The following is a 57671-nucleotide window of genomic DNA, read 5'->3' on the forward strand; positions in this document are numbered from 1 at the left end:
ACCGGGATCGAGCGTGCGCAGCGTGGTCTCGGCGCGGCTCAGGAAGGTTTCGATCTGATCCAGAGGCACACAAAGATCGTTGATCACCACGGGCTTGATCGCCACCGAAATCTCCGCTGCCGCCTCGCGAATTTCCCACATCACACGGCGTTGCGCCTCGCTCTGTGCCAGTGCCGCATCAAGCACCAGCCCCTCTTCGAACATCTCGCCCAGCGTCTCTTCGAGATGCGCGGCGAGCGGCAGCTGGCCGGTCTCATCGGCCGTGCAGTCGCGCGCCATGGTCGAGGCGATTTCGAGGAAAATCGTGTGATCCTGATCATGGCCCAAAGGCGGGGTCAGGTCGGCGCGGAAGCGTTTCAAATTCTCCATATAGTCGCGCGGCATATACTCAAACGCCTCGACCATGCCGCCGGTGCGGGTTTGTAGCGCATTGAGCAGATCGAGCGCAGCAGACAAGTCCGGCACGGTGACCATGGCGGAGGCATAGGCCAAGGGCAGGGGCGCGAGTTTCACCACGGCGGCAGTGATCACGCCCAGCGTGCCTTCGGAGCCAATGATCAGATCGCGCAGGTCGTAGCCCGAATTGTCCTTGTGCAGCTCGCTCATGAGATCGAGCACACGGCCATCGGCCAAAACGACCTCAATACCAAGGCAGAGGTCGCGGGTGTTGCCGTAGCGCAGCACATTGGAGCCGCCCGCGTTGGTGGCCAGAGTGCCGCCGATCCGCGCGGAACCCTTGGCGCCGAAGGTCATTGGATAGGTCAGGCCATGCTCGGCGGTGGCCTCGTGCAGGTTTTGCAGGATCACCCCGGCCTCAACCACAGCGAGGCGCGCCTCGGGACGGATTTCGCGAATGGTTTGCATCCGGTCGAGAGAGAGGACCAAGGCACCCTCCGCTGCGGTGGCCCCCGTCAGTCCGGTGTTGCCGCCCATCGGCACAACGGGTGTGCCGGTCTCATGGCAAAGGGCCAGAATGGCGGAGACCTCTTCGGTCCGGGCGGGGCGCACCACGGCCAGCGGGGTGGTTTCATATTTTCCGACCCAATCGCGACCATAGGGCAGGGCATCCTCGCCCGTGAGCACATGCGGCGTGATGGATTGAAGGCGGGAAAGAATGTCCATGGTCGGTCTCCGGTTGCTCTGCCGGGTGTCTTTTATATCTGCGGGGAAGGCAAGGGGCGGACAGCAAAAGACCCGCCATAAGCGGGTCTTTGGTAGGGGCGTGAAGGGGGGGCTTAGACCGCCGAGGAATGCTGTGCCTGTGTCATGTCATAGGCATCGAAATGCCGGGCGATCATGCGGGTCAGAGGCCGCGCCTCTTCGCGAATGACGATGCGCTCCGGCGAAATGTCGAGCATCTCGGGGAAGGCCTCTTGCACGCTGGTCGCAAAGGCGTTGAACTGTTCGGCGGAGAGGCCGAAATTCTGTGCGAGCTCTGCGGCTTCGACGCGGAAGTCGCACATCAAGGCCTCGATGATGCGCCCGCGCAGGTGATCCTCTTCGGTGAACACATGACCTTTCGCGATGGGCAGTTTTCCGGCGCGCACCTCGGCCTGATATTTCGAGGTCGAGGGCTGGTTCTGCGCATAGCCATGCGGGTATTTTGCAATCGACGAGGCGCCGACGCCCACCATGGTCGGGCATTTGTCGTCGGTGTAGCCTTGGAAATTGCGGCGCAGCTTGCCGGTGCGCAGTGCCACCTCAAGCCCGTCGCCTTTCTTCGCGAAATGGTCGATGCCGATCTCGGCGTAATCGTCCCAGACAAAAAGATCGCGGGCGATGTTGAACAGATCAAGCCGCTCTTCGGGGGTCGGCAGCGCGTCGGTCGGGATCATGTTCTGCCGCCGGGCCATCCACGGTACATGGGCATAACCGAAAAGCGCCACGCGGTCGGGCGAGAGCGACAGAAGTTTCTGCACGCTTTCGGAGATTTTCTCGGGGGTCTGACCGGGCAGACCGTAGAGAATATCGGCGTTCAAAGACCGGATGCCGCGTGCGCGGAGCCCATCCACGGCGGCTTTCGTCGTCTCATAGGACTGGATGCGGCCGATGGTTTCCTGAATTTGCGGATCGAAATCCTGCACGCCGATGGAGGCGCGGTTCATCCCCGCCTCGGCCAGCGCATCGAGACGCGCGTCGTCGATCTCGTTCGGGTCGACCTCGACGGAGAACTCATAATCCTGCGCGAAAGGGGCCACATCGCGGATCGCGGCGGAAAGGTCCGCGATCATCTCGGCTTCGAGCAAAGTCGGCGTGCCGCCGCCCCAATGCAGGTGACCGATCTCGATGCCCTCGGGAAGCTGGGCCTTGATCAGCGCCAATTCCGCCTTGAGCGTTTCGACATAGGTGGCCACGGGCCCCGCCGTGCTCGTGCCCTGCGTGCGGCAGGCGCAGAACCAGCAGAGGCGCCGACAGAAGGGGACATGCACGTAGAGCGAGATTGGCTGTGCAGAATCTAGGGTATTAAGCCAGCCTTGCACATCCTCCGCAGAGGTTGTGTTGCCAAAATGCGGCGCTGTCGGATAGCTCGTGTACCGTGGCACACGGGCATCGAAGAGGCCGAGCTTGCGGAGTTGCGTGTGTTTGTTCATAGGGATACGCTCTAGTGAATCATAGGTCTGGCGCATTGACCCAGATCAAGAATTGCGAGCGCACCGATGAGCGACATGACATTTGACCACAAGGAATGCGGTTCCTGCCCGATCCGCCACCGCGCCGTATGTGCGCGATGCGAAGCGGATGAGCTCGAAGAACTCGATGCGATCAAATATTATCGCTCCTATGAGGCAGGCCAGCCGATTGTCTGGTCCGGGGACCGTATGGATTTCGTGGCCTCCGTCGTGACCGGCGTGGCGTCCTTGAGCCAGGCGATGGAAGACGGGCGGACCCAGATGGTGGGGCTTTTGCTGCCGTCGGATTTCCTTGGACGTCCGGGGCGCGATGCGGCGCCTTATGATGTGGTCGCGGTGTCCAATCTGACGCTGTGCTGTTTTCGGCGCAAACCCTTTGAGCAGATGATGCTGCGCACGCCGCATGTCAGCCAGCGCCTGTTGGAAATGACGCTCGATGAATTGGACGCGGCGCGGGAATGGATGTTGATTCTCGGGCGCAAGACGGCACGGGAAAAGATTGCTTCTCTGCTGGCCATCATCGCCCGGCGCGAAGCGTCTCTTGAGCTGACCACCGCCGGAGACGGCATGGATTTCGAACTGCCGCTGACGCGGGAGGCGATGGCGGATTATCTCGGGCTGACGCTGGAAACCGTGTCGCGGCAAATCTCTGCGTTGAAACGCGATGGGGTGATCACGCTTGAGGGTAAACGCAAGGTGGTGATTCCCGATTTCGATCGGCTTCAGATCGAAACCGGCGATGACACCGATGGCGGTTTGATGATCTGAAACGGGTCGACAAGACAGCATAAAAAAACGCGCCCTGAGGCGCGTTTTTCTTTTTAGGTCAATGAGATGTCAGTGCGACATCAGCACCGGAAGCTCGGCAAGCTCGAGCATATGTCGGGTTGCGCCACCCAAGATGGATTCGCGGAACCGCGAGTGGCCGTAGGCGCCCATCACCAGCATGTCGGCGTCCTTGTCGGTCAATTGCCGCATCAACACGTCGGAGACGCGGGGCATGGTTTTGGCCAGAACGGAAACTTCGGCACGCACGCCATGACGCACGAGCATCTGGCACAGGGTGCCACCCGGATCGGAGCGGTCGGGCCCGTGTTGCGGCGGGTCGATGATGGTGATGTCCACCAGATCGGCCTTTTGCAGGATCGGCAGAGCGGAGCGCACGGCGCCCAGAGCCTCGGCGCTTTCGTTCCAGGCCACGACCACGCGGTCGATGTTCTCCGGGACGTTCACGCCATCGGGGACGACGAGCACAGGCACATGGCCGGAGAAGAGCGCGGCTTCGAGAATCTCTTCGTGTTCATGGCCGCGACCGGCGCCATAGGGGCGGGGCAGGACGACCACATCGGAGAAGCGCAGGAAATGCGCGAGCTGCGGCGTGAGGCCAGCCATTTGGGCCGTCACCGGATTGGAGACCCAAGGGATTTCCTCGGCCTTGAGGTAAGCGTTGACCTCTTCCTCGATTTTTTTGCTGTCGGCCTGCGCCTGTTGCAGGTTGTCCTGCAGCGCCATGGCGTTGGTGCCAGCGTAATAAAAGCCCGGCTGTGTCCGGTCGAGGCCGAGGCAGATCACGTCGAGGTGCCCCTCTTCGCGTCGGGCCAGAGCCACCGCTGCGTCAAGCGCATGACGGTCGGCGTCCATATTGCAGATGATGGTTGTGATGGTCTTGAAGGGCATGTCCGCCTCCATTCGCGTATCTATCGTTTCTGAACAGATCATGAGTCCATTCAGAGAGTATCGCATTGATTGAGATCAACAAAAATACCCCTCTTTACGGTTTGTGCACGCGAAGGTTGCATTTTGTCTTTGTGAAATCGCCGAGAAGGGGCAGAATTGTCCTGCGAACAGGACTGCGGACAGACCTGCGACGGATCATCGCGGTTCAAAAGAGAGAGACTGGGAATTTAACGCAGAAAAATCCTAAATGTGAGTGTTTTGACTCAGATCAAGGCTGGTCACAGAGATGTGAGACAAACCGCTCACTGTCGGCACCCGTGGGTCGAATGCGGGACGACTATGCCCAGAGAACAGGGCGAATGAACGAAGGGACGCAACATGTGGAACTATATCAAGCTGGCAGTGCTGGGGATCGCCGTGATTCTCTTCGGCCTTGCCGCCAACTACGGGCGTGATTTTGCATATCAAGTGCATGCGCTCATCTTTATGGCCGCTGCAGCCATCACCTTTATCTACACCCTGCGCACGACGGGTGACGTCAAACCGGCTCCGACCGGCTATCTTGACGGCGTTGTGCGCGCCGGTGTCATCGCCACCGCCGGCTGGGGCGTTGTGGGCTTCCTCGCGGGGACGTTCATTGCCTTCCAGCTTGCTTTCCCGCAGTTGAACTTCGAGTTCCTGCAAGGATACGGCAACTTTGGGCGTCTGCGCCCGCTGCACACTTCTGCGGTGATTTTCGCCTTTGGCGGCAACGCCTTGATCGCGTCTTCTTTCTACGTGGTGCAGCGCACCTCGGCGGCGCGTCTTTGGGGCGGCGGCCTCGGCTGGTTCGTGTTCTGGGGCTATAACCTTTTCATCGTCCTGGCCGCGACCGGCTATCTGATGGGGGTGACCCAGTCGAAAGAATACGCTGAGCCGGAATGGTACATCGACCTCTGGCTGACCATCGTCTGGGTGGCTTATCTGCTGGCCTTCATGGGCACGATCTTCAAGCGCAAAGAAAAGCACATCTACGTCGCCAACTGGTTCTACCTGTCCTTCATCATCACCATCGCGATGCTGCATATCGTCAACAACCTAGCGATCCCGATCTCCTTCCTGGGCTCGCGCTCGGTCATGGTGATGTCCGGCGTTCAGGACGCGATGACACAGTGGTGGTATGGCCACAACGCTGTGGGCTTCTTCCTGACCGCAGGCTTCCTGGGCATGATGTACTACTTCGTGCCGAAGCAAGCCGAACGTCCGGTGTTCTCCTATAAACTGTCGATCATCCACTTCTGGGCGCTGATCTTCCTCTACATCTGGGCCGGTCCGCACCACCTGCACTACACCGCGCTGCCCGACTGGGCGTCGACGCTGGGCATGGTGTTCTCCGTGATCCTCTGGATGCCGTCCTGGGGTGGGATGATCAACGGTCTGATGACGCTGTCCGGCGCATGGGACAAACTGCGCACCGATCCGGTCATCCGTATGATGGTGATTTCCATCGGCTTCTACGGCATGTCGACCTTTGAAGGTCCGATGATGTCGATCCGGGCTGTGAACTCGCTGTCTCACTACACCGACTGGACCATCGGTCACGTGCACTCCGGTGCTCTGGGCTGGAACGGGATGATCACCTTTGGTGCTCTGTACTTCCTCGTGCCGCGTTTGTGGAACCGTGAGCGTCTCTATTCGCTCGGTCTGGTGTCCTGGCACTTCTGGCTCGCCACCATCGGCATCGTGCTCTACGCCGCGTCGATGTGGGTGACCGGTATCATGGAAGGCCTGATGTGGCGCGAAGTCGACAGCCAAGGCTTCCTCGTGAACGCTTTCGCCGACACCGTGTCCGCCAAACATCCGATGTATGTGGTGCGTGCTTTGGGCGGGGTGCTCTACCTCACCGGCTCGATCATCATGTGCTACAACCTCGTCATGACCGTGCGTCGCAGCCCCGTGAAAGCGGTGGAAGCTGCTGCCGTGCCGGCCGAATAAGGGAGGGTTTCGAATATGGCTCTCATTGATAAGCATAAGATCATCGAAACCAACGGAACGCTTCTCATGGTTGGCGCCCTTTTGGTCGTCACCGTGGGCGGGATCGTCGAGATCGCTCCGCTGTTCTACCTGGAAAACACCATCGAGGATGTAGAGGGTGTACGCCCCTACTCGCCCTTGGAGCTCACCGGTCGGGAAATCTATGTGCGTGAAGGCTGCTATGTCTGTCACTCGCAGATGATCCGCCCGATGCGCGACGAGGTGGAACGTTACGGTCACTACTCGCTGGCGGCGGAATCGAAATACGATCACCCGTTCCAGTGGGGGTCCAAGCGGACCGGACCCGATCTGGCCCGTGTGGGCGGTCGTTATTCGGACGCCTGGCATGTGGATCACCTCACCGACCCGCAATCCGTGGTCCCGGAATCGGTGATGCCCAAATATGGCTTCCTCGCGGATCGCTACATCGATGGCGAATACATCGAGGATCTGTTGTCTGCGCATCGCATCGTGGGTGTGCCTTACACCGATGAGATGATCGAGGTCGCGAAAGAAGACTTTGCAGCTCAGGCTGACCCGTGGGCCGACACCGATGGCCTTCTGGAACGCTACCCCGGCGCTGTCGTGTCCAACTTCGACGGTCAAGACGGTATCACGGAAATGGACGCCCTCATCGCCTATATGCAGATGCTCGGTACTCTGGTCGATTTCTCGACCTTTACGCCCGACGCCTCCCGCTAAGGAGTTGATGAGATGGATTATCACATCCTTCGCGAATTTGCCGACAGCTGGGTGCTTTTGGCCATGTTCCTGTTCTTTGTGGGCGTTGTGATCTGGGCGTTTCGCCCGGGCTCCCGCAAGGAACATCGTGACACGGCCGACATCATCTTCCGGCATGAAGACAAACCCGCCGAAAAGGAGGCGAGGACATGAGCAATAAGAAAGACGTGGAAACCACGGGCCATTCGTGGGACGGGATCGAAGAACTGAACAACCCGCTTCCCCGTTGGTGGCTTTACACCTTCTATCTCTGCATCATCTGGGGCATCGCCTACACCATCGCCATGCCCGCATGGCCGCTGGTCAAAGGCGCCACCACCGGGATGCTCGGCTGGTCGACCCGCGCCGAAGTGGCCGACAAGATCGCCTCTTTCGAGGAGATGAACGCAGCCGTGAACGCCGAACTGGCCGCCGCCGACATCACCGCGATCGAGGTGGGATCGGACGTGCACAACTATGGTGTGAACATGGGCGCTGCCGTGTTCCGGGCCAACTGTTCGCAGTGTCACGGCTCGGGGGCGGCTGGCAACAAAGGTTACCCGAACCTGTTGGACAACGACTGGCTTTGGGGCGGCACCATCGACGAGGTGGCATATACCGTGCAGCACGGTGTGCGCAACGAAACCGATGAGGCCCGCTACTCCGAGATGCCGAAATTCGGCGCCGACGAGTTGCTGACCGATGAGGAAATCGATCAGGCCGTGGCCTTCGCCATGTCCCTGTCCGATCCCGAAGGCGACGGCACCAACCTCGTGGGGGGCACCTATGATCTCGAACTCGCGGCCGCGGGTGCGGAAGTGTTCGAAATCAACTGTGCTTCTTGTCACGGCGAAGACGGCACGGGTGACATCTACCAAGGTGCTCCGAACCTGACCGACGCCATCTGGCTCTACGGTGGCGATCACGACACGGTTTACGAGACGGTCTACTACGCCCGTTTCGGCGTGATGCCGGCCTGGGGCCAGCGTCTGTCGCAAGCCGAAGTGAATGCAGCCGCGCTCTACGTCCACCAGTTGGGCGGCGGCCAATAACACTCGAATCCGGGCGGCAACGCTCGGGTTGCGGCACCGGCCCTTGATCCTGTTCGCGCGTTTCTTCGGGGTCGGTGTCCACAAATTTTGAAAGCCGCGGCACCTCAGCGCCGCGGCTTTTTCTATTGATTTTTTCTTCGCGTCGGGAGGTGTGAGGCAGCATGTCGCAGGAAAAAGGCGTGTTTTTGATGCATCTTTGCTCGAGGGTCACAAAAGTTTGATTCACATCAAAGCTCTGTAAACCCTCGCCCGCAATAAGGTGAAAACGCGAACAGTGTGAAAAGGCAATGCTCCATGAGCTCTACCGACACCCCCCCCGAAGAAAAACTTTACGCCTCCCGCGAGCCGGTTTTCCCGCGTCGTGTGAAGGGCAAGTTTCGGAACCTCAAATGGATCATCATGGCAATCACGCTGGGGATTTATTACCTCTCGCCGTGGATTCGGTGGAATCGGGGGCCTGAGCTGCCGGATCAGGCGATCCTGATCGATCTGGCGCATCGTCGTTTCTTCTTTTTCTGGATCGAGATCTGGCCGCATGAATTCTATTTCATCGCGGGTCTGTTGATCATGGCGGGGCTTGGCCTTTTCCTGTTCACCTCCGCCGCCGGTCGGGTGTGGTGTGGCTATGCTTGCCCGCAAACCGTCTGGACGGACCTTTTCATTCTGGTCGAACGCTGGATCGAAGGCGACCGCAATGCGCGTCTGCGTCTGCATCGTCAAAAGAAATGGGATTTCCGCAAAGTCCGCCTGCGGGTCGTCAAATATATAACCTGGATTCTCATCGGTCTGGCGACCGGCGGGGCCTGGGTGTTCTATTTCACCGATGCGCCGACGCTTTTGGTCGATCTGGTGACCGGGCACGCCCATCCCGTGGCCTATCTGACCATGGCGATCCTGACCGCGACCACCGTGTTCTTTGGCGCCATTGCCCGTGAACAAATCTGTATCTACGCCTGTCCTTGGCCGCGTATTCAGGCCGCGATGATGGATGAAGACACGCTGGTCGTTGGCTACCGTCACTGGCGGGGTGAACCGCGCGGCAAACACCGCAAGGGCGCAGGCGCGGAGAACCTCGGCGATTGTATCGACTGTATGGCCTGTGTGAACGTCTGCCCGATGGGCATCGATATTCGCGACGGGCAACAGCTTGAGTGCATCACTTGCGCGCTTTGCATCGACGCCTGCGACGAGATGATGGAGAAGATCGGCAAGCCGCGTGGCCTGATCGACTATATGGCGCTGACCGACGAGCCGCGTGAGATTTCTGGCCAAGAGCCGAAGCCTGTGTGGAAACACATCTTCCGCCCACGCACCATTCTTTACACGGTGCTTTGGTCCGGCGTTGGCTTTGCTTTGCTGTTCGCGCTGTTCATCCGCGCCGACATCGACATGACCGTGGCGCCGGTGCGCAACCCGACCTATGTGATGCAATCCGATGGTGCGATCCGCAACATTTACGATCTGCGTCTGCGCAACAAGCATGGCGAAACCCGCGAGTTCCGTGTTAGTGTCACAGGCAACGATACTCTGACGGTGACGTTGCAGGATTCCGACACGGATGCGGGCGACACGATCCCGGTGAATGCCGATGAAATGCGGATTGTGCGCGCCTATGTCGAAGCCCCCGCAGGGTCTGAACCGGCGATGTCCGACCGCACAGAGTTCACCTTCTGGGTTGAAGACGACGTGTCCAACGAACGCGTTTCCGTCGACTCGGTGTTCAATGGGCGAGGGCAATAAACATGGCACGCGAAATCACTGGAAAAGAGATTACCGGCAAACACGTCCTCATCATCACGGTGTCGGCCTTTGCCATCATCATCGGTGTCAACATCTTCATGGCCGTTCAGGCCGTGAAGACCTTCCCGGGCTTGGAAACCGCCAACTCCTACGGCGTCTCCCAGACCTTCAACCGCGACAAAGAGGCTCAGGAAGCCTTGGGTTGGACGGTCGAGGCGGTGGACGATCAGGAAAACCTTTTTGTCTATATTCGCGATGCGGAAGGCAACCCCGTCGAGGTCGCCGAGATCAGCGGCACTCTGGGCCGCGCGACCACCGTGGTGGACGACCAAGACCCCGAGTTCGTGTTCAATGGCGAGGCTTACGTGGCCGAAACCGGCAAGCTGGCTGAGGGCAACTGGAACTATCGCATGGTCGCCAAGGCCGTAGATGGCACGCATTTCACCCAGCGCATCGTCATTCATGTGAAGCGCTGAACGCGGGAGACCAAGCATGTCTGAGGTCCAAATCTCGGCCTGTCCGGCCTGTGTCGCCGCCCCCGCGGCCGAAGAGGCGGCGCATGCGCGTGATGTGCGCGACACTCGGTTTGTCCTGTCCCTGCCTGCGATCTATTGCGCGGCCTGTATTTCGGGCGTCGAACGGGAGCTGACGAAACAGCCCGGCGTGCGCGCAGCAAGGGTCAACCTGACCCTGAAACGCGCGCAGATCGAGGCCGACGAGGACGTCTCTGTCGACACGCTGATCGGCGCGCTGACACGTGCGGGATACGAGGCCTACGAGTTGGACGCGGGCGCAATCTCCGCGACCGAGACCGACAAGAAAGGCCGCGCCATCCTGACCCGCATCGCGGTGTCGGGGTTCGCGATGATGAACGTGATGCTCCTGTCCATCGCGGTCTGGTCCGGCGCCTCAGATGTCACCCGCGATATGTTCCACTGGATCTCCGCCGCCATCGCCTTGCCCGCGATCGCCTATGCCGCGCAGCCGTTTTTCGGCTCCGCCTGGACCGCGCTCAAGGCCAAGCGCCTCAATATGGATGTGCCGATCTCGCTCGCCATTCTCCTGGCGGGCGGCATGTCTCTGTTCGAGACCATGGAATCCGGGCGGCACGCCTATTTCGATGCGGCTTTGTCGCTGACCTTCTTCCTGCTGGCCGGGCGCTATCTTGATTACCGCACCCGCTCTGTGGCGCGCTCCGCCGCCGAAGAACTTGCCGCCCTCGAAGTGCCCCGCGCCACCCTGGCCGACGGCACGGTTGTGTCGATCACCGATCTGGCAAAGGGCGCGTTGGTCCGCGTCGTGCCCGGCGCGCGGGTGCCGGTGGATGGCATCGTCGTCGAAGGCGCCTCCGAGTTGGATCGCTCTTTGCTCACGGGCGAAAGCCTTCCGGTTGAGGCGGGTGTGGATACCATCGTCTCGGCAGGCGAGGTCAACCTGACCGGCCCGCTGGTGGTGAAGGTCACCGCCGCGGGCGAAGACAGCTCGCTGCACCGCATGGCCGATCTCGTCGCCATGGCGGAAACCTCGCGCAACAAATACACCTCTCTGGCCGACCGCGCGGCGCAGATTTACGCGCCTGCCGTGCATCTTTTGGCGCTTTTTGCCTTTGTCGGCTGGATGATCGGCACGGGCGATGTGCGGCATTCGTTGAACATCGCCGTTGCGGTTTTGATCATCACCTGTCCCTGTGCCTTGGGGCTTGCTGTGCCCGCCGTGACCACCGCCGCCTCGGGACGGCTGTTCCGCTCCGGTATGTTGATCAAATCCGCCACCGCGCTCGAGCGTCTGGCCGAGGTTGACACGGTGGTCTTTGACAAGACCGGCACCTTGACCGAGGGCAAGCCGGAGCTGTCGAACCTCCGCGAGATCCCGCCGCATGCGCGTGGCGTAGCGATGGCCTTGGCCGCGGGTTCCGCGCATCCTTTGTCCGCAGCACTTTATGACGCCACACGTGCCGCCGATGTGATCCCGGCCAATGTGACGAACATCCGCGAGGTGCCGGGGCAGGGTGTCGAGGGCGAATTGAACGGCGAACCTGTGCGTTTGGGCCGCGCCACTTGGCTCGGCGCAGAGGCCCTGTCGCAAACCGCGACTTATCTCAAGATTGGCGAGGAAACCCCCGTCGCTTTCGCCTTTGTCGATCACCTGCGCGACGGCGCCGCCGAGGCGGTTGCCGCGCTGAAACGTCAGGGCAAGGATGTGGTCCTGCTCTCCGGCGATGCGCCCGCCGCCGTGGCCGACATCGCTCAGCGGATCGGCATCGAAGCCTGGGATGCGGAATGCCTGCCGGAAACCAAAGCCCTGCGCGTCGGCGAATTGACCCGCTCGGGGCGCAAGGTTTTGATGGTCGGCGATGGCCTCAACGACACCGCAGCACTTGCCGCCGCCCATGTGTCGATCTCGCCGGCCTCTGCTTTGGAGGCGACGCGCGTCGTCTCCGACATGGTGCTCTTGGGCAAAACGCTGGCCCCTCTGGGCGAGGCCACGCAGGTCGCCGTTTCCGCCACCAAGCGGATCAAGGAAAACTTCAACATCGCGACGCTTTACAACCTGATCGCTGTGCCGATTGCCCTGGCGGGGTTCGCCACGCCTTTGGCCGCCGCCTTGGCCATGTCGTTCAGCTCGATCACCGTGTCGCTCAACGCTTTGCGCCTCAGAGGAAAACCATGAACGTACTCGTCTATCTCATCCCGATCTCGATCTTTCTCGGCGGGCTTGGGCTTGCGGGGTTCTTCTGGTCGATCCGCTCGCGGCAATATGACGACCCGGACGGGGATGCGAACCGCATCCTCACCGGCGATTATGACGATCACCCAAAGCCCTGAACGACCTCACTCGCGCGCCAGATCGGCGAGTTCGGCAACCTTCGGCCCCATCGCCTCGACAATGACCGAGACGCCGGTTGCATTCGGGTGAATGCCATCGGGCTGCATATGGGTGTCGAGCATCTGTTCCCAAGGTGCCAAATCGGTGAGCGGTTTCAGGAAACCTTCGAAATAGAGTGTGCCGAACTCTTCGGCCAGTTCCGGATAGATCGCATCGAATTGTGCTTTGTATTCGGCACCATAGTTGCCCGGGGCCTGCATGCCGACCAGCAGAACGGGAATGTCCTTCGCCTCTGCCGCCTCCAGAATGCCGGTCAAATTGGCGCGCGACAGCTCCGGTGACAGACCGCGCAACAGATCATTGCCGCCAAGCGCCACGATCATCCCGTCGATATCCGGCGTCAGCGTCCAATCGACTCGGCTCAGCCCGCCCGCCGTTGTGTCGCCGGACACACCCGCATTGACGATGGTCGTCTCGGCCTCATGCGCGTCGAGCCAGCGTTGCAGCTGTGCAGTGAACCCGTCCTGTTGGATAAGCCCGTAGCCTTGCGTCAGGCTATCGCCCAACGCGACAAGACGCACAGGCTCAGCGGTGGCCATCGCGGGCAGGCTCATCAAGACAATCTTGACCAAGATGAGAGAGAGACGGTTGCCGAGGCGGCGGGCCGCCCCATATGTGACAAAGATCAATAAGATACCTCCTCAAGGACCCATCATGACAGAGCCGATCATCGCCACCCAAGACATCCAGCTGTCTCTGGATGGCAATGCGGGGCCAGTCGACATTTTGCGCGGCATTTCGCTGGAGGTCAAACGCGGCGAGACGCTTGGGCTTGTTGGGCCGTCTGGGTCGGGCAAGTCGTCGCTCCTCATGGTTTTGGGTGGGCTGGAACAGGCCAGCGGCGGTCGGGTGTCGGTGCTCGGGCGCGACCTGAGTGCTATGAACGAAGATCAACTGGCGCAGTTTCGCAGGGATCATATGGGGGTGGTGTTCCAGTCTTTCCACCTCATTCCGACCATGACGGCCTTGGAAAATGTGGCGATCCCGTTGGAACTTGCAGGTGTCACGGATGCGTTCGAGCGCGCGCGGGCGGAATTAGAGGCCGTGGGGCTTGGTGCGCGCGCAGATCATTACCCGGCGCAAATGTCGGGCGGCGAACAGCAACGTGTCGCCTTGGCGCGGGCCTCTGCGCCGCGTCCGGAATTGCTTTTGGCGGATGAGCCGACTGGCAATCTCGACGGCACGACAGGCGAGGCGATCATGGAGCTGTTGATGGGCTTGCGGGATCGTCATGGCGCGACCTTGGTGATGGTGACGCATTCCCCGGAACTCGCGGCGCGCTGTGACCGTGTTGTGCGGTTGCGCGACGGTCGGATTGATGCGGAGCCACAGGCGTGAGCACGCGGCTGGCATGGACCATCGCCCGGCGCGAATTGCGCGCGGGCGTCAAGGGCTTTCGGGTTCTGATCCTCAGCCTTCTGTTGGGTGTCGCGGCGATTGCGGCGGTGACCTCTGTGCGCGACGGGATTTCCAAAGGCCTCGCCCGCGAGGGTGCCGCACTTTTGGGCGGCGATGCGGAGATGGAATTCACCTATCGTTTTGCCAGCGAGGACGAACGTGCCTGGATGGATGACCATTCTCTGGCGCTTTCCGAAATTGCCGATTTCCGCTCGATGCTGGGCGCGGGGGAGGAACGCGCGCTGACGCAGGTGAAAGCCGTCGATGGCGCCTATCCCCTGATTGGCACGGTCGGGCTTTCGCCGGATATCCCGCTGTCTGACGCACTGGCCGGTCAGGACGGTGTGCCCGGCATTGTGCTGGATCGCATGTTGTTCGAACGGCTGGGCCTTGAAATCGGTGACCGTGTGACCTTGGCCGATGTGCCCTTTGTCGTCATGGCCGAGTTGACCCGCGAACCGGATGGCGCGGGTGCGGGGTTCTCGCTTGGGCCGCGCAGCATCACCTCTCTGAGCGCCTTGCAAGGCTCCGGCCTTTTGGCGCCCGGCACTCTGTTCGAAAGCGCTTATCGGCTGAACCTGCCGGCCAATACCGATCTCGATGCGCTCAAAACCCGTGCCGAGGCCGAGGTCGCTTCCGGCGGTTTTCGCTGGCGCGATTCCCGCAACGGTGCCCCCGGCGTGAACCGGTTCGTGGATCGGCTCGGCTCCTTTCTGGTGCTCGTCGGTCTGGCGGGGTTGGCGGTCGGCGGCGTCGGTGTCTCTGCCGCTGTGCGCGCCTATCTGGATCGCAAAATCTCGGTCATCGCCACGTTGAAAACCCTTGGCGCCGAGCGGCGCACCATCTTTCTCGCCTATGCGTTTCAGATCGGCACATTGTCGGGGTTTGCCATTCTGGGCGGGCTCATTATTGGGGCCCTGCTGCCGCTGCTCGCCTTCCCGATCATCCGCACGCTTCTGCCGGTGCCGGTCGAGGCGACGCCGCATCTCATGCCCCTCGTTGAGGCTGCGCTTTACGGTCTTTTCGCCAGCGCGATTTTCGTGCTTTGGCCCCTCGCGCGGGCCGAGCGCATTCGTCCGGCGGCCCTCTATCGCGATGCGTTTTTCGGTCTGAAGGGCTGGCCGCGTTGGCCTTATCTTGTGGCGATTGTCCTGCTGATTGCCTCACTCGTGGGTGTGGCCGTCAGTTTTTCCGACAGCAAAAGCCTTGTGCTCTGGGCCTTCGCCGGGCTGGCCGTCGCCTTCGTGTTTCTCGTGTTGGCCGGCCGTGCCCTAAACGCGATTGCGCGTCGCCTGTCGCGTTGGCGGCGCGCGCCTCTGCCCTTGCGTTTGGCGCTTGGGTCCATCGGCGGGCCGGGGGGCGAAGCGGTCTCTGTCGTGCTGTCCCTCGGGCTCGGTCTCACGGTGCTCTCCGCCATCGGCCAGATCGACGCCAATATGCGCGGGGCCATTGCGCAGGAGCTTCCGGAACGCGCACCCTCCTATTATGTCGTTGATATTCAACCGGATCAGATCGACGGTCTCACCGCGCGGGTCACGGGTGATCCCGGCGTCAGCCGGTTCGAAAGTGCGCCGATGCTCAGAGGTCTGATCACCCAGATCAACGGTCGCGATGCTCAAGAGGTCGCGGGGCCTCATTGGGTGCTGCGCGGAGATCGGGGCATCACTTACGCAGAGTCGCCGCCAGACAACACCGAGGTGACCGAAGGCACATGGTGGAACCCAGAAGACAGCACGCCGCAGATCAGTTTCGCCGCCGAAGAAGCCGCAGAAATGGGTTTGAAACTCGGCGATGAGATGACAGTCAACATCCTCGGGCGCGACATCACCGGGACGATCACCTCGTTTCGCAATGTGGATTTTTCCGGCGCAGGCATGGGCTTTGTCTTGACCATGAACCCCGCCGCCCTCGCAGGCGCCCCGCACACCTGGATCGCGACGATCTATGCCGAAGAAGAGGCCGAGGCGCCGCTGATCCGCGATCTCGCGCGCGCCTATCCGAACATCACCACGATCCGCGTCCGTGATGCCATTGACCGTGTGGTCTCCGTGCTGCAAAGCATCGCAAGTGCCACAACTTTGGGTGCGATTGCGACGCTGGTGACCGGTGCCGTGGTTTTGATCGGCACGGCGGCGGCGGGCGAGGAACGTCGGCGCTATGAGGCGGCGGTGTTGAAAACCTTGGGCGCGCGGCGGGCGCGGATTCTGACAAGTTTTGCGTTGCGCGCGTTGATCCTTGGGTTGGGCGCGGGGCTGGTGGCTTTGATCTCTGGCGCGACGGCGGCTTGGGCAGTGCTTCATTTCGTGATGGAGGCCGATTTCACCCTGTCGCTCGGGGCCGCGCTTTGGATCATTATGGGCGGTATTTTTGTGACGTCTTTGACATCGCTCTTGTTCTCATGGCGCGCCATGCGGGTGCGCCCCGCACGTGTGTTGCGGAGCGCAGAGAGTTAAATCACTGGTTTAGTGTGCGGGCAAAAGCGCCTTGGCCACGGCATTGGCGATCACTTGTTCCTCGTCCGTTGGCAGGACGAAGACAGGCGTGGCGCCTTTTGAAATTCGTGTTGCGTTTTGAGCGTTGGCTTTGGTGTCGGGTTCGATGCCCAAAAAGCCCAGGCGTTCGATGATCTGGAGGCGGATGTTCGGCGAGTTCTCCCCGATGCCGCCACAGAAGACGAGCGCATCAATGCCCGAAAGCGTCGCCGCCATGGCACCGATCTCGCGTCGAACACGGTAGACGAAATACTCGACAGCATCTTTGGCGCCCTGTGCGTCCGAGGCTTCGAGCACCTGCATGTCATGGCTGATGCCCGACAGGCCCAGAAGTCCGGATTCGTAATAGAGCATGTGGGTCAGCTCCTTGGCTGTCATGCCCTCTGTCTCCATGAGATACAAAAGGATGCCGGGGTCGAGGTGGCCTGAGCGGGTGGACATTGGAATGCCATCCAGCGGCGAAAATCCCATAGAGGATGAGATCGACACTCCATTGTTGACCGCGCAAATCGACGCGCCACTGCCAAGGTGACACATGATGATCCTTTTGCCATGCAGCTCGGGATGGTCGCGCACGAGCTGATGCGAGACATAATCGTAGCTCAGCCCGTGAAAACCGTAGCGCTTCACGCCCTGTTGGTAATATTTGCGCGGGATGGCGTAGATGTCGTTTTCCCAAGGGTGGTTGCGGTGAAATGCGGTATCGAAACAGCCGATTTGCAAGGCGTAAGGGAAGGCCTCCTTGGCTGCGTTGACCGCCGACAGGTTGTGCGGTTGGTGCAGTGGCGCCAGCGGGTTGAACGTCGCCAGATCGGCCAGCACGTCTTCGGTCAGTTCCGTGGGCGTGGCACGCAGGGGGCCGCCATGGACGATCCGGTGCCCGACGCCCGCGACGTCTTGGCCATCGAGCAGGGGCGTGATTTCGGCCAAAATAACCTCAAGTGCTTGGGTTTGATCCCGCGCGTCGATGAGTTTTGTGTCCGTCGGCCCGCCGGATTTGAATTTGAAACTGGGGGTCGATCCGATGCCCTGCACCAGACCTTGCGCCAGACAATCCGGCGTTTCGCCAGAGGTGTAGAGCGCGAATTTAACCGAAGAAGAGCCCGCGTTGATCGTGAGAATACGTTGGCCCATCAGGTGATCTCCCGCGCGCGCTTGGCGTGAAGGGCCGCCACGGCGCATGAGGCCAAACGCGATTTGTCGCTGTCGGAGCGTGAGTTCAAAACGATCGGGCAGCGCGCGCCGATCACCACACCGGCAGCTTCTGCATGGGCAATGAAGGTCAATTCCTTGGCCAGCATATTGCCGCTTTCAAGGTTCGGCACGATGAGGATTTCGGCATGTCCAGCGACACCGCCTTTGAGCCCTTTGGTCTTGGCGGCGGTCAGGCTGACCGCATTGTCCATGGCGAGCGGGCCGTCCACGATCCCGCCTTTGATCTGGTCACGATCCGCCATTTTCGAGAGCGCCGCCGCGTCTAATGTGGATGGGATTTTAGGATTGACGGTTTCGACGGCGGAAAGGACGCCCACTTTCGGGGTGTCGATGCCGAGGCTGATCGCCAGATCGATCGCGTTTTGCACAATGTCGACTTTGGTGGGCAGGTCCGGCGCGATGTTGATGGCGGCGTCCGAGACCATCAACAGATGATCGAGGCCGGGCACATCCATCACGAAAATATGGCTGAGCCGACGCCCGGTTTTGAGGCCGCCATTCGAACTGAGGATGGGGCGCAAGAGATCGTCGGTGTGCAGGTGGCCTTTCATGATCGCGCTGGCGCGGGCTTCGCGGACCATGGTGACGGCCAGTTGCGCGGCTTCGCGATGAGTGGTGCAATGGATCAACTCGATACCATCGAGTGACAACCCAAGTTCTTTCGCGGTGCTGCGGATTTTATCTTGATCACCCAAGAGAATGGGCGTGATCAGATTGTGTTCAGCCGCCATCATGGCGCCGCGCAGCGAATTTGGCTCTTCCGGGGCGACCACGGCCATACGAGTGGCGGGGAGATCGGCAGTCATTTCGAGCAATTTGTCGAAGTGTCGATGGCTTTCGACCGTCAGCCCGGGGACATCATGAATGTCGAAACTCTCATGTGTTTCGGGGGCGATCACTTCGGCTTCGCCTTCGACCAAGAGAGTGCCATCGGCGAGAGAGACCGACGTTTCGAAAATCGCACTCCGGGCATCGCCTTTATGGATCAGTTTGACTCTGGCGATCAGTTCATCGCCTGCATGAGCGCGACCGAGAAATTTCAGGTTCTGAGATTTATAGAGCGTTCCCGGGCCAGGAAGGTTGTTGCCCAGCACAGCGGATATGAGAGAGCCGACCCAAAAGGACGGCGCGACAGCCTCCGGTTTGCCATCCTTGTCGCCATCTTCGCGCGGCAAGTGCATTGGATTGAGATTGCCTGAGGCATGGGCGAAGACATAGAGGTCATCTGCGGCGCATAGGCGTCGGACTTCTGCTTCCATTCCGACCTTGAGCTGATCGAATGGGACGTTCTGAAATATGGTCACGTGCAATCCTTGCTGTGCTGGAATTCTCGACTCTGGATCATTGCATCCAAGCGCCGTGTATCTTCCTTGAGACACATCAAGGTTTTATCCAGATTTAATGACGTGAGAACATACCCAGATTGTCTTTTCTGCATGTGATGTCATTTAGGGACAAAAGACAGGCATCTGCGTATTTTGGCATCACCACCTTTCGTCTCTGACTGGGCTATGAGGCCAAGGACACAGTACCTGTCTCATCATCCAGAGGCATTTGGTCTCTGCCTGTGTCGTTCAAAACAAACTGTGCGACAATATCGTTGAGCGTCGAGGCCTCATTCGCCAGCGAGAAGCTTGCGGCGGTCGTTTGTTCGAACATGGCCGCGTTTTGTTGCGTGGTCTGATCGAGATTGGCAACGGCGCTGTTGATCTCCGAAATGCCGGCCGATTGCTGTTCGGCTGAGGTGGCGATTTCGGCCATATGGGTGGAAATGACGGATACATCCTGAACAATGGAGCGCAGAGCTTCGCCCGTCTGATCCACAAGGGTCACGCCCCGACCGACTTCTTGCCCGGAGACAGAAATCAAAGAATTGATCTCACGCGCGGCTTCCGAAGATCTTTGTGCCAGAGCGCGAACTTCAGAGGCAACGACGGCGAAGCCTCGACCGGCGTCTCCCGCGCGTGCGGCTTCGACGCCGGCATTGAGAGCCAGAAGGTTGGTCTGGAACGCGATATCGTCGATGACGGAGATGATTTTCGAAATCTTCTCAGAGGAATCCGAGATCGCGTCCATAGCGGAGATCGCTTGCTGTACGACGGTGCTTGCATTTTGCGCATTGGCCTTTGCGCCATTCACTGTGTTATTGGCGGAGGCTGCGCCATCGGCTGCGGATTTGACGGCGGCGGTCAATTCGGTCAGAGCAGAGGCGGTTTCACCCAACATCGAGGCGGCGCGTTCCGTGCGCTGCGACAGATCATTCGCCGCATTCGAAATTTCGCTCGAGTTGGTGTGGATCGTTTGCGAGGTTCCTGAGAGTTTTTCAACCACGGACCGCAGGGACAGAACGGCCGCATTGTAGTCTTGACGCAGCTGTTCATAGCCATCTGGGAAGACCTGGTCGATGGTCAGCCGCACGTCGCCTTTGGACAGGCGGCGCAGGCCATCGGCCAAAGCGTCGACGACCATGGTCTGCTCGGCATGCCGTGCTTTGCGCTCTGCTTCGGCAGCGTCTTCGAGTTTGCGGCGTTCGGCTTCTGCACGGGCTTCCTGTTCTCTTTCCCGACGTTCTTGTTCAATTTTACGGTCTTGTTCTGCGGCTTCGCGTGCTCGTTCGTCTTCTGCGGCTTGGGCCTTCGCTTCGGCTTCTTTTTGTTTGCGCTCGGCGGTTTCGGCCTCCATGCGTTCCTTTTCTACAAGGTTGTTGCGGAACACGCTGAGGGCGGAGAAGAGCCGTGCAATCTCACCGTAACGTCCGCCGACGCGTTTGATTTCGGACATTTCCCCAACGGCCAGACGTTCTGTGCTTGCCGTGACGGCGCTGAGCGGTCGCATGATGAAGAGATAGGTCAGAATGGGGGCCGCCAGGACAATCGCAATGGCGAAGGCTGTGATGCCCCCCATGGTTTTCGACGCACCCTGTGCGGTCGACATCAAAACCTGGCTTGCGGACGAGATGTCGGCAATGGAATCGCTGGAGATTTGGACGACGATCTCGGAAATGTCCAACAAATCCTCAGAGACGGCGGATGTGGCGAGAAAACCTTCGCTCCGTGCGGTCAGCGTTTTGAGGCGCGTGGCGAGCAAGCCGGTGTTCGGGTCCACCTGAGCCAAAACGGAGGACAAGATCGCGTGGAGCTCTTTGGGCAGCTCGGCGATATCTGCCTCGAGTTTGGGCGTGATCTCATCAATTTCGAATTGCAGGGCCTGAATGTAACCGCTGTTGTTGGAGGCGGCACCTTGCATGGCTTTGATCAGAACGGTTTTGATGGTGGTGTCAAAGCGGGCCAGATCCGTGATGCGACGCACATCCGTGTCCAAAAGACCTTTGAGCACCTCCTCATTGGTGTCTAGGGCCTCGGCACTTTCCTTATCCAATGTGAACAGTGTCTGCTCAACAATGCTGGACACTTGGGCGTCGAGATCGTTTTGAGCCGCATGCAAAAGACGTGCGCGGATTTTCATTTCGGATGGCGACAGGGTCAGGAATTCTCCCGGGAAAGCCAACGCGTCGCGCAGCGTGTCGACATATCCTTTGGCGGCTTTGTTCTTTTCCATATCGTTCAAGATTGCGTCGACACGGGTTTGTCCCGCGAGGGCCTTTTCATGAAGCTCAGCGCGCAAACCGAAATCATTGGTTTCAAGCAAGGCCTGGGTCAGCCCGACGGAGAGATTAAGTTCAGCTTTCAGCATCAGGGCGAGTTTGAGCGCATCGACATCGCGTTTGAGCAATTGGCTCAGGTTGCGGCTTGATTTCGAGCTGGCGGTGTTTCCCGCCATGAGCAGAGAAAAAGAGGCGCCCTCAATGCGGCTTTGCAAGTCATCGCTCAGGGTGCGGGCATCCTGACTCAACGCGGCGAGCGCCTGCATATTCAGTTTTTGTGCCTCAAGCTCTTGCGCGCGCGCCTCTTCCAAGGTTGCGAGATTGGTGGTGAGTGTCGCCATTTCTGCATCCAGCCCGGGATATTTCGTGCGATCGACGTTTTGCATGTGGCTCTGGAGATGTGCGCTGGCCTCTTCAACATCGTTCAATGCCGTTTGGATCGCCAAATGCGAGTTGGTGATCAACAAAGTGTTCACGGTGTCTTTGAGGGAGGAGACAGCATTTGAAATTTCAGAGGCGGTTTCGAGAGGCGGAAGGGACGAGGTGACCAGATTTTCTGCTTCATCGTTGATCGTGGAGATCAAGGAGCCGGAGACGAGAATCGCCGCCAAAGTGGTGCCCACCAGTGCAAACAAGATCCCGAGAATTTTGGCTGCGACAGAGCCGAAAATGTTGCCAATACGATGTTTTATGTCACGCGTCGTCGTCATCAGATCCAACACTTTCCAGTCGTTAGTTTCACGTCGGTTTGCGGTCCGGGCGTCGAACCGATCGGATGGATCATGGCAGCAAGCCCCTAATTTTGTGTTTAGAGCCTTATTTTCTGGCACAACCGGAGAGATGGGCGATGGATTCGTACTCACGCATCTGCGGTCTGGGAGGATTTTGGCGACGCGCAGCAAAGCGTCATTGGTCGCTTTGGTTGATTAAAATTTAGGCGGAGCTCGCGGCCCGGCTCATTTGCGCGCCGCTCAGATGTATACAGTCTTGTGTGCGTGTTTGGGGCAACTCCAGACTTCTTGTGCGGTGCGAGGGGAACCTCCGGCCTCAGGGTTTCAGATGGATCACCACCCGCCGCGGGGACATGTGCGAAAGCCTCTATGGTCGAAGCACAAGAGATGTAAATCTTCAACGCTGCATAAGGGGGTTGTTGGCGTTTTATCCATAAAAAACAAAAGACTGGATATCTCATTCGTGAGAGGCGCGATAGCTCTGCGGCTTCCAACAAGGGAACATGGAAGTGAAAACTCAATTCAAAGCCACTCTGGCCTCTGCTCTGTTTGCAAGCACCGCGATTGCCTCTGGCGCCATGGCTGCCGACTGCCCGGTGAAAGTGGGCGTGCTGCATTCGCTGTCGGGGACGATGGCCATTTCGGAAACCACGCTGAAAGACACCATGCTGATGCTCATCGAGGAGCAGAACGCCAAAGGCGGCGTGCTCGGCTGTGAGATCGAAGCCGTCGTGGTCGACCCGGCCTCCGACTGGCCGCTGTTTGCCGAGAAAGCCCGCGAACTTCTGACCGTGCACGATGTTGACGTGATGTTCGGCAACTGGACCTCCGTGTCGCGCAAATCCGTGCTGCCGGTGATCGAAGAGCTCAACGGCCTGCTGTTCTACCCGGTGCAATATGAGGGCGAGGAATCTTCCAAGAACGTGTTCTACACCGGCGCTGCTCCGAACCAACAGGCGATCCCTGCGACGGATTACTTCCTCGATGAGCTTGGTGTTGAGAAATTCGCTCTGCTCGGCACCGACTACGTCTATCCGCGCACCACGAACAACATCCTCGAAGCCTATCTGAAAGACAAAGGCATCGCGGAAGAAGACATCTTTGTGAACTACACCCCCTTCGGCCATTCCGATTGGTCCAAGATCGTGGCGGACGTTGTCGCACTTGGCGCAGACGGCAAGAAGGTTGGCGTGATCTCCACCATCAACGGCGACGCGAACATCGGTTTCTATAAAGAACTCGCCGCGGCTGGCGTGTCTGCCGATGACATCCCCGTCGTGGCCTTCTCCGTGGGCGAAGAGGAGCTTTCGGGTCTCGACACCTCCAACCTCGTCGGTCACCTCGCGGCCTGGAACTACTTCATGTCCGCCGACACGCCGGAAAACGCCGCCTTCATCGAGGCTTGGCATGCTTTTATCGGGGATGAGGCCCGTGTGACCAACGACCCGATGGAAGCGCATTACATTGGCTTTAACATGTGGGTGAATGCCGTCGAAGCCGCCGGCTCCACCGATGTCGATGCCGTGCGCGCCGAGATGTACGGCCAGGAATTCCCGAACCTCACCGGCGGCACCGCCATTATGAATGTGAACCATCACCTCTCGAAACCGGTGCTGATCGGCGAAATCCTTGCCGATGGTCAGTTCGACATCATCTCCCAGACCGAAGAGGTGCCGGGGGACGCATGGACCGACTACCTGCCGGAGAGCGCGGTTCTGGTCTCCGATTGGAAAGACCTCGGCTGTGGCATGTACAACACCGAAACGGAAACCTGCGTTCAGCTCAAATCCAACTACTAAGCTGACCTGATGCTGCTGGAGAGGGCGGTTTTCGCCCTCTCTTCCTCCCGCTCGGAAAGACATTTCATGCTTCGCAGCCTTATTGCAGCTTGCCTGCTGATGCTGTCCTGTAGCTTCGCGGCACAGGCGCAGGACCGAACCATTCAGGATGTGCTGCAAGAGCACGCCGAGATCATTTCTCAATCTTCACGTCGCACCATCGGTCCGGCGATTGACGCCATCGCGGGCTCCGGCCTGCCGGCCGCGCAGGATGTGTTACAGGCCTGGCAAGCCAGGGACATGTGGCAACGCACAAGCGACGGGTTGTTTTTCAAGGCGGAGCGTATCGACAGTTCGACCTATGATTTGATCGATTTTGCCACGGGAGAAAGTGTTGGTGCCGCCACGAAAGACGATCTCGAACAGCTGAAGCCGAACTCCGGCATCCGTGCGATGATCGGCGCGGCTTTGGTGCAGTTTCAACTGAATGCGCCCGATCCTGACCTGCGACGTGAGGCGCTTTTGGCCATTCAGCGCAATGGCGAAGCCGCGCATCTTGCTCCTTTGCGGGCCTCGATTGAGGGCGAGACCGATCCTGCGATCAAAACGCTCAAAGAGACCGCCGAACGGCTTTTGACCATTTCTTATGACCCCGATGACGCCGCGCGGGTCGAAGCCATCGAAGGTTTCAAAGGGTCGCTTTCATTGGACGCGCGGGCGGCCCTCAATCCGGTGATTTCGACCAAGATCTTGCCCGCAGAGGGCCTGTCCGAGGCGGCCAATGTCAAACGCGAGTTGCGCGCCGGGTCGCGTGATCTTTCGGTTGAGGCGGCGTATGATCTCTTGGTCTCCGCAGGCGTGATCGAGACCCAGCCGAGTGTATCCGAGCGCAAAGCCGCCCTCGAAACCCATGTCGAAAATGGCGCCGTCGCAGGTGTGCCCTTGGCCGATCTGAACACGCAAGAGGCCCGCGACCGGGCCTATGCCGCGCTGGCGCAAGAGGGTTTTGTGCCCGCCTTCGATCCGAATTTCACGATGGAGGCGGCGGTCACGGGCGTGAGCTTTGTCGAGGTTTACGATGAGCCGTCACAGGCGGTCACCGGGGCGGCGGAGGGGACGCTTGCGTCGATCAACCGTGCCGTGGGGCTGAACCAGTTTTTCGATCTTTCTCTCGATGGCCTGTCTCTCGCCTCGATCTATTTCCTCGCTGCCATCGGGTTGGCGATCACCTTTGGCGTCATGGGCGTGATCAACATGGCGCATGGCGAATTCATCATGATGGGGGCCTACACCGGCTATGTCGTGCAACAGATCGTGCCGGATTACACCGTCTCGATCCTCCTCGCGATCCCTCTGGCCTTTGCCGTCACCTTTGCTGCCGGGGTGGCGATGGAGCGGCTGATCATTCGCTGGCTTTATAACCGGCCTCTGGAAACGCTTTTGGCGACCTTCGGTGTGTCCATCGCGCTGCAACAGTTGGCGAAAAACATTTTCGGCACCCAGGCCCGCCCGCTGACCTCTCCGGGGTGGCTCGATGGCGCGCTGTCTTTCAACGATGTGGTGTCGATTTCTTACATTCGCATCGCGATCTTCATCCTCGCGCTGATCTTCCTGGGCGTCTTCCTCTTTATCATGAAGAAAACCCGTCTGGGCCTTGAGACTCGCGCCGTGACGCAGAACCCGCGTATGGCCGCCTCCATGGGCATCAACCCGGACAAGGTGAACATGCTTACCTTCGGCCTCGGGTCGGGTATCGCGGGTATCGCCGGGGTGGCCATCGGGTTGTACGCGAAAGTCACCTCCGAGCTGGGCTCTGACTATATCGTTCAAAGCTTTATGACTGTGGTCGTCGGCGGTGTTGGCAACATCTGGGGCACGCTTTTGGGCGCGACCATGATTGGCTTCCTGCAAAAGGGCATCGAATGGTTCAACCCGTCCAATACGTTGGCGGCCCAGACCTATATGATCGTCTTCATCATCATTTTCATTCAGTTCCGACCCAAGGGCATCATCGCTCTCAAGGGCCGGGCCGCTGGCGATTAAGAGGGATTAAAGACATGACTATGTTCAAGAAAAACCCCTCCCTTATGGTGTTCATTGCGCTCCTCGCGATCTTCACCCTCGCGGTCACCTTCATGTCGGAGGCCTATGGCACCGGCGCGCTTTCGACCTCTTTCGTCAAGACATTGGGCAAGACGCTCTGCCTCGCTCTGGTGGCCATCGCGATGGATCTGGTCTGGGGCTACACGGGCATCCTGTCGCTCGGACATTTCGCCTTCTTCGGGCTGGGCGGTTATATGATCGGCATGTGGCTGATGTATGCACGCACCGAGATCATCGTGATCGAGAGCATGGCGAATGCGCCCATTCCGCCCACGCCCTCGGAGATCTCGGACGCCATCGGGACGCAGATTTTCGGTGTCGTCGGCTCGTCTGATTTCCCATTGATCTGGAGTTTTGCGCATAGTTTCTGGGCGCAGATCGCCTTGGTCGTATTGGTCCCCGGCCTTCTCGCGCTGGTCTTCGGCTGGCTGGCCTTCCGCTCGCGGGTCACGGGCGTTTACCTCTCGATCCTGACCCAAGCGATGACGCTGGCGCTCTCGCTCTACCTGTTCCAGAACGACAGCGGCCTGCGTGGCAATAATGGTCTTTCGGGCCTGCAAAACCTGCCCGGCGCGGATGCGATTTCGCAGGACAATATCTCGATCTGGTTCTTCTGGGCCTCGGCCTTCGCGCTTCTGCTCACTTACCTGATCGCTGCCTTCATCGTCTCCGGCAAATTCGGCTCCGTCATTCGCGGCATCCGCGACGACGAGGCGCGGGTGCGGTTCCTTGGCTACTCCGTCGAAGGCTTCAAGCTTTTCGTCTTCACCCTCACTGCCGTGATCGCGGCCATCGGCGGTGCGCTCTATTATCCGCAAGCGGGCATCATCAACCCCGCCGAGATCGCCCCTATCGCCTCCATCTATCTCGCGGTCTGGGTCGCCATCGGCGGACGGGGCCGCATCTACGGTGCGGTGATCGGCGCGGCTTTTGTCTCGCTGGTCTCGACCTATTTCACCGGCGGGCAGGCACCCGACATCAGCCTCGGATTTTACACGATCAAATGGGTCGATTGGTGGTTGGTGTTTCTGGGCCTGTCCTTCGTTTTGGTCACCCTGTTCGCACCGAAAGGCATCGGCGGTCTCTTCGATCTGATCACGGACCGCATGTCGCCGAACCGGCACGGCGTGCCGCTTGGCCCTGACAAAGGCAGCCTGCGTGAAGAGGAGGCGGAGAAATGAGCAATACAGGCACACTTCTGGAAGTCTCCGGCATTTCCGTCTCTTTCGATGGGTTCAAGGCGATCAACAACCTGTCCTTTGCTATTGGTCCGGCTGAAATGCGCGCCATCATTGGACCCAACGGGGCGGGCAAGACGACCTTTATGGATATTGTCACGGGCAAGACGAAACCCGATGAGGGCAAGGTTCTCTGGGGCGAGCTGTCGCGCAATCTGATCGGCATGAACGAGGCCAAGATTGCCCGCGCCGGAATCGGGCGCAAGTTTCAGCGCCCGACGGTGTTCGAGGATCAGACCGTGTTCGAAAACCTGCTGATGGCGGTCAAAAACGACCGCAATCCGCTCAAGGTTCTGTTCTTTCGTCCGAAGTTCAAGGATTTGGCAAAGGTCGAGGAACTTGCCGCCGAGATCGGTCTGTCCGATCAATTGGAGCGCAAATCCGGTGAGCTGTCGCACGGACAAAAGCAATGGCTGGAGATCGGCATGCTTTTGGCGCAGGACCCGAAGCTATTGCTGGTCGATGAACCCGCCGCAGGCATGACCTTGGGCGAGCGCGAACATACGACGGATATCCTGAAAGAGGCCGCGAAAACCCGCGCCGTGGTGGTGGTCGAACACGATATGGAGTTCGTCCGGCGGCTCGACTGCAAGGTGACCGTGCTGCATGAAGGATCGGTTCTGGCAGAGGGTTCGCTTGATCACGTGACGCAAAACCAAGACGTGATTGACGTCTATTTGGGCCGATAAGGAGAGACTACCATGCTCGATGTGAAAAACCTCTCTCTCCACTACGGCGGCTCGCAAATCCTTTATGACGTGGACATTTCGGCCGAAGCCGGAAAGGTCACATGCGTCATGGGCACCAATGGCGTGGGCAAGACCTCCTTGCTCAAGGCGATCTCCGGCACCCAACCGCGGTCTGGCGGCTCGATGATGCTCGACGGCGAAGATGTCGGGCGTGTGCCTGCGCATGATTTGGCGAAGAAAGGCCTCGCCGTGGTGCCTCAGGGTCGGATGATTTTTCCGCTTTTGACAGTGAAGGAAAACCTTGAAAGCGGGTTCACATGTTTGCCGAAATCCGAACATTTTATCCCCGATGAAATCTTCGAGCTGTTCCCGATCCTCAAGGAGTTCATGCACCGGCGCGGCGGCGATTTGTCCGGCGGGCAGCAACAGCAATTGGCCATCGCCCGCGCGTTGATCATCAAGCCAAAGCTTTTGCTTCTGGATGAGCCGACCGAGGGGATTCAGCCCAATATCATCCAGCAAATCGGTCGCGTGATCTCGCTTTTGCGGGACCGTGGCGACATGGCGATTGTACTGGTCGAACAGTATTTCGAGTTCGCTTACGACCTCGCCGACAGCCTTGTTTTCATGGAGCGGGGGCGCGTGACCTCGACCCATGACAAGGCCAATATTTCCAAGGAAGAGGCGGCTAAGGTCTTCCGCATCGCCTGAAAAACTCCCCTCCAATCAATAGCTTCCATTTTGGCGGCGCAGCAAGTTTGCCGCAGTGCCGAAATGGACTATTTGATAAAAACGCATTGCCGAAACCGGTTTCGGAGTTTCTTGTGATGAGGAGGAGGCGAATCAGGTGAGGTCAGACGTAAAACCGGATCGACGCTCCCGCGACAATGCGCGGGTGACGATCACCGATCTTTCTCAGGCGCTCAGTCTGACGAAGGGAACAGTCTCCCGTGCGTTGAACGGGTATCCGGATATTTCCGAAACCACCCGCATTCGTGTCATTCGTGCTGCACAGGCGATGGGCTATCGTCCTTTGAGCCAGGCGCAGGCGATCAAGACAGGGCGCAGCTGTTCTTTGGGGCTCGTGATCGAGCTGTCCGAACATGACGCCCACGCGCCGTTTCTGGCCGAATTCCTTGCCGGATTGACCCAAGCCGCCTCTGCTGAGGGGTGGACGCTCACCATCGCGACCTCTGAGAGTGAGGGCGATACCTTGCGGATCATGCGCGACCTGATTTTGCACCGCAAAGCCGATGGCTTCATCTTGCCGCGCGTATTATGGGATGATCCGCGCATCGCCTTTCTGGATCGCGAAAATGCACCGTATATTTGCTATGGTCGCAGCAAAAATCACGCTGAGACATCCTATTTTGATGCGTTGAGTGAGGCTTCCATGGCCGAGGCTGTGACGTGGCTGGCGCAGCTGGGGCATGAGCGGATCGCTTATATCGGCTCTGCCAGCCATTACGCCTATTCGCATCTGCGCCGCGACGGTTATCGCGCGGGACTTGAGCAGGAAGGCTTGGTGTTTGACCCGGCCTTGATGATCGAAGAGGTGCTGGACCCGGAAGAAGCCGCCAAGGCCACGCGTCAGGTGTTGGCGATGGCGCGTCCTCCCACTGCTATTCTCTGCGCCACCGATACTCTGGCGCGCGGGGTCTATGACGTCGCCCATGAGATGGGGCTCAAGATTGGCTCGGACCTTTCGGTCATCGGCTATGACGGTTCCCCCGAGGCGCAGGCGATGTGGCCACGTTTGGCCACCTTTGCTGTCGACAACCGCAAAGCCGGCGCGGCTTTGGGCGCGATGCTCATGGCGCGGGTGCGCGATCTCAATGCACCGCTTCAACAAGATCTCATTGCCGCAGAATTTCGTCCGGGAGGCTCGACGGGCCGTCCGGACAAGACGCCAGAAGAACTGGCGCATCATGTGATCCGCCTGTCGGTGGATCGCAGTCGTAACGATTGAATGCATCAACTCAGGGAGAGAGCGATGACACTGAAAAAACACATCCTTTTGACAACGGCGGCGACCGCGCTTGCGTTGACCAGCTTTGCGGCAAGTGCCGACACGTTGCGGTTCTGGACCACCGAGGAACAGCCGGATCGTTTGGCGAAACAAGAAGAGATGGCCAAGGCGTTCGAAGAGAAAACCGGCACGGCCGTCGAAGTGATCCCGGTGACCGAGGCCGAGCTTGGTACGCGGGCCACTGCCGCCTTTGCTGCGGGTGATTTGCCGGATGTGATCTATCACACGCTGCAATATGCGCTGCCTTGGGCCGAGGCGGGGATCCTCGATATGGATGCCGCCACCGACGTGATCGAAGAGTTGGGCGTCGACACCTTCGCCCCCGGCGCTCTGGGCATGGCGGCGATGGACGACGGCTATGCCTCCGTGCCGGTCGATGGCTGGACCCAGATGATCGTCTATCGCAAGGACCTCTTCGACGAAGCGGGACTTGAGGCGCCGACCTCTTATGCCGCTGTCGAAGCGGCTCTTGAAAAACTCCACAACCCGCCGGAAATGTATGGCTTCGTTGCCGCGACCAAAGTGGACGAAAACTTCATGTCGCAGGTGTTGGAACATGTCTTCCTTGCCAATGGTGTGAGCCCGGTGGACGAGGGTGGTTTCGCGCCTTTGGATGAGGCGAAAACCACCGAAGTGCTTGATTTCTATAAAGCCATCGCCGAAGCCTCGCCTCCGGGTGATCTCTATTGGGACCAGTCCCGCACGCTCTACTTCTCCGGAAATGCGGCGATGATCATCTGGTCGCCCTTCATCCTCGATGAGCTGGCCGGTCTGCGCGACAGCTCGCCGCCCACGATCAACGACGATCCGACCTCTGGCGAATTGGCCTCGAAAACCGGCATCGTGACGACCTTCTCCGGTCCGTCCAACCCGGACGGCGCGGCTTGGGGTGACATCCGCTATTTCGGCATCACGTCGGATGCGGATACGGATGCTGCCGAGGAATTCGTGATGTATTCCATGGATGAGGGCTATACTCAAACTCTGTCCATCGCGCCCGAGGGCAAATTCCCGGTGCGTCGTGGCACGGCTGATGACCCGGAGCTCTTCGCCAAGGCATGGGCAGAGCTTCCCGCCGGTGTGGACCGCAAAGCGCCGCTGGGCGATCTTTATGCGCAGGACATGATCGACGAAATCGTAGGCGGTCTCGACGTTGCTCAGCGTTGGGGTGTGACCGAAGGTCAACTGACGCTCGCCTCCAAGATGATCAACTCTCAGGTCATCAACCGCGTGGTGCGCGAATATATCGACGGTGAAATCGACGCGGCGGCGGCCGTGGCCGAGATGAACGCCGAACTGGGCGCGATCGAATAAGCGCCTTTCGGGGGTGCGGCTCACGCGCCCCCTAACTTTCAGGACAGACAGGGAGTTTTCCATGTCGGACATCGGACCTCCGCGCGGGGCCGGGCCTTTGGCCCGTTCCGAGGCGCGCCTTGCCTGGGGCCTTTTGACCCCTACGATTCTAGCCGTTTCACTGGTCGTGCTTTTGCCGCTTTTGGCGATCTTCTGGATTTCCGTGAAACCCGTCTCACTGTCGGATTTGCGGGCGCCGGATACGGTCGTGCGCGAAGACCTGCGGGGCCGCCCTGCGGCGCCGGGTGATGAGGCGACGCTTCGATACCGGCTGCGCAACTCCTCTCCGAGTTCCGAAATCACGGGCGTGACATTGGAAGACACATGGCCAGAGGGGCTGACATTAGCGGGGGAGTTGGACCCGCGTTGTGAGATCGCAGAAGGGATTTTGTCCTGTGATCTGGGCGATTGGGAGGGCGGCTATCGTGAGACGCTGAACATCCCTGTCGTGACCGAACAGGCGTGGTTCGACACGGTGGGCGATGTCGAGGACACGCCGGTAGAGGTCAATGGCAAGGCCTCTTTCGTGCTCACCAACAATGAGTTCACTTTGAAGAACTTTGTGTCCGTTTTTGACGGAGGCGAGTTCTTTTCCGTTCTTGGAGTGACCCTGTTTTACACGGTCTTTGGCACGGTGGGCGCGCTGGTCATGGGGCTTTTCGCCTCCTTGCTGCTCAATCACTCTTTCAGGGGCCAAGGCATTTTGCGCGGACTTTACCTCTTCCCCTACGTGGCGCCGGTGATCGCCGTGGCCTTCGCGTGGATTTTGCTCTTCGACCCTTTCTCCGGCTCCGCCAATGCGCTTTTGGTGCAGATGGGGGTGATGGATCAGGCGATCAACTTCTTTGGTGAACGGCCCCTGGCGCTGATCATGGTGACGCTCTTCGAGATTTGGCGCTATTTCCCGCTGTCGTTCCTGTTCATCCTCGCCCGGATGCAGTCGATCTCGACCGATATGTATGAGGCCGCCGATATGGATGGTGCCTCGCCGTTCCAGCAGTTCTGGTATCTCAGCCTGCCGCAGCTTTTGGGCATTCTCTCGGTGCTCTTCCTGTTGCGCTTTATTTGGACCTTCAACAAGTTCGACGACATTTTCCTTTTGACCGGCGGCAACGCGGGAACACGAGTTTTGACCGTGAATGTCTATGAACAGGCCTTTGCAGTGTCGAACATCGGCGCGGGTGCTGCGGTGGCCGTGGTGATCTTTGCCTGTCTGCTGCTCTTCTCCGTGTTCTTCTTCAAATTCATGTCGAAGGAGGAAGGGCTATGAAACACCTCCGTTTTGGATATCTCACCGGCCCCGCCTTGGGCGTTTTGTGGACGTTCGTCATCGCGGTGACCGTTGCCGTGGCGATGAGTTTTGCCACCGGTGAAGCGTTCCGACCCTCTCTGACGTGGTCCGTGATCTTCGGCATTCCCACTGGATTGGCGCTTGTCTGGGGCGGGACGACATTCGTCGCCTCCGCTCTACTCACTGTGGCCTATTTCGTCACCTTGTCGCTTGGGATCGGGCCGGTTCTGACTGGCAATGTCTCCTTGGTCGCGCGCGTGGCGGCGGCTCTGTTCATGGGGGTCGGCATCGGCTGGCCACTCAAGGTCTTCGTCGAAGAGCTGACCATGGGCGCTTTGACCCGGCATGAGTTTGAGGATGCGGTGATCCGCACGCTTAGGGGCTTTGGCTATATTTTCTTCACGGCCATCGTGGTCATACCCTTCTATGTGATGGTGATGACCAGCCTGAAAAATCAGGCGCAGCTGATGCAGAACCCCTTGGATTTCTCCATCGATCTGTCGCAGGGCTGGGGCCTCTTCCGCTCCTATGTCGAGCTGATCACGGAGTTCAATTTCGGCTCCTATTTGTGGACGTCTTTCTACATCTCCGTGCTGACCGTGTTCATCACGCTGCTGTTCGCGATCCCCGGTGCCTATGCCGTGGCGCGGCTTCGGTTCCGGGGGCAGGCGGCGTTTTCGCGGTCTATCCTCTTGATCTACATGGTGCCGATGATCGTTCTGGCGCTGCCGATTTACATCGCGTTTTCGATGATGGGGCTGCGCAATTCGATCACCGGCATCGTCATGATCTACCCGGTGACGACGATCCCGGTGGCTTTGTATATGCTCCAAGGCTACTTCCGCGGGTTGCCCGCAGAGATCGAAGAGGCGGGCCTGATGGACGGGCTTTCAAGGCTACAGGTGATCTGGAAAATCACCCTTCCGCTCAGCCTTCCCGCGCTCGCCTCCGTGTCGCTTTACGTCTTCATGATCGCGTGGAACGAGTTCCTCTTGGCCTTCATGCTCTTGGATGATCCGTCGAAATTCACCCTGACGCGCGGCATCGCCTCGCTCAACTCGTCAGAAATTCCACGGCAACACCTCATGGCTGGTTCGGTGATCGCCACCGTGCCGATCATGGCGCTGTTCTTGGGGCTGGAGAAATTCATGACCAAGGGTCTGACGGCGGGGAGTGTGAAAGGATGACGTTTCAAAACCCCATCGACCAAGCCGCCCGCGATGTCCTCTTGGGCAATGATCGCGGCGGCTATACCATCCCGACGGCGCGGCTTTATCCCTATCAGTGGAACTGGGACAGTATGTTTTCCGCTTGGGGCTATGCGACCTTCGACATGGCGCGAGCCTGGCAGGAGGTACATCTGCTGTTCGCCTCGCAATGGGACACCGGCATGGTGCCGCATATCATTTTCCATAAGGTCGACCCGGATTATTTTCCGGGGCCAAAGGTCTGGGGCGCGACCCATGAGCCGCCGACCTCGGGCATTTCGCAGCCCCCCGTGGCCGCGACGCTCATTCGGAAAATCTATGAGAAGAACCCTGAGGCGGGGCTGTCGCATGTCAAAACGCTCTATCCGAAACTGGTCGCCTGGCATGATTGGTGGATCAGGGAACGCTGCAAAGACGGGCCTGTCGCGATCATCCATCCGTGGGAGAGCGGGCGGGACAATTGCCCCGATTGGGACCTCGGCATGGAGGGCATCGCGATCAATGAGGATGACCCCTATCTGCGCCGTGACACCACGCACGTGAAGGTGGAGGAGCGCCCGCAGAAATGGGATTATGACCGCTATCTGGCGATCCTGGCCTTTGGGCGCTCCGTGAATTGGGACGACCGGGAGATGGTCGAGAACGGGCCCTTTCTGATGGCCGATCCGGGGATCACCTTTGTGCTCTTGCGGGCCTTCTCTGACCTGATCGCCTTGGGGCGCATCTTGGGCGAGGATGTAACCATATTGCAGGCGCAAGAGGCGCAGCTCCGCGAGGGGTTAGACAAGATGTGGAACGCGGAAAAAGGCTGGTTCGATGCCTATGACATGCGGACCGGAAAATTCGCCAATGTCTTGGGATCGGGGGCTTTTCTGGCCTATCTCGCGGGCGTGTCGCGTCCCGCGCTCGATGCCCATTTCGCGCGGATTTGGGACAAGGTGTCCTACGGCATCCCCTCCGCCGACCCGGACAGCGAGCGGTTCGAACCGCGGCGCTATTGGCGTGGGCCGACATGGCCGGTGGTCAATTCGCTCATCGCCATGGGGCTCAAGGACATGGGCCGCACAGAGGCCGAAGCGCGGCTTCGCGACGAGACAGCCCGCCTCATCGAGGGCGGTGGGTTTTGGGAATATTACGATCCGATGGATGGCACGCCCTGTGGCGGGGCCTCCTTTGGCTGGACGGCTGCCGTCTGGCTGACGTGGTGCGGTCAGACCCGTGCCCCGCAACAGACTGTGAAGGAGTAAGCGATGTCGAGCATTGAGCTACAGGCCGTCGAGAAATGGTTCGGCGACGTACAGGTGATCAAGGGCGTTGATCTCAAGATTGACGAGGGCGAATTCATCATTTTCGTGGGGCCGTCCGGTTGCGGCAAATCCACGCTCTTGCGGATGATCGCGGGGCTGGAAGAGACCTCTCGCGGCAAGATTTTCGTGGGTGAGCGTGACGCCACCGCCGAGCCGCCGTCGAAACGCGGTCTCGCGATGGTGTTCCAGTCTTACGCGCTCTACCCGCATATGTCGGTGCGCGATAATGTGGGCTTTGCTCTCAAGGCCGCTGGTGAGCCGAAGGATGTGATCAAGCAAAAGGTCGACGAGGCCGCGCGGGTTTTGAAGCTCGACGACTATCTCGACCGCCGTCCGAAAGACCTCTCCGGCGGGCAACGGCAACGTGTCGCCATTGGCCGCTCCATCGTGCGTGATCCGACGGCGTTTCTCTTTGACGAACCGCTCTCGAATTTGGACGCAGCGCTGCGGGTCGAGATGCGCTACGAGCTAGCGAAACTGCACCGCTCGCTGAAATCCACGATGATCTATGTGACCCACGATCAGGTCGAGGCCATGACGCTCGCCGACCGTATCGTCGTGTTGGAGGCCGGTAAAATCGCGCAGGTCGGCTCGCCGAAAGAGCTATATGAACGCCCCGGCAACCTCTTCGTGGCGCAGTTCATCGGCAGTCCGAAAATGAACGTCATTCCGGCGACCTCATTGGGGCTGGGCGACAAGGGCAAAGACCTGGGCATTCGCCCGGAACATATCGCCATCGTCGCGCCCGGCGAGGGCGATCTCGATGGCACGGTGGATGTGGTCGAATACTTGGGCGCCGACACCTACATCATCGTTGATGCGGAGAATGGCGCGGGGCAGATGACCATTCGCGATCTGGGCGATGCGCCGCATCAGCCGGGCGAAAAGGTTGGGCTTAAATTCGGCGAGGGCCGCACGCATTTGTTTGATGAGGCCGGTTTGGCGATCCGGTAAGTCATTCAACCACTAATGAAAAACGGCAGGCTTTGCGGCCTGCCGTTTTGTTTCTGCGCTGCCCGGGATCAGAAATCCCAGTCTTCGTCCTCGGTCGCGACCGCCTTGCCGATCACGTAGCTGGACCCGGACCCGGAGAAGAAGTCGTGGTTCTCGCTGTCGGGGCTGAGGGCGGCGAGAATGGCGGCGTTCACCTCGGAGACCTCTGGCGGGAACAGCGCCTCGAAGCCGAGGTTTTGCAGCGCCTTGTTGGCGTTGTAATGCAGGAAGGTTTTGACGTCCTCGGTCAGGCCGATCTCGTCATAAAGCTCCTCGGTATATTGGTTTTCGATCTCGTACAGTTCGAACAACAGGCTATAGGCATAGTCCTTGAGCGCCTGTTGTTCGGCCTCCGGCAGCTTTTCCAGACCGCGCTGGAATTTATAGCCGATGTAATAGCCATGCACCGCCTCGTCGCGGATGATCAGGCGGATGAGATCGGCGGTGTTCGTGAGCTTCGCGCGCGACGACCAATACATCGGCAGGTAGAAGCCCGAATAGAACAGGAAGCTTTCGAGGAACACGGAGGCGATCTTGCGTTTTAGCGGATCGTTTCCGGGTGCGTAGGTCTCAAGGATCGCGCGCGCCTTGGCTTGCAGATGCGGGTTCTCTTCGGACCAGCGGAAGGCCTCGTCGACCTCTTTCGTCGAGCACAGTGTCGAGAAGATCGAGGAATAGGACCGCGCGTGGACGGCCTCCATGAAGGCGACGTTGGTCAGAACGGCCTCTTCATGCGGCGTCACCGCGTCGGGCATCAGAGACGGCGCACCGACTGTGTTCTGGATCGTGTCCAAAAGCGTGAGGCCGGTAAACACCCGGATTGTCAGGGTTTTCTCGAAATCCTTGAGCGTCGCCCAGCTCGGAATGTCGTTCGACAGTGGCACTTTCTCCGGCAGCCAGAAGTTTACCGTCAGACGGTTCCAGACCTCGAGGTCCTTGTCGTCTTCCAAGCGGTTCCAGTTGATGGCGCGCGGGATGCGCAGATCGGTCATATCTTTCATAGTCTTGGCTCCCCTTACAGCGTGCAGGACACGCAGCCTTGCACCTCGGTGCCCTCAAGGGCGGCCTGACGCAAGCGGATGTAATAGATGGTCTTGATGCCTTTTTTCCACGCGTAGATCTGTGCTTTGTTGATGTCGCGCGTGGTGGCCTCTGCCGGGAAGAACAGCGTCAGGGACAGGCCTTGATCGACGTGTTCGGTCGCGGCGGCATAGGTGTCGATCAGGGCTTCCGGCCCGATCTCATAGGCATCGCGGTAGTATTCGAGGTTCTCGTTGTTCATGAAGGCGGCCGGGTAATAGACGCGGCCGATTTTGCCCTCTTTGCGAATCTCAACTTTCGACACAATCGGATGGATCGAAGAGGTCGAATTGTTGATATAGGAGATAGACCCGGTCGGCGGCACGGCCTGAAGGTTGCGGTTGTAAAGCCCGTCCTTCATCACCGCCTCTTTGAGGTTTGCCCAGTCTTCGCGGGTCGGCAGGTCCATGCCCTCGAACAGGGATTGCACCTTCTCGCTTTCCGGCAACCAATCGCGGTCGGTGTATTTGTCAAAGAAGCTGCCATTGGCGTAGTCACTGTCGGCGAACCCCTTGAAGCTCTCGCCATGTTCGCGCGCCAAAGCGTTGCTCTCACGGATCGCGTGATAGGCAACGGCGGCGAAATAAACGGAGGTAAACTCGACGCCTTCGGGGCTGCCGTAATGGATGTGCTCGCGGGCCAAAAAGCCGTGCAGGTTCATCTGGCCGAGGCCGATGGCATGGCTTTCGTCATTGCCGCGACGGATCGAGGGCACGGAGTCAATCGCGGACATTTCCGACACGGCGGTCAGCGCGCGCACGGCGGTGCCGACGCTCTGGCCCAGATCCTTGCCGTCCATGGTCTTCGCGATATTCAGCGAGCCGAGGTTGCACGAAATATCTGTGCCAAGGTGGCTGTAGCTCAGGTCGTCGTTGAATTCGGAGGCCTCGTTGACCTGCAAAATCTCGGAACAGAGGTTCGACATGTTGATGCGACCCGCAATCGGGTTCATCCGGTTCACCGTGTCCTCGAACATGATGTAGGGATAGCCGCTTTCGAACTGAATTTCCGCGATGGTCTGGAAGAAGGTCCGCGCGTTGATCTTTTTCTTGTGAATGCGTTTGTCGTCCACCATCTCCTCGTATTTCTCGGTCACCGAGATTTCAGAGAAGGGCACGCCGTAGACCTTTTCCACGTCATGCGGGGAGAAGAGATACATGTCGGCGTTTTTCTTGGCGAGCTCAAAGGTGATGTCGGGGATCACCACGCCCAAAGACAGCGTCTTGATGCGGATTTTTTCGTCGGCGTTTTCGCGTTTGGTGTCCAAAAAGCGCATAATATCAGGGTGGTGCGCGTTCAGGTAAACGGCACCGGCACCCTGACGTGCGCCCAATTGGTTGGCGTAGGAAAAGCTATCTTCCAACAGCTTCATCACCGGAATGACGCCCGAAGACTGGTTCTCGATGCCTTTGATCGGCGCGCCGTGTTCGCGGATGTTGGTCAGAAGCAAAGCCACCCCGCCGCCGCGTTTCGACAGTTGCAGCGCGGAGTTGATGCCGCGACCGATGCTTTCCATGTTGTCTTCAAGACGCAAAAGGAAACAAGAGATCAACTCGCCACGGGATTGCTTGCCTGCGTTCAGGAAGGTGGGCGTCGCGGGCTGGAAACGACCCGACAGCATCTCGTCCATGAAGGACAAAGCCAGTGCTTCGTCGCCGCGCGCCAGAGCCAGCGCGGTCATCACCACGCGGTCCTCGTAGCGCTCAAGATAGCGCTGCCCGTCGCGGGTTTTCAGCGTGTAAGACGTGTAATATTTGAAGGCGCCGAGGAAGGTCGGGAAGCGGAACTTCTTGGCGTAGGCGTCGTCCCAGATCTTGCGCATGAAGTTCTTGGAATATTGATCCAGAACTGCCGCCTCATAGTACCCTTCCTCCACGAGATAGCCGAGCTTCTCATCGAGCGAGTGAAAGAACACCGTGTTCTGGTTCACATGTTGCAGGAAATACTGACGCGCCGCCATGCGGTCGGCCTCAAAACGGATATGGCCGTTCTCGTCGTAGAGATTGAGCATCGCGTTGAGCGCGTGATAATCCGTGGTGCCATTCAGGCCTGATTTTTGGCCACTCTTCAAGCCATCGTCGAGCATGGCGCATCCCCCATTTGTGCGAGGCCGAGGTTCCGGCCCATTTTTTCCAATCCGGCGCGAACCCGCGCGATGTCGTTGTCAAATCCCGCAAGCTCGAATTTGTACAAGAGCGGGACATTGCATTTCCGGGCGATCACATCGCCCGCGCTGGCAAACAAAGTGCCGAAATTTCGGTTTCCGGCCCCGATCACGCCACGCAGCAGCGCGCGGGTGTCGGGATCGTTCAAGAGGCGGATCACTTGTTTCGGAACCGCGCCGCGCCCCTCGCCATCCGCATAGGTCGGACAGATCAGGACAAAAGGCCGGTCAATCACCGGCCCTGTTTCCTTCGGGGAGATCGGAATGCGTTTCGCCGGAAGGCCGAGCCTGTCGACGAAGCGCACCGTGTTCTCCGAAGTGGAAGAATAATAGACGATATCCGGAAAGCAGGTCGGCAGAGACGCCTCTGGACACACGTCTGACATCGGATCAGGACAGGCGTGCGATCATGTCGGGACGAAAGCCGGACCAGTGGTCGTCACCGGCGACGACAACAGGGGCCTGACGGTAGCCGAGGCCGGTCACGCGGGACATGGCGTCGTCGTCTTGGGTCAGGTCGATCACATCGTAGCTGATGCCTTTGGCGTCGAGCGCGCGCGTCGTGGCGGTGCATTGCACGCAGGCGGGTTTGGAGTAGACGATGATGGTGTCAGTGGCGGTCTGGGCGGTCATTGCTCTTTGTCCTCTTGTGTCGTGCCGAGGACAGCGGACCCCCGCGCCCCCGAACCCTCCGTTCGTGGTTCTGTTCCGCTTTGGCAGGTCTCCTGACTTCGCGGATCATGGCTTGGCTGGCCTTCCCAGAACCCCTTTCAAAGGGCGGCCCCAGTGGCATTTTCAACCTCGCTCACCGCTTACAGTTACGGGGGTAGCGCCGGATTTACACCGATCTTCCCTCTTAGCCACCGACACGAGTCGATGGAACCGAAGCAACATCATATAGCTTCCTGAGGGGGTCCACTGTCAATATGTAGATAGCGCTTGACAGGAATTGAATCGGTGAAAGTTATCGGCGCAGGTCTTGGGTGATCTCAATCGCCAAATTTTGCAGCGCTTGACCCGACGCGCGGGCAATGCCTGCGGGGCTGCCATCCGGCAACGGCACAGAGATATCGAACCGTCTGATCCGTTCTCGCACAACATGGTCATAAGAGGAAACCGCAAACTGACCTTTCAGGACAAATTGTCCCTCTGATTGTCCCTCTGTTTGTCCCGGTGCGCGCGCCACCATATCGGAAACCTGCACATGCACGGCGGCCTGGGCAGGCGTCTCAAGCGGCCAGGGCTCGGCGGCGACCGTTGCGGAGCCGCCGCGTGAAATGGCCTCCGCCAGACGCAGGGTCACAGCCCGACGCGGTTCATCGGCCCAGAGCGCATTGTCCAAAGGCGTCAGGGCACCATTCGCCCCTTCGATCAATATCTGCGACTCTTCGGCATAGGCGGGCAGGGAGACCTCGCGCATCTCCAGCGTCGACACTTGCATCCGCACCTGAGCGGTGTCGGCCGTGGTCGTGGCGGGTGCGCTGTCGATCAGATAGCGCGGTTCGGTGCCGCCACATGCGGTGAGGGCCAGAAGGGCGAGGGGGAGAAAACGAACCATATCGATCACCGTCCAAACAAGAGGGAATTGGGATTGCGCTCGATGGCGCGGGCGAGTTTGCTGAGCGCTTCGGCGGCGGCGCGCACTTCGCGCAGCGACGAAATCGTCTCGCGGTTGAAGCTGGATTGCGACCCGTAATCGGACAGGGTGCGCTCCGCCTCGGCCACAAGCGCCTCGATCCGCCGTGACAGCTCCGGGAGATTCGCGGTGGCATCTTCAACCGCCGAGGCGGCTTCGCGCGCGGAGGCCAGCGTGGCATTGGTGTTCTCGATCAACCCGCCTTCGCGCAATTCGGCCAAGGCCTCGCGCGCCTCATCCAGAGCGCCCGTGAGGCTGGCCGGAAGCGCGCGCATGTCCGGCGTGTCGATCAGCCGATCCGCGCCTTCGAGAAAGGCGGAGGCGGCAGCCAGGAATTGTTCGACCTCAAGCGCGTTGGCTTTCTCGGTGAGCGCCTGCAAATCCGCGATCAGAGCGGGCAGGGTCTCGGTCGCCGTGTCGATATTGGCCGCGACATCCGTGACAGAGGTGGCGGCCTCTTCGGCGGCGTCGAGAGCAGCGACAAGGCGGTTCACCGCATCGGCCTGACGCAGCTGTTCGGCGACGGCGCGCAGTTCCGAGACGGCGGTGTTCAGCTCTGCGGGCAGGGCTTGGGTCTCGGGGCTGCCAATGAGGCCACGCGCGTCATCCAAAAGTGCGACAAAGGCATCGGGGGCGGCGCGCAGGTTTTCATCCCCCGCGAGGCTTTCCACGGCGGCCAATGTGGCGATGGTCTGATCCAAAAGTTCCTCGACCGGCAGATCGTTCACCCGTTGCAACAGACCCTCAGCGGTGGCGCCCATATCCGGCAGATCGGAGGCGACAGAGGGCAACAAAGGCGCAGTTTCCGCGAAAATGCCTAGCGTATCCGGCGCGGCATCGGGCAGTTCCACCAGCTCGACCACGAGGGAGCGGCTAAAGATGCTTTGCGTCGCCAAACGTGCGCGCAGCCCGTTTTTGACCGCATTCGAGAAAAAGGCGATCACCTCGGACGCAGGCGCCTCCGCCTCGAGGCCCAATCGCTGCGGATCGATGGAAATCACCGAGCGCAATACGACCTCTTGCGTGTTGTTGCGCTCTTCGATGAAGGCGCCAAGGAAGGAGACAGAGCCGATCTTGACGCCTTTATAGACCACCGAGGAGCCTGCCGTCAGGCCGCTGACGGATTCGTCGAATTCCACGGTCAGATCGACCGGGTTCTCGATTTCTTCGCGAAACACGCTGGCGCGCGCGGTGTCTTCGTCGTCGTAAAGATCGAACACTTGCCCGCTGCGGATCGGTTCGCTGCCGGAGACCACCGTGTCAAAGGCGATGCCGCCGCGCACGAGGCTGGCAATCGAGCCGACCGAGAGGTTTAGCCCGCTGGGGCCGATGTTGACCGAAAATCCTGAGACCTGCCAGAACCGCGCAGCACTGGTCAGGCGGCGATCATAGGGCGCGTTGATAAAGGCATCGACGATGACGCCCTCGCCACTGTCCATCAGGCGCGGGGTCTCGATTTTGCCAACCTCGATGCCTTGGTGAAAGATCGGCGCGCCGGGGGTGAGCTGGCTGCCGGAATCGGTGCGCAGCGTCACTTTCGTGCCGCGCATGCCGGGCAGGATCAGCGGTGTTTCCTCAAGGCCGGTGAACTGCGTGGCTTTCGCCTCGGGCACAGGGTCGAAAGCGGCTTGAATATAGGCGCCCGAAAGCACGGTGGAGAGACCCGAGATGCCGCTGGCGGAGACCTCAGGCCGGACGATCCAGAATTGCGCATCTTCGGGGAGAGAGGCCGCAACGGTCCGGTCGATCCGCGCGCCGATGACGACGGAGGCCAGATCGGGCGCGAATTTCACCTCCTCAACGATGCCGATTTCCACGTCGCGATAGCGCAATGTGGTCTCATCGGCGGTGATCCCTGCCGCATTTTCGAACAGAATTTCGATCCGCTGACCGCGCTCGGCCCAGCTTTGCCAAGCGATGAAGAGCGTCACCACGAGGGCCGCCAAAGGCACCAGCCAGACATAGGAAAGATTGCGCCAAAAGCTGCGTTTGGGCGGTGAGATCACCATGTCTGCGGGCCCCGTGTCGGGCTTTTGCTCATTTGTGTCACTCATCTTCCAAAGCATCCCAAATCAGGCGTTCATCGAAACTCAGGGCCGCCATCATGGTGAAGGCCACAGAGAGCGCGAAACTGATCGCGGCGATCCCCGGTGTGATCGTCGCGGCGAAATCCAGCCTTACCAGAGAGGAGAGGATGGCGACAACAAAGACATCGATCATCGACCAGCGCCCGATGAATTCAACCACTTCGAACAGCAAGTGACGATGATGCGCCGACATGCGGACCCGCCGCGTGGTGGTCAGGCCGAGAAAGGCGATGGCGATGAATTTGGCGACCGGAATGATGATCGAGGCGACAAAAACGATGGCGGCCACCCCGTAAGAGCCATGATGCATCAGCTCGACCACACCGCCGAGAATGGTGTTTTCGGTCGTATGGCCGAGGCTGGCGGTGGCGAGCATCGGGTAAAGATTGGCGGGGATATAGACCACTATTCCGGCGATCAGCCAGGCCCAGACCTTTTGCAGATTGGCGATGTCGCGCGCATGAAGTGCCGCGCCACACCGGCCACAGACCGCCGCAGAGGGCAGGTGCACCTTGCCGCATTGCGTGCAGCCGACAAGGCCCGCGTCGCGCGCGGTCAGGATGTGCGGCGGGCGTCCAGCGTTTTCCAAACGGTCACTCTGCTCATAAAATTATCTTTCAACACGGTCACGATGACCAAGGCCACGAAGGCCCAGAACGCAGGCCCCAAAGAGACATGCGCCAGCCCCGCCACTTTGACCAGTGCCACGGCGACGCCGACGATAAAGACCTCCGCCATGGCCCAGGGCCTGAGCGCTTCGGCCAGACGAAAGGCGCTTGCGGCATGACGCGCGGGGCGCCAGCCAAAGGCCATCGGTCCCAACACATATAGAAGGGCGAGGAATCTTGTCACGGGGAGGATCACGATCAGCGCCGCCATGGCGATGGTCAAGGGGGCTGTTAGCCCGGTCGCAAAGGCCATCACCGTGTCTAAAAGCGAACTGCGTCGCACCATGCCCGCCGCGCCCAGTTCCAGAAACGGAAAGAACACGGCGGCGATCATTAAAATGAGCGCGGCCAGAGCCAGCATGATGATCCGGGTCATCGCCAAGGGGCGTGGCGCCTCGATCACCGTTCCGCAGCGCGGACAAGAGGCGGTGTCGCCCATCGCCACATCCCGGTCGACCAGCAAAGCGTCGCAGGCCGGGCAGGCGATCATCCTGTCGGGGTCGATGTCTCGATGGGAGGGCGCGGGCGCTGACATGCTGTGATGTTACCCGCAACTTGGGCCGACGAAAAGCGGTTACGCGGGGACGTGGGGAAAGCCAGCTCGCGGTGGGCTAAGAAGCCCGCCGCGTGAACTTTTGCAGTAGGGAAAAGAAATTCAGCACTTGAGGCTTGCGATTGTCGAGACGGGCGTGGGCCGTGAGGCTGGTGCCGGGATTATGGCCTTCGTAGGGGCGATAGGTGACGCCGGAGCGCGGCGAATGCGACACGCTTTCGGGCACCACGGCCAGACCGACGCCGACGGCCACGAGTGAGATCGCGGTTTGATAATCCTGTGCGAAAATCTGGTCTTTCGGCGAAAACCCTTCCTCGGCGCAGGTGCGCAGGATGAAATCCGCAAAAGACGGGCGCGGGCGGCGCGGGTAGAGCACAAAGGTCTCGTCTTTCAACGTGTTGAGCTGCACGGGCTTGGTGCTTCGGGCATGGGTGGAACCATCGGGCAGCGCCAGAATGAGCGGTTCGCAAAACAGTTGTGCGGAGCGCAGCTCTTCGGCGCCGGACAGATGCGGGCGGGCGACTGCGATGTCGATGTCGCGTTGGATCAACGCGCGCTCAAGATCGGCATTGTTCATGGACGACAGCGACAGATCGACATTCGGGTAATGCGAGCGAAAGGATTTGATCAGCGTCGGCAGCGGGCCGTGGGTCGCGGAGCCGACAAAGGCAATTCTGAGCCGCCCTGCGCCGCCTTGCCCGATCTGGGTGGCCTCGCGGTAGGCGCTGTCGAGATTGGCGAGAATGTCGCGGGCGCGGTCCAAAAGCACCTCGCCCGCCTCGGTCAGGCGCACTTGATTGCGGCTGCGGTCAAAGAGTTTGACGCCCAGCTGATCTTCGAGTGCGGCCACCTGACGCGACAACGGCGGCTGCGCCATGCCGAGGCGGGTGGCTGCGCGGCCGAAGTGCAATTCTTCGGCCACGGCGATGAAGTATTTCAGACGTTTGAAGTCCAAGAGAGGCCCTCTGGCAGCCCCTTCAGCCCATTTTCGCGAGCGCTTCGACGAAATGCGGACGGAAGGTGGCGGGGTTTTCACTCATCGGAAAATGCCCGATCCCGTCCATCACGGCAAGGGTGGCGCCGGGGATCTGATCCGCGGTGCGTTTGGCATCTTCGGGCGTGCAGGTCATGTCGTAGGTGCCGACCATGATGTGCACGGGTTTGTTCGACGTGTCGATGCCGCCCAGTTTGCCGACGAGGCTGTCGTCCTTGGTATAGAAATTCAGATCACCCCGGAACACGCCCGGCCCCGATTGCATGAACATCCATTGGGTGTTCCAACGTTCGGCTTTCGGCCCCTGCGGCGCGATATTGGCGGACACCAGAGCGGCCCCCATTTCGCCACCATGCGCATCGGGGCGGTGGAACCAGTCGATGTCATACCACGCCGGCTGAAAATCCGAGGCCTCGATGGCGATGAAGCCCTTGAACGGCTCCGGGTTGTTGAGCGCGAGTTGCAGCGCGATGCGCCCGCCCATGGAACAGCCCGCGTAGATCGGGTTTTCCAGCGCCAGCGCCTCGACCAGTTTCAACACGGTCTCGACATAGACCTCGGTCGTCAAAAGATATTCCTCTTCCTCGAACCCTTCTGGCGGCAGGCTTTTGCCGTGCCACGGCATGTCGGGGGCGATGAAGCGGTAATTGGCGGTCAGCTCCGCATCGTTCATGATGTGACGCCACTGGCGGCTGTCGGCACCGGCGGTGTGGAAACAGATCACCGGTTGACCTTGGCCCGCCTCCTCGACAAAAACGCGGTAGCTGCGGCCTTGGACCTCGATGGTCACATAGCGGCCGATGATCGGTTCATATGCAGGTTGCGCGCTCATGCTGCGGCCTCCTCTGGGCGACCAAGCGCCATGAATTCTTTGAAGAAACGCAGGTTTTTCACCAGCACGAGAATGTCGCCTTCGATCCGGCCACGCCCGGTTTTGACAAAGCCGAAGATGTCATGAAACGACGGCTCCGGGATCGGCTGCCAGAATTTGTCGAGTGCCTCGCCATCGGTGCGGATCGCAAACCGCCAGGGCGTCTGGCGGCTCGGCCCTTCGGTCACGCGCTCCAGCGCGCCACGATGAAAGGCGAGGTAATATTCGTTGCCGTCGATCTCAATCAGGACGGTTTCGGAAAACAGCGCGCCGAGCCGCTTGAGGTGCGGTTTCTCGGCCAGTTTCCGGCCCATGTCCTCAAAGCGGACACGCAGATCATGTGTCATGTTTGGTCCTCAGTCTTTGCGGGCGTATTTTTCGATCAGGTCGAGATCGGGCGTGACGCCCAGACCCGGACCGTCCGGCAAATGCACCTCGAAATTCTCGTATTTGAGCGCGTTGCGGCAGAGATCTTCGATCAGGATTTTCGGCCCGAAATGTTCTGTGCCCCATTCGAGCGCGGGAAGCGTGGCAAAGGCATGCAAATGCGCCGCCGCCCCGACCGAGCTTTCCAACAGACAACCGCCATAGAGCTGCACGCCCGCCGCCTGTGCGATGCCTGCGACTTGTTTGAGCTGATGCACGCCACCGTGTTTGCACAGTTTCAGTGACAGAACGGAGCCCGCCGCGCGGGCGCAGCCATCGAGGGCCTCTTCCAGTGTGAAAACGCCCTCATCCATCATGATCGGGATCGGAGAGCGTGCCGAAATCCGTGCCATGGCGGCCATTTGACCGGCGGGCAGAGGTTGTTCCACCAAGCTCACGCCAAGATCCGCGAGGCGCGGCAGGTAGCGGATGAAATCGGCCTCGGACCAGCCTTGGTTCACATCGGCGATGATGTCCGTGCCCGTCGGCAGGGCCTTTTGCAGCGCCGCCAAACGGTCCAGATCGGTTTGCGGATCGGCAAAACCCAGCTTGATCTTAAAGCGGTTGAACCAACCTTTTTCGATCATGCCCTGCGCCTCTTCGACCTCTTGGGCCGCGTCACCGGAGGCCAGCGCCCAGATCGCAGAAAAGGACGTGCGCCGCGCGCCGCCAAGAAGCACATGTGCGGGCACGCCAAGGCTCTTGCCGGTGGCATCCAAAAGCGCGGTGTCGAGCGCGGATTTCGCGGCGTAATTGCGCTTGCAGGCCTTGGCCATGTCACCGGCGGCGGCTTCCAGCAGGCAGGCCGGTTTGCCGATCAGCGCGGGCGCCAGATAGGTGTCGATATTGGCTTTGATCGCCTCGACGCTTTCCTCGGCCCAGCGCGGACCACCCAGTGTGGAGGCCTCGCCAAAGCCCTCGACACCGTTGTCCAAAGTGACGCGGACAAAGACATAGCCCTGATAGCTGATGGAGGTGTTCGACAGCTTGTGTTTGCGACGGGTCGGGGCCTCAATGATCCAGGAAGTGACGGCGCGAATGCGCGTCGCCTCCATTAGGTCTCCCTGGGGGTGGCCGGTGAGCGGTTGTGCGGAAAGGGGGGTGTTCATGGCAATTCCCAGATGTTCAATTGGTGAAACAGCACGGGGAAGCGTGCCGTTCCTGAGGAGGAAGGGCCGAAGCCCATCCAAAGGGGGTATCGGGTCACTCGGCAGCGACGCCTTCGACGAGCGCGTTGTCGCGGATCACGAAGTCGAAGGTCATCACGAGATCGGTGTCGGCACCCTCTGGGGCTTTGACCATCTCGCCGATGAGGTCTTCTTTCACGGCAAACACGCTGTCGTTGTCGAGATATTCGGTCGTGCTATCATAAATCTGCGAGATCAGGGTCTTATAGCCATCCTTCATGATCATGAAGTGCACGTGACCGGGACGCATCGGGTGGTGGCCCATGTATTTCAAAAGCTCACCGGCGGCGCCGTCATAGGGGATCGGGTAGGGCACCGGGCGGATGGCGACGAATTCATATGCGCCATTCTCGTCGGTGATGAAGCGCCCCCGCAGGTTGAAGTCCGGCTGATCCGGGTCCTGCTGTTCGTAGAGGCCATTGGGGGCATCTTCCCAGACGTCCATGGTCACGCCCGGCACCGGGTTGCCATCGGTGTCGCGGATCGTGCCGGAGACTCGGACGGTTTCCTGACCTTCGAAATCCTTCTGGATGATCGAGGCACCTTTCGGAAGCACCGGCGGGTTCTCGCGGTAAAACGGCCCGAGCACGGTCGAGATGGTCTCGTTGTGCGTCGGTTTCTTGTCGAGCATATCGGCCAGCACTTCGACGCCGATGATGTCGGAAATCAGGATGAATTCGTTGCGCGCGTCGCTGGAAATATCGCCGGCGCGGCGCATCCACTCCATGGCTTCCAGCCATTCGTCATAGGTCAAATTGACCTCTTTCATGAATTCATGAACATGTTTGAGCGCGGCTTTCATGATTTCCATGTTGCGCGCCGGGATGTCCGTATCCATGGATTTGATAACGGCATCGGTGATGTTGTCGATTGTGATATTGCGCATAATGACTCCTCCCGTCGGTAAAGCTGGCGGGGAATCTGACGGTGATCCACCTCTTTCTCAATGCCTTGCGGGATATGTCGTAATACCCGTGAGGTATCACATTGCTTGAAATTAAATCTCTTGGGTAAGGCAATGTGCCGCAGCCCGACGCGCAACTGTGCCGAGAGGTTGGACAAAATCGGTCGGGAGTGATTGCGGGCAGGCCAAACGAAATCGACGCGCTTGTGGCCGCGCGAGGTATCCGTCTGAGATGTAGGGGATATGGTAGCGGAGGAGGGACTTGAACCCCCGACACGCGGATTATGATTCCGCTGCTCTAACCAACTGAGCTACTCCGCCGAAGTGCCGCGTAGGTAGACGGATCGGCTCAGAGGGTCAAGAGGGAAAGTGACCGAAAATCGCAGATTGGCGACGCGGGCACAAAACTAGGCCGTCTTAACCCTCTATGACCTCCCATGGCGTCTCGAGCCAATGCTCCTCCAAGTTGGGGGTGGCGCCGATTCTGTCGATGACGGCGAACAGGCCGTTGCCGGACAGAGGGGTCAGGACGCCGTGCCATGTGCCCTTATGGAAATTGATCGCCTGTGTGCCGTCACTGACAAAAGCGTGGGGCGTGGCGTCGGGGCCATCGGCGACGATGATCAGGAACGGATCGGCAGACATCGGCACAAAGCACTGCGAGCCCTCCGGGTGGCGTTCGATCAGGTCGAGCGCATAGGGAAAGCTGCGCAATTCGGCGTGAAACACCGACACACCGACACGCCCGCCGGTGTCCGGGGTCACATCGACCAAGGCGCGGTCGTGGTAGCGTCCGCATTTGCCTTGGTTGATGATCTTGTCCGGCGCGCCTTTGGCGTCGATCACATCGCCGTAGGGCGCAAAGGCCTCCGGCGTGAGCGGTTTTGTGGTGATGCTGCGGGTCATCCCAGCTCCAGCTTCGGATGACGGTTCACGTCTTTATAAAGCAGGTAGCGGAAAGGGCGTCGACCGGCGGCGTAGCAGGCCTGCGGGCAGAAGGCGCGCAGCCAGAGGAAATCGCCCTCGGAGACCTCGACCCAGTCTTGGTTCAACAGATACACGCCACGCCCCTGCAACACGTAGAGTCCGTGCTCCATCACGTGGGTTTCCGCGAAAGGAATGGTGCCGCCGGGCAGGAAGGTCACGATATTGACGTGGAAATCATAGCGCAGGTCATGCGGATCGACGAAGCGCGACGTGGACCAATAGCCCGAAGTGTTTGGCATCTCGATCGGCGGCTTTTCCATATCTGCGGTGACAAAGCTTTCGGGCGCATCAATCCCCGGCGCGGGTTCGTAGCGTTTGCGAATCCACACAAAGGTTGCGGGCGTGTCGTTGTCGTTTTGCACGGTGTATTTGTCCCCCGGCGCGACAAAGACATAGCTGCCGGGCTCAAGCTGATAGGCCCGCGCGCCGATGGTGATGCGCATGTGACCTGCAAGGACAAAAAGCACGCATTCCGCCATCGGATCGGGTTCCGGGTCGGTCGAGCCGCCGCCGGGCGAGACCTCGACGATCAGTTGCGCGAAGGTTTCGGCAAAGCCGGTCATCGGACGGGCCAGAACCCAGGCGCGGGTCTTGTCCCAGCCGGGCATGTAACTCACGACGATGTCGGACATCACGCCATGCGGGATGACGGCATAGGAATTGGTGAACACGGCGCGTTCGCGGGCGTGGTTGTTTTGATCGGGCAGGCCGCCCGTGGGGGCGCAGTAGGTGTATTCGTAGCTCATTGGGGTCTCTTAGAAATCCATGTCCTTCAAGCGGTGCCACGCGATCCGTTCGACCTGCTGACAGGCCGTTTTGAATTCTTCGTCTCTGGAATGCTCCAGTCGGGCGTGGAAGGCCGCGAGGATTGTCTCCTTGGTATTGTCTTTCACGGCGATGATAAAGGGGAAGCCGAATTTTTCGGTGTATTCGCTGTTGAGCCGCTCGAAGGTGGCGCGCTCGTCGTCGGTCAGCGCATCAAGGCCTGCGGAGGCTTGTTCCGAGGTGCTCTCAGCGGTGAGGCGTTTGGCCTGCGCGAGTTTTCCGGCCAAGTCGGGATGCGCGATCAACACGCCGTCCTTTTCGGCGAGGGAGGCGGAGCGGAAGGCGCGGCAAAGCGCAGAATGCACGCCAATCCAGCTGTCATGCGCGGGCCCAAGTTCAAGCCCCCAAGCGCGTTCCGCCACCCAAGGGGAATGCTCGAAGATACCGCCGAATTTTTCGACGAATGCCTCTTTGGACATCTCCGAGGGCTTCGCCTTGCGCTGATGCGGGAGGGTCGCGGCCCAATGTTTCGCGATGTCGATGCGCCGGGGCGTCCAGACATCGTCGAACCCCTTGATGTACTCGATGAATTTCTTCAGTCCCGCCAACTTGCCCGGACGGCCAATAAGGCGGCAATGCAGCCCGATGTTCATCATCTTGGGCGTGCTTTCCGAGCCTTCGGCATAGAGCACGTCGAAGGCGTCCTTGAGATAGGTAAAGAACTGTTCGCCTGTGATATAGCCCGGCGCCGTGGCGAAGCGCATGTCGTTGGCTTCCAAAGTGTAGGGGATAATGAGTTGGTCACGATCCCCGACCTCCAACCAATAAGGCAGATCGTCGTCATAGGTGTCGGACACATAATCAAACCCGCCCTCTTCCGCGACCAGACGCACAGTGTTGGCAGAGCAGCGCCCGGTGTACCACCCATAGGGCCGCTCGCCAGTGACTTCCTCGTGGAGGCGCACGGCCTCGGCAATCGCCGCGCGTTCCTCTTCCTCGGGCATGTCCTTATGCTCGACCCATTTGAGGCCATGCGAGGCAATCTCCCAACCCGCGTCCTGCATCGCGGCGACCTGTTCGGGGGAGCGTGCGAGGGCAGTGGCCACGCCGTAGATCGTCACGGGAATGTCGGCCCCGGTGAACAGGCGATGCAGCCGCCAGAACCCGGCGCGCGCGCCATATTCGTAGATCGATTCCATGTTCCAGTGGCGCTGACCCTTCCACATGGCCGCGCCTGCAATATCGGACAGAAAGGCCTCCGAGGCCTCATCGCCATGCAGGACACAGTTTTCGCCGCCTTCCTCATAGTTCAACACGAATTGCACCGCGACTTTCGCACCACCCGGCCACTGTGGATCGGGCGCATGGGCGCCATAGCCAGACATGTTTCGAACATAACGCGGTGGATTTTTCGGCATTTCCTTTGGCCTTCGTGTTTTTTGACTAATTGGTAGGCTTGTGAATATCGAATACTCTTTTGTATGCAATCTGGCGAGAATGATTGTTGCCGCGCTCAAAGCTTTCCGACAGTCTTGCATGTAAACGCTAACAATTTGGGCAGCTTCTCCATGACGTCCGGTTTTTTAACCACACATGTTCTCGACACGGCAAAGGGTCTTCCGGCTGAAGGGATCGAAATTGCGCTGTATCGCGTGTCCGGCAACAGCCACACCAAAATCGCCACAGCCGTCACCAACAGCGACGGACGCACCGATGCGCCGATCCTACCGGCGGAGAAATTCCAAACCGGCACTTATGAGCTGGTCTTTTTTGCTGGGGACTATTTGAAGCGCACCGGTCAAGTGGGCGGGCAGCCGGGCGAAGAGCCGCTGTTCCTCGATCAAATTCCGATCCGCTTCGGGATCAACGATCCTGACAGCCATTATCACGTGCCGCTTTTGCTATCGCCTTTCAGCTATTCGACCTACCGGGGGAGTTAAGATGAGTTTATTGCCAATTTTCTGGGAATGGGCCGAATTTGCCCTGCGCTGGGTCCATGTGATCACCGCGATTGCGTGGATCGGCTCGTCCTTCTATTTCATCGCGCTTGATCTGGGCCTGCATCCGTCTTCCGACCGGCGCCAAGGCGTCGCTGGCGAAGAGTGGCAGGTCCATGGCGGTGGTTTCTATTTCATCCAGAAATACATGGTCGCACCGGCGCGCATGCCCGAGGACCTCATCTGGTTCAAATGGGAAAGCTACGCCACATGGCTCTCGGGCGCGGCGCTTATGGCTGTGGTCTATTACCTTGGCGCCGAGCTGTATCTCGTCGATCCGAACGTCTTGGAAATGGCGCCTTGGGTGGCGGTGATCGTCTCCATCGTGTCGCTGTCGATCGGCTGGATTCTCTATGATCTTCTGTGCAAATCGAAGTTCGGCGATGACAACACGCGGCTGATGATCTTTCTCTATATCATCCTCGTGGCGATGGCTTGGGGGTATACGGAGATCTTCTCGGGCCGCGCGGCGTTTCTGCATCTGGGCGCGTTTACCGCCACGGTGATGAGCGCCAATGTGTTTTTCATCATCATTCCGAACCAGAAAATCGTTGTCGCCGATCTCAAGGCCGGGCGCACCCCCGATCCGAAATACGGCAAAATCGCCAAGCAACGCTCAACCCATAACAACTACCTGACCCTGCCGGTGTTGTTCATGATGCTGTCGAACCACTATCCGCTGGCCTTTGCGTCGCAGTACAACTGGATCATCGCCGCGCTGATCTTTTTGATGGGTGTGACGATCCGGCATTTCTTCAACACCATGCATGCGCGCAAGGGGATGCTGTGGTGGACCTGGGGCGCCACTGTCGGTCTGTTCCTGATCGTTATGTGGCTCTCGACCGCGGGGATTTATATGCAGGACGACGGCGAAGACGAGGCCGCCCTTGGCCCGTTGGCACAGAAATTCGCCTCTGCCGAGGGCTTCGAGGATGTGCATGACATCGTCGTTACCAACTGTTCGATGTGCCACGCGAAAGAGCCCTATTGGGAGGGCATGGCCTCTCCGCCAAAGGGCATTCGCTTGGAGACCACACATGAGGTGGCGACGCTGGCAAAAGAGATCTGGCTTCAGGCCGGGGTGACCCATGCGATGCCGCCGGCGGGCAGCTATATGTATCTCGATGACGACAGTCGTGCGGCCATTCGCAAATGGTACGAGGGCGCGCTTTAAGGTGAGGCGGACAGAGTGAGGCGGGGAGGTTCCCCGCTTTATTTTTTAGAGAACTGCCAGCGTGTTTCCTGCCGGTAGGTCTCATCCGGGTCGAGCCGGACAGAGGGAAATTCGGCGCGGTTCGGCGCATCCGGCCAGCCCTGCGCCTCCAGCGCCACGCCGCAAAAGCCGATCTCCGGCACGCCACGATGACCGGCGAAATTGCCGCTGCTGATGGGGGCAGCGTCAAAGACCTGTAGCCCCGGCTCGGTCGTGTCCATCCGCATCTCAACGCCAGAGGTGCCGCGCAGAACGGCGGCGGGCTTCATCGCGCCGCGCGTCTCGGCGAGGCAGAAATTGTGATCGTAGCGCTGGGGGGCGGAAGGGCTGAGCACGCGCCCTTCGCGCAGATCGAACGCGGTGCCTGCGACGGCTGTGATCTCCGTCGGGATCAACCGCGCATCAATGGGCAGGTAGCGATCCGCAAAGACCTGCAGCACATGCCCTTCCGTGGTCGGCGTGCCGTCCAAGGTCCAATAGGCATGATTGGCGAGGTTTATCAGCGTCGGCGCATCCGTCGTGGCCGTCAGCTCAAGCGTCAATGTGGCGGGCGCCGACACCGTATAGCGCGCGGTCAGGAACCGTTTGCCGGGAAAACCGCCCTTGCCATGGGGCAGTGTGAGGGTGAGCGTCAGCGAGGTCGTCGTCAGGCTCGCGATGTTCCAAATCTCGGTGTGAAGCCCGTGCTCCCCGCCATGCAGCGTGGTCGGGCCTTCGTTGGCGTTGAACTCCAGGGTCTCGCCGTCCAACTCGGCCTGCGCCTCCGCAATGCGATTGGCAACCGGGCCGACAATCGCGCCGAAGTAAGTCATCGGCCCGTTCTCATAGGCGGCGATGTCAGAACTGCCCAGCGTCAGCCCATAGGGGACACCGCGCAGCCGCACGTCGTTGAGAATGGCGCCATAGGTCAGCACCGTGGCCGAAAGATCGCCCGCCGACAGGGTGATCGCATGGACGGTACGCCCGTCTTGGAGCTTGCCGAATTGTGTTTTCATCCCGTGATCCGATCTTGTGCCAGTTGGAACCCTGCGCGGTACATTGCAGCCTCATTGGCTGCGATGAAAGGGACGAATTGACTGTCGAGCGCGATGCGATAGGGGGCGCAGGTCTCTGCTGCGCCAATAAGGGCGACGGATTGTCCGAGCCAATAGGCGCGTGTCGCTGCCAATTCCGCGCCGATCAGCGCAGCCGTAGCGAGAGACGCCGCCTCGGCTTTGCTCATCTCGTTTTGGGACATCTCCGCCTGTGCGCTCGCCAGCCTCATGGCGGCGTTTTCCGGGCGGGACATCGTGTCGGAGAGCGCGTCTTTAAAAGCGTCCTCATCCGTCAGGGTCAGCCCCACATCAAGCGCGCTCGACACCATCGCCCCGGTCAGAAACCGCCGCATGGAGACGATCTCTTCGGCACTCACATGCGTCCAGAGCGTGCTTTGCGCGCCGGGCAAACAGAGGATGCCATCGAATTTGGGATTGAGCGCAATGAAACCCGCCATGGCGACCTCTTCGCCATGGGTCACGGTCAGGGGATTGGTCTGCGTCAGCGGGGGGATCGTGCCATCTGGCACGCTCTCGGGCAGGGCCGTGCAGGGCAGGCTGCGGGGCGGTGTCTTCGCACCGGCAATGAGAGACGGGCGGGTGTCTTCGGCGAGGCCTTGGGGCAGCGTCATACTCTGGGGCGCGGCCTGTGGATGATCCAAGTCCCAGAGCAATAGCTCTGTTCCCGTCCAAAGACCTGCTTCTGCCATGATCTGCGCCCTCCGCCCCTCGTGTTCCCCCTTTATCGCGTGGCGTGGAAGGTGTTGCAATGGGCCGGAGGGCGGCAAGTCCGGAACGGGATCAGGATTTGAGCGTTGCCGGGTAGCCTGCGTTTTTCAGCGCGACCAAAATCGCCTCGTCGCCCGCTTCGGAAAACACGTCGATCTCGCGCGCGTCCATGTCGGCGTCAATTTCAACCGTGTCGTCGATGGCCTCAAGGGCTTCGGTGATCGAGGCCTTGCAATGACCACAGCTCATGTCGGGGACGGAAAATACGGACATAATGTCGCCTTTCTGAGAGAAATTGTCGGAGAACGCGGGGCCGCACTCGCCTTCACGCATTCATTGCCTTACATATGTAGCCGATCCTGATCCAAAAGCCAGAGCGACAAAATGCACACCACCCGCCTGTCCGTCGAAGGTATGACCTGCGCCTCTTGTGTGGGCCGTGTCGAACGCGCGCTCAAGGGCACTGAAGGTGTCGAGACCGCCAATGTGAACCTCGCGACCGAGACGGCGGAGGTGTCGTTTGGTGATGCGGTGAAGGTTTCCGATCTCGTGACGGTTCTGGACAAGGCGGGCTATCCGGCGCGGGTCGAGGAGCTGGTGTTCGATGTCCACGGCATGACCTGCGCCTCCTGTGTCGGCCGTGTCGAACGCGCTTTGGCGCAGGAAGAAGGCGTCACGGAGGCCGTCGCCAATTTGGCGGCGGAGACGGCGACGGTCACATTCCTGAGCGGTGTGCAGGATGCCGAGAGTCTGACAAAAGCGATTGCCAAAGCGGGCTATGAGGTCAAGCCGCGCATCGACCGCGAGGCTGCGCCGGAGAACCGCAAAGCCGATGAGGCGCGGGCGCTCAAATCGAAACTGATCCTCGCCGCCGCACTCACCTTGCCGATTTTTATCATTGAAATGGGCGGCCATCTGATCCCTGCGCTGCATCATTGGTGGATGATGACTGTGCCGGAATGGCTCTGGCGTATGGTGCAATTTGCTTTGACCGCTGTGGTTCTGGCCGTGCCGGGTCGGGTGTTTTTTGCCAAAGGCATTCCGTCTTTGTTGAAAGGCGGGCCGGATATGAACGCTTTGGTCGCGCTGGGCGCCGGGGCGGCGTTTCTCTATTCCACCCTCGTGACCTTTTGGCCGCAAGCGGTGCCGATGGGCGCGCAGAACGTCTATTTCGAAGCCGCCGCCGTCATCGTCACCCTGATCCTTCTGGGGCGTTTTCTGGAAGCGCGGGCCAAAGGCCAAACCGGCGAGGCCATTCGCAAACTCGCGGGCATGCGGGCCAAAACCGCGCGGGTTGAACGCGACGGCGAGGTGATCGAACTGCCCATTGAAGAGGTCGTCGTGGGCGATGTGTTGCACCTGCGTCCGGGCGAAAAGATCGCTGTGGACGGTAAGGTGCTCTCCGGCGACAGCCATGTGGACGAGGCGATGATTTCGGGCGAGCCGATCCCGGTCGCCAAGGCCGAAGGCAGCGCGGTGATTGCCGGTACGGTGAACGGCGAAGGTGCGATGACCTATGTGGCCGAGAAAGTCGGCGCGGACACCATGCTGGCGCAAATCATCCGCATGGTTGAGGAGGCGCAGGGGTCCAAGCTTCCGATCCAGTCGATGGTCGATAAGGTGACGATGTATTTCGTGCCTGCCGTGATGGCGCTGGCCGCCGTGACCGTGGTGATCTGGTTTGCCGTCGGGCCGGAGCCCGCGCTGGCGCATGCCTTGGTCGCAGGCGTTGCGGTGCTGATCATTGCCTGTCCCTGTGCCATGGGGCTGGCGACGCCGACCTCGATCATGGTGGGGACGGGGCGCGCCGCCGAGTTGGGTGTGTTGTTCCGCAAAGGGGACGCGCTGCAAGCTCTGCAAGAGGTGAAAGTGATTGCTTTTGACAAGACCGGCACACTCACCGAAGGCCGCCCGGATGTCACCGATCTGGTGACGCTGGCGGGCGATGAAGCTGCACTTCTGGCAGAGGTGGCCGCCGTCGAGGCGAAATCCGAACACCCGATTGCCCGCGCCATAGAGCGCGCTGCCAAGGTCCGTGGGCTTAACCTGCCGGAGGTGGGCAAAGCCCGCGCGATTGCGGGTCACGGGATCAAGGCGGAGATCGGAGAGGTCGCGCTTTTGGTCGGCAACATGCGTCTGATGACCCGCGAAAAGATTGATGTCACGGCCTTTGAAGCGCCGCTTGTCGAACTGGCCGATCAGGGCCGCACCCCGGTTCTCGTGGCGCGC

51 protein-coding genes, 1 tRNA gene and 1 riboswitch (2 of these 53 running past the window's edge) are annotated in these 57671 nt (G+C 59.9%); of the genes, 25 read left to right on the top strand and 27 right to left on the bottom strand.

The window, feature by feature from the left end; all coding sequences use genetic code 11:
* Positions 1 to 1122, bottom strand: partial view of an FAD-binding oxidoreductase gene (locus LC094_RS20490; protein WP_226554647.1) — the 5' portion only. The gene continues 273 nt to the left of window position 1, outside the view; the window shows 1122 of its 1395 coding nt (coding positions 1-1122); the start codon lies at positions 1120 to 1122; the stop codon falls past the left edge of the window.
* A gap of 113 nt (positions 1123 to 1235) precedes the next feature.
* Positions 1236 to 2591, bottom strand: a complete 1356-nt coding sequence (hemN, locus tag LC094_RS20495; RefSeq protein ID WP_226554649.1) for an oxygen-independent coproporphyrinogen III oxidase — start codon at positions 2589 to 2591, stop codon at positions 1236 to 1238.
* A 66-nt stretch (positions 2592 to 2657) separates the two neighbouring features.
* Here hemN and fnrL point away from each other — a divergent pair, with 66 nt between their 5' ends.
* A complete protein-coding gene (gene fnrL, locus LC094_RS20500) occupies positions 2658 to 3398 on the top strand; it encodes a transcriptional regulator FnrL (RefSeq protein WP_226554651.1) in 741 nt (246 codons plus the stop codon).
* A gap of 69 nt (positions 3399 to 3467) precedes the next feature.
* Here fnrL and LC094_RS20505 read toward each other — a convergent pair whose 3' ends face one another.
* Entirely contained in the window at positions 3468 to 4307 is an 840-nt protein-coding gene (locus LC094_RS20505) for a universal stress protein (protein ID WP_226554652.1), read from the bottom strand.
* A 378-nt stretch (positions 4308 to 4685) separates the two neighbouring features.
* Between LC094_RS20505 and ccoN the strand changes: the two genes are divergently transcribed.
* The 8 genes from ccoN (at position 4686) to ccoS (ending at position 12657) form a co-directional block, all read left to right on the top strand.
* Positions 4686 to 6281, top strand: a complete 1596-nt coding sequence (gene ccoN / locus LC094_RS20510) for a cytochrome-c oxidase, cbb3-type subunit I (protein ID WP_226554654.1) — start codon at positions 4686 to 4688, stop codon at positions 6279 to 6281.
* Between the two features lie 15 nt (positions 6282 to 6296).
* Positions 6297 to 7022, top strand: coding sequence for a cytochrome-c oxidase, cbb3-type subunit II (gene ccoO, locus LC094_RS20515; protein WP_226554655.1), 726 nt, complete (start codon positions 6297 to 6299; stop codon positions 7020 to 7022).
* 12 nt (positions 7023 to 7034) lie between these two features.
* Complete coding sequence (locus LC094_RS20520) at positions 7035 to 7214, top strand: cbb3-type cytochrome oxidase subunit 3 (protein WP_226554656.1); 180 nt, start codon at positions 7035 to 7037, stop codon at positions 7212 to 7214.
* Positions 7211 to 8092, top strand: a complete 882-nt coding sequence (ccoP, locus tag LC094_RS20525; RefSeq protein ID WP_226554657.1) for a cytochrome-c oxidase, cbb3-type subunit III — start codon at positions 7211 to 7213, stop codon at positions 8090 to 8092. Before LC094_RS20520 ends, ccoP begins: the two co-directional genes overlap by 4 nt.
* A 294-nt stretch (positions 8093 to 8386) precedes the next feature.
* Positions 8387 to 9832, top strand: a complete 1446-nt coding sequence (gene ccoG, locus LC094_RS20530; RefSeq protein WP_226554658.1) for a cytochrome c oxidase accessory protein CcoG — start codon at positions 8387 to 8389, stop codon at positions 9830 to 9832.
* 2 nt (positions 9833 to 9834) lie between these two features.
* Positions 9835 to 10308, top strand: a complete 474-nt coding sequence (locus tag LC094_RS20535; RefSeq protein WP_226554659.1) for a FixH family protein — start codon at positions 9835 to 9837, stop codon at positions 10306 to 10308.
* A 16-nt stretch (positions 10309 to 10324) separates the two neighbouring features.
* Positions 10325 to 12502, top strand: a complete 2178-nt coding sequence (locus tag LC094_RS20540) for a heavy metal translocating P-type ATPase (RefSeq protein WP_226554660.1) — start codon at positions 10325 to 10327, stop codon at positions 12500 to 12502.
* Positions 12499 to 12657, top strand: coding sequence for a cbb3-type cytochrome oxidase assembly protein CcoS (ccoS, locus tag LC094_RS20545; protein ID WP_167602613.1), 159 nt, complete (start codon positions 12499 to 12501; stop codon positions 12655 to 12657). Before LC094_RS20540 ends, ccoS begins: the two co-directional genes overlap by 4 nt.
* 6 nt (positions 12658 to 12663) lie before the next feature.
* On the opposite strand, the gene LC094_RS20550 is transcribed toward ccoS, so the two are convergent.
* Positions 12664 to 13272 carry an arylesterase gene (locus LC094_RS20550; protein ID WP_226554719.1) on the bottom strand — a complete coding sequence of 203 codons (609 nt, stop codon included), beginning with the start codon at positions 13270 to 13272 and terminating at the stop codon, positions 12664 to 12666.
* Positions 13273 to 13372: 100 nt separating this feature from the next.
* Between LC094_RS20550 and LC094_RS20555 the strand changes: the two genes are divergently transcribed.
* The gene (locus LC094_RS20555) at positions 13373 to 14056 is read left to right on the top strand and encodes an ABC transporter ATP-binding protein (protein WP_226554661.1); all 684 of its coding nucleotides are present in this window, start codon (positions 13373 to 13375) and stop codon (positions 14054 to 14056) included.
* A complete protein-coding gene (locus tag LC094_RS20560; protein ID WP_226554662.1) occupies positions 14053 to 16569 on the top strand; it encodes an ABC transporter permease in 2517 nt (838 codons plus the stop codon). The genes LC094_RS20555 and LC094_RS20560 overlap by 4 nt, the downstream gene beginning before the upstream one ends.
* Before the next feature lie 9 nt (positions 16570 to 16578).
* On the opposite strand, the gene LC094_RS20565 is transcribed toward LC094_RS20560, so the two are convergent.
* The 3 genes from LC094_RS20565 to LC094_RS20575 form a co-directional block, all read right to left on the bottom strand.
* A complete protein-coding gene (locus LC094_RS20565; RefSeq protein WP_226554663.1) occupies positions 16579 to 17742 on the bottom strand; it encodes an acetate/propionate family kinase in 1164 nt (387 codons plus the stop codon).
* On the bottom strand, positions 17742 to 19133 hold the full coding sequence (locus tag LC094_RS20570; RefSeq protein ID WP_226554664.1) for a bifunctional enoyl-CoA hydratase/phosphate acetyltransferase: 1392 nt from the start codon (positions 19131 to 19133) through the stop codon (positions 17742 to 17744). Before LC094_RS20570 ends, LC094_RS20565 begins: the two co-directional genes overlap by 1 nt.
* A 199-nt stretch (positions 19134 to 19332) precedes the next feature.
* Positions 19333 to 22137: a HAMP domain-containing methyl-accepting chemotaxis protein gene (locus LC094_RS20575; RefSeq protein ID WP_226554665.1), complete on the bottom strand. Its 2805-nt coding sequence runs from the start codon at positions 22135 to 22137 to the stop codon at positions 19333 to 19335.
* A 524-nt stretch (positions 22138 to 22661) separates the two neighbouring features.
* Here LC094_RS20575 and urtA point away from each other — a divergent pair.
* The 11 genes from urtA to LC094_RS20630 all read left to right on the top strand — a co-directional run bounded on the left by urtA (position 22662) and on the right by LC094_RS20630 (position 36108).
* Complete coding sequence (gene urtA / locus LC094_RS20580) at positions 22662 to 23957, top strand: urea ABC transporter substrate-binding protein (RefSeq protein ID WP_226554666.1); 1296 nt, start codon at positions 22662 to 22664, stop codon at positions 23955 to 23957.
* A 66-nt stretch (positions 23958 to 24023) separates the two neighbouring features.
* Positions 24024 to 25979 (top strand): urea ABC transporter permease subunit UrtB, encoded by a 1956-nt coding sequence (gene urtB, locus LC094_RS20585; RefSeq protein ID WP_226554667.1) that lies wholly within the window; start codon positions 24024 to 24026, stop codon positions 25977 to 25979.
* Between the two features lie 14 nt (positions 25980 to 25993).
* Complete coding sequence (gene urtC / locus LC094_RS20590) at positions 25994 to 27220, top strand: urea ABC transporter permease subunit UrtC (protein WP_226554668.1); 1227 nt, start codon at positions 25994 to 25996, stop codon at positions 27218 to 27220.
* Entirely contained in the window at positions 27217 to 27966 is a 750-nt protein-coding gene (gene urtD, locus LC094_RS20595; RefSeq protein ID WP_226554669.1) for an urea ABC transporter ATP-binding protein UrtD, read from the top strand. Before urtC ends, urtD begins: the two co-directional genes overlap by 4 nt.
* Before the next feature lie 12 nt (positions 27967 to 27978).
* Positions 27979 to 28677, top strand: coding sequence for an urea ABC transporter ATP-binding subunit UrtE (gene urtE / locus LC094_RS20600; protein ID WP_226554670.1), 699 nt, complete (start codon positions 27979 to 27981; stop codon positions 28675 to 28677).
* 136 nt (positions 28678 to 28813) lie between these two features.
* Complete coding sequence (locus LC094_RS20605) at positions 28814 to 29935, top strand: LacI family DNA-binding transcriptional regulator (RefSeq protein WP_226554671.1); 1122 nt, start codon at positions 28814 to 28816, stop codon at positions 29933 to 29935.
* 24 nt (positions 29936 to 29959) lie between these two features.
* Positions 29960 to 31309, top strand: coding sequence for an ABC transporter substrate-binding protein (locus LC094_RS20610; protein ID WP_226554672.1), 1350 nt, complete (start codon positions 29960 to 29962; stop codon positions 31307 to 31309).
* 61 nt (positions 31310 to 31370) lie between these two features.
* On the top strand, positions 31371 to 32618 hold the full coding sequence (locus LC094_RS20615) for a sugar ABC transporter permease (RefSeq protein ID WP_226554673.1): 1248 nt from the start codon (positions 31371 to 31373) through the stop codon (positions 32616 to 32618).
* The gene (locus LC094_RS20620) at positions 32615 to 33826 is read left to right on the top strand and encodes an ABC transporter permease subunit (RefSeq protein WP_226554674.1); all 1212 of its coding nucleotides are present in this window, start codon (positions 32615 to 32617) and stop codon (positions 33824 to 33826) included. Before LC094_RS20615 ends, LC094_RS20620 begins: the two co-directional genes overlap by 4 nt.
* Entirely contained in the window at positions 33823 to 35094 is a 1272-nt protein-coding gene (locus tag LC094_RS20625; protein WP_226554675.1) for an MGH1-like glycoside hydrolase domain-containing protein, read from the top strand. Before LC094_RS20620 ends, LC094_RS20625 begins: the two co-directional genes overlap by 4 nt.
* Positions 35095 to 35097: 3 nt before the next feature.
* Positions 35098 to 36108 carry an ABC transporter ATP-binding protein gene (locus LC094_RS20630; RefSeq protein ID WP_226554676.1) on the top strand — a complete coding sequence of 337 codons (1011 nt, stop codon included), beginning with the start codon at positions 35098 to 35100 and terminating at the stop codon, positions 36106 to 36108.
* Positions 36109 to 36176: 68 nt separating this feature from the next.
* Here the strand turns inward: LC094_RS20630 and nrdF are convergent, their stop codons facing one another.
* From nrdF to puuE, 17 genes are all read right to left on the bottom strand, one after another.
* A complete protein-coding gene (gene nrdF, locus LC094_RS20635) occupies positions 36177 to 37148 on the bottom strand; it encodes a class 1b ribonucleoside-diphosphate reductase subunit beta (RefSeq protein ID WP_226554677.1) in 972 nt (323 codons plus the stop codon).
* A 14-nt stretch (positions 37149 to 37162) separates the two neighbouring features.
* Complete coding sequence (nrdE, locus tag LC094_RS20640) at positions 37163 to 39313, bottom strand: class 1b ribonucleoside-diphosphate reductase subunit alpha (RefSeq protein ID WP_226554678.1); 2151 nt, start codon at positions 39311 to 39313, stop codon at positions 37163 to 37165.
* Positions 39295 to 39777, bottom strand: a complete 483-nt coding sequence (gene nrdI, locus LC094_RS20645; protein WP_226554679.1) for a class Ib ribonucleoside-diphosphate reductase assembly flavoprotein NrdI — start codon at positions 39775 to 39777, stop codon at positions 39295 to 39297. Before nrdI ends, nrdE begins: the two co-directional genes overlap by 19 nt.
* A gap of 4 nt (positions 39778 to 39781) precedes the next feature.
* Positions 39782 to 40024, bottom strand: a complete 243-nt coding sequence (nrdH, locus tag LC094_RS20650; protein WP_226554680.1) for a glutaredoxin-like protein NrdH — start codon at positions 40022 to 40024, stop codon at positions 39782 to 39784.
* A 65-nt stretch (positions 40025 to 40089) separates the two neighbouring features.
* Positions 40090 to 40293, bottom strand: a riboswitch (cobalamin riboswitch).
* 62 nt (positions 40294 to 40355) lie between these two features.
* On the bottom strand, positions 40356 to 40949 hold the full coding sequence (locus LC094_RS20655) for a PqiC family protein (RefSeq protein WP_226554681.1): 594 nt from the start codon (positions 40947 to 40949) through the stop codon (positions 40356 to 40358).
* 5 nt (positions 40950 to 40954) lie between these two features.
* Positions 40955 to 43081 carry an MlaD family protein gene (locus LC094_RS20660; RefSeq protein WP_226554682.1) on the bottom strand — a complete coding sequence of 709 codons (2127 nt, stop codon included), beginning with the start codon at positions 43079 to 43081 and terminating at the stop codon, positions 40955 to 40957.
* A complete protein-coding gene (locus LC094_RS20665; RefSeq protein ID WP_226554683.1) occupies positions 43074 to 43703 on the bottom strand; it encodes a paraquat-inducible protein A in 630 nt (209 codons plus the stop codon). Before LC094_RS20665 ends, LC094_RS20660 begins: the two co-directional genes overlap by 8 nt.
* The gene (locus LC094_RS20670; protein ID WP_226554684.1) at positions 43670 to 44317 is read right to left on the bottom strand and encodes a paraquat-inducible protein A; all 648 of its coding nucleotides are present in this window, start codon (positions 44315 to 44317) and stop codon (positions 43670 to 43672) included. Before LC094_RS20670 ends, LC094_RS20665 begins: the two co-directional genes overlap by 34 nt.
* A gap of 76 nt (positions 44318 to 44393) precedes the next feature.
* Positions 44394 to 45290: a LysR family transcriptional regulator gene (locus LC094_RS20675; protein ID WP_226554685.1), complete on the bottom strand. Its 897-nt coding sequence runs from the start codon at positions 45288 to 45290 to the stop codon at positions 44394 to 44396.
* Positions 45291 to 45312: 22 nt separating this feature from the next.
* On the bottom strand, positions 45313 to 46161 hold the full coding sequence (locus LC094_RS20680; RefSeq protein ID WP_226554686.1) for an alpha/beta fold hydrolase: 849 nt from the start codon (positions 46159 to 46161) through the stop codon (positions 45313 to 45315).
* Positions 46158 to 46547, bottom strand: a complete 390-nt coding sequence (locus tag LC094_RS20685; protein ID WP_226554687.1) for a hypothetical protein — start codon at positions 46545 to 46547, stop codon at positions 46158 to 46160. Before LC094_RS20685 ends, LC094_RS20680 begins: the two co-directional genes overlap by 4 nt.
* Positions 46548 to 46556: 9 nt before the next feature.
* On the bottom strand, positions 46557 to 47735 hold the full coding sequence (locus LC094_RS20690; RefSeq protein ID WP_226554688.1) for a muconate/chloromuconate family cycloisomerase: 1179 nt from the start codon (positions 47733 to 47735) through the stop codon (positions 46557 to 46559).
* Positions 47736 to 47829: 94 nt separating this feature from the next.
* Positions 47830 to 48699: a dioxygenase family protein gene (locus tag LC094_RS20695; RefSeq protein WP_226554689.1), complete on the bottom strand. Its 870-nt coding sequence runs from the start codon at positions 48697 to 48699 to the stop codon at positions 47830 to 47832.
* Between the two features lie 262 nt (positions 48700 to 48961).
* A tRNA-Met gene (locus LC094_RS20700) sits at positions 48962 to 49038 on the bottom strand.
* A gap of 96 nt (positions 49039 to 49134) precedes the next feature.
* Positions 49135 to 49623 (bottom strand): ureidoglycolate lyase, encoded by a 489-nt coding sequence (locus tag LC094_RS20705; protein ID WP_226554690.1) that lies wholly within the window; start codon positions 49621 to 49623, stop codon positions 49135 to 49137.
* Entirely contained in the window at positions 49620 to 50450 is an 831-nt protein-coding gene (locus LC094_RS20710; RefSeq protein WP_226554691.1) for a bifunctional allantoicase/(S)-ureidoglycine aminohydrolase, read from the bottom strand. Before LC094_RS20710 ends, LC094_RS20705 begins: the two co-directional genes overlap by 4 nt.
* A gap of 9 nt (positions 50451 to 50459) precedes the next feature.
* Positions 50460 to 51887, bottom strand: a complete 1428-nt coding sequence (puuE, locus tag LC094_RS20715; protein ID WP_226554692.1) for an allantoinase PuuE — start codon at positions 51885 to 51887, stop codon at positions 50460 to 50462.
* A 150-nt stretch (positions 51888 to 52037) separates the two neighbouring features.
* Between puuE and uraH the strand changes: the two genes are divergently transcribed.
* Positions 52038 to 52409: a hydroxyisourate hydrolase gene (uraH, locus tag LC094_RS20720; protein ID WP_226554693.1), complete on the top strand. Its 372-nt coding sequence runs from the start codon at positions 52038 to 52040 to the stop codon at positions 52407 to 52409.
* Position 52410: 1 nt separating this feature from the next.
* Entirely contained in the window at positions 52411 to 53640 is a 1230-nt protein-coding gene (locus LC094_RS20725) for a urate hydroxylase PuuD (RefSeq protein WP_226554694.1), read from the top strand.
* A gap of 38 nt (positions 53641 to 53678) precedes the next feature.
* On the opposite strand, the gene LC094_RS20730 is transcribed toward LC094_RS20725, so the two are convergent.
* The 3 genes from LC094_RS20730 to LC094_RS20740 form a co-directional block, all read right to left on the bottom strand.
* Entirely contained in the window at positions 53679 to 54674 is a 996-nt protein-coding gene (locus LC094_RS20730; RefSeq protein ID WP_226554695.1) for an aldose epimerase family protein, read from the bottom strand.
* Positions 54671 to 55423: a 2-dehydro-3-deoxygalactonokinase gene (locus LC094_RS20735; protein WP_226554696.1), complete on the bottom strand. Its 753-nt coding sequence runs from the start codon at positions 55421 to 55423 to the stop codon at positions 54671 to 54673. The genes LC094_RS20730 and LC094_RS20735 overlap by 4 nt, the downstream gene beginning before the upstream one ends.
* 91 nt (positions 55424 to 55514) lie before the next feature.
* Positions 55515 to 55715 carry a heavy-metal-associated domain-containing protein gene (locus LC094_RS20740; protein WP_167602574.1) on the bottom strand — a complete coding sequence of 67 codons (201 nt, stop codon included), beginning with the start codon at positions 55713 to 55715 and terminating at the stop codon, positions 55515 to 55517.
* 111 nt (positions 55716 to 55826) lie between these two features.
* Here LC094_RS20740 and LC094_RS20745 point away from each other — a divergent pair, with 111 nt between their 5' ends.
* Positions 55827 to 57671, top strand: partial view of a heavy metal translocating P-type ATPase gene (locus LC094_RS20745; protein WP_226554697.1) — the 5' portion only. Its footprint extends 594 nt past the window's final position; 1845 of the gene's 2439 nt are visible here — the first part of the coding sequence; its start codon is at positions 55827 to 55829; its stop codon lies off the right edge, out of view.

The sequence above is a fragment of the Celeribacter naphthalenivorans genome (assembly GCF_020524585.1).
In the GTDB taxonomy this organism is placed as follows: domain Bacteria; phylum Pseudomonadota; class Alphaproteobacteria; order Rhodobacterales; family Rhodobacteraceae; genus Celeribacter; species Celeribacter naphthalenivorans.

What these genes read in the sequence shown, in the direction of transcription:
- urtC (WP_226554668.1), top strand. Translation starts at nt 25,994, where the DNA reads ATGACTATGTTCAAGAAAAACCCCTCCCTTATGGTGTTCATTGCGCTC.
- LC094_RS20670 (WP_226554684.1), bottom strand. Translation starts at nt 44,317, where the DNA reads ATGTCAGCGCCCGCGCCCTCCCATCGAGACATCGACCCCGACAGGATG.
- LC094_RS20660 (WP_226554682.1), bottom strand. Translation starts at nt 43,081, where the DNA reads ATGAGTGACACAAATGAGCAAAAGCCCGACACGGGGCCCGCAGACATG.
- ccoO (WP_226554655.1), top strand. Translation starts at nt 6,297, where the DNA reads ATGGCTCTCATTGATAAGCATAAGATCATCGAAACCAACGGAACGCTT.
- LC094_RS20725 (WP_226554694.1), top strand. Translation starts at nt 52,411, where the DNA reads ATGAGTTTATTGCCAATTTTCTGGGAATGGGCCGAATTTGCCCTGCGC.
- LC094_RS20620 (WP_226554674.1), top strand. Translation starts at nt 32,615, where the DNA reads ATGAAACACCTCCGTTTTGGATATCTCACCGGCCCCGCCTTGGGCGTT.
- LC094_RS20690 (WP_226554688.1), bottom strand. Translation starts at nt 47,735, where the DNA reads ATGAACACCCCCCTTTCCGCACAACCGCTCACCGGCCACCCCCAGGGA.
- fnrL (WP_226554651.1), top strand. Translation starts at nt 2,658, where the DNA reads ATGAGCGACATGACATTTGACCACAAGGAATGCGGTTCCTGCCCGATC.
- LC094_RS20540 (WP_226554660.1), top strand. Translation starts at nt 10,325, where the DNA reads ATGTCTGAGGTCCAAATCTCGGCCTGTCCGGCCTGTGTCGCCGCCCCC.
- LC094_RS20535 (WP_226554659.1), top strand. Translation starts at nt 9,835, where the DNA reads ATGGCACGCGAAATCACTGGAAAAGAGATTACCGGCAAACACGTCCTC.
- nrdF (WP_226554677.1), bottom strand. Translation starts at nt 37,148, where the DNA reads ATGAAAGATATGACCGATCTGCGCATCCCGCGCGCCATCAACTGGAAC.
- urtE (WP_226554670.1), top strand. Translation starts at nt 27,979, where the DNA reads ATGCTCGATGTGAAAAACCTCTCTCTCCACTACGGCGGCTCGCAAATC.
- LC094_RS20730 (WP_226554695.1), bottom strand. Translation starts at nt 54,674, where the DNA reads ATGAAAACACAATTCGGCAAGCTCCAAGACGGGCGTACCGTCCATGCG.
- LC094_RS20615 (WP_226554673.1), top strand. Translation starts at nt 31,371, where the DNA reads ATGTCGGACATCGGACCTCCGCGCGGGGCCGGGCCTTTGGCCCGTTCC.
- LC094_RS20610 (WP_226554672.1), top strand. Translation starts at nt 29,960, where the DNA reads ATGACACTGAAAAAACACATCCTTTTGACAACGGCGGCGACCGCGCTT.
- LC094_RS20505 (WP_226554652.1), bottom strand. Translation starts at nt 4,307, where the DNA reads ATGCCCTTCAAGACCATCACAACCATCATCTGCAATATGGACGCCGAC.
- ccoP (WP_226554657.1), top strand. Translation starts at nt 7,211, where the DNA reads ATGAGCAATAAGAAAGACGTGGAAACCACGGGCCATTCGTGGGACGGG.
- hemN (WP_226554649.1), bottom strand. Translation starts at nt 2,591, where the DNA reads ATGAACAAACACACGCAACTCCGCAAGCTCGGCCTCTTCGATGCCCGT.
- urtB (WP_226554667.1), top strand. Translation starts at nt 24,024, where the DNA reads ATGCTTCGCAGCCTTATTGCAGCTTGCCTGCTGATGCTGTCCTGTAGC.
- LC094_RS20740 (WP_167602574.1), bottom strand. Translation starts at nt 55,715, where the DNA reads ATGTCCGTATTTTCCGTCCCCGACATGAGCTGTGGTCATTGCAAGGCC.
- ccoG (WP_226554658.1), top strand. Translation starts at nt 8,387, where the DNA reads ATGAGCTCTACCGACACCCCCCCCGAAGAAAAACTTTACGCCTCCCGC.
- LC094_RS20575 (WP_226554665.1), bottom strand. Translation starts at nt 22,137, where the DNA reads ATGACGACGACGCGTGACATAAAACATCGTATTGGCAACATTTTCGGC.
- LC094_RS20565 (WP_226554663.1), bottom strand. Translation starts at nt 17,742, where the DNA reads ATGGGCCAACGTATTCTCACGATCAACGCGGGCTCTTCTTCGGTTAAA.
- LC094_RS20695 (WP_226554689.1), bottom strand. Translation starts at nt 48,699, where the DNA reads ATGCGCAATATCACAATCGACAACATCACCGATGCCGTTATCAAATCC.
- LC094_RS20705 (WP_226554690.1), bottom strand. Translation starts at nt 49,623, where the DNA reads ATGACCCGCAGCATCACCACAAAACCGCTCACGCCGGAGGCCTTTGCG.
- nrdI (WP_226554679.1), bottom strand. Translation starts at nt 39,777, where the DNA reads ATGTCAGACGTGTGTCCAGAGGCGTCTCTGCCGACCTGCTTTCCGGAT.
- ccoS (WP_167602613.1), top strand. Translation starts at nt 12,499, where the DNA reads ATGAACGTACTCGTCTATCTCATCCCGATCTCGATCTTTCTCGGCGGG.
- LC094_RS20555 (WP_226554661.1), top strand. Translation starts at nt 13,373, where the DNA reads ATGACAGAGCCGATCATCGCCACCCAAGACATCCAGCTGTCTCTGGAT.
- LC094_RS20710 (WP_226554691.1), bottom strand. Translation starts at nt 50,450, where the DNA reads ATGAGCTACGAATACACCTACTGCGCCCCCACGGGCGGCCTGCCCGAT.
- LC094_RS20550 (WP_226554719.1), bottom strand. Translation starts at nt 13,272, where the DNA reads ATGAGCCTGCCCGCGATGGCCACCGCTGAGCCTGTGCGTCTTGTCGCG.
- uraH (WP_226554693.1), top strand. Translation starts at nt 52,038, where the DNA reads ATGACGTCCGGTTTTTTAACCACACATGTTCTCGACACGGCAAAGGGT.
- LC094_RS20630 (WP_226554676.1), top strand. Translation starts at nt 35,098, where the DNA reads ATGTCGAGCATTGAGCTACAGGCCGTCGAGAAATGGTTCGGCGACGTA.
- ccoN (WP_226554654.1), top strand. Translation starts at nt 4,686, where the DNA reads ATGTGGAACTATATCAAGCTGGCAGTGCTGGGGATCGCCGTGATTCTC.
- nrdH (WP_226554680.1), bottom strand. Translation starts at nt 40,024, where the DNA reads ATGACCGCCCAGACCGCCACTGACACCATCATCGTCTACTCCAAACCC.
- LC094_RS20680 (WP_226554686.1), bottom strand. Translation starts at nt 46,161, where the DNA reads ATGAGCGCGCAACCTGCATATGAACCGATCATCGGCCGCTATGTGACC.
- LC094_RS20625 (WP_226554675.1), top strand. Translation starts at nt 33,823, where the DNA reads ATGACGTTTCAAAACCCCATCGACCAAGCCGCCCGCGATGTCCTCTTG.
- puuE (WP_226554692.1), bottom strand. Translation starts at nt 51,887, where the DNA reads ATGCCGAAAAATCCACCGCGTTATGTTCGAAACATGTCTGGCTATGGC.
- urtA (WP_226554666.1), top strand. Translation starts at nt 22,662, where the DNA reads ATGGAAGTGAAAACTCAATTCAAAGCCACTCTGGCCTCTGCTCTGTTT.
- LC094_RS20735 (WP_226554696.1), bottom strand. Translation starts at nt 55,423, where the DNA reads ATGGCAGAAGCAGGTCTTTGGACGGGAACAGAGCTATTGCTCTGGGAC.
- LC094_RS20520 (WP_226554656.1), top strand. Translation starts at nt 7,035, where the DNA reads ATGGATTATCACATCCTTCGCGAATTTGCCGACAGCTGGGTGCTTTTG.
- LC094_RS20685 (WP_226554687.1), bottom strand. Translation starts at nt 46,547, where the DNA reads ATGACACATGATCTGCGTGTCCGCTTTGAGGACATGGGCCGGAAACTG.
- urtD (WP_226554669.1), top strand. Translation starts at nt 27,217, where the DNA reads ATGAGCAATACAGGCACACTTCTGGAAGTCTCCGGCATTTCCGTCTCT.
- nrdE (WP_226554678.1), bottom strand. Translation starts at nt 39,313, where the DNA reads ATGCTCGACGATGGCTTGAAGAGTGGCCAAAAATCAGGCCTGAATGGC.
- LC094_RS20655 (WP_226554681.1), bottom strand. Translation starts at nt 40,949, where the DNA reads ATGGTTCGTTTTCTCCCCCTCGCCCTTCTGGCCCTCACCGCATGTGGC.